General features: G+C 66.9%; 49 protein-coding genes (1 of these 49 cut by a window edge). 31 read left to right on the top strand and 18 right to left on the bottom strand.

Features of this window, described 5'->3' with window-relative positions:
* Window positions 1-53: 53 nt before the first annotated feature.
* From XM1_RS07875 to XM1_RS07860, 4 genes are all read right to left on the bottom strand, one after another.
* Window positions 54-815 (bottom strand): SDR family NAD(P)-dependent oxidoreductase, encoded by a 762-nt coding sequence (locus XM1_RS07875; RefSeq protein ID WP_068432337.1) that lies wholly within the window; start codon window positions 813-815, stop codon window positions 54-56.
* A gap of 13 nt (window positions 816-828) precedes the next feature.
* A complete protein-coding gene (locus XM1_RS07870) occupies window positions 829-1,863 on the bottom strand; it encodes an enoyl-CoA hydratase/isomerase family protein (protein ID WP_068432336.1) in 1,035 nt (344 codons plus the stop codon).
* Window positions 1,863-3,404, bottom strand: coding sequence for a malonyl-CoA synthase (locus XM1_RS07865; protein ID WP_068432329.1), 1,542 nt, complete (start codon window positions 3,402-3,404; stop codon window positions 1,863-1,865). The genes XM1_RS07870 and XM1_RS07865 overlap by 1 nt, the downstream gene beginning before the upstream one ends.
* A 104-nt stretch (window positions 3,405-3,508) precedes the next feature.
* Window positions 3,509-4,168, bottom strand: coding sequence for a GntR family transcriptional regulator (locus XM1_RS07860; protein WP_068432326.1), 660 nt, complete (start codon window positions 4,166-4,168; stop codon window positions 3,509-3,511).
* Between the two features lie 220 nt (window positions 4,169-4,388).
* Between XM1_RS07860 and XM1_RS07855 the strand changes: the two genes are divergently transcribed.
* The 17 genes from XM1_RS07855 to XM1_RS07775 all read left to right on the top strand — a co-directional run bounded on the left by XM1_RS07855 (window position 4,389) and on the right by XM1_RS07775 (window position 24,272).
* Window positions 4,389-5,525, top strand: coding sequence for an acyl-CoA dehydrogenase family protein (locus XM1_RS07855; protein WP_068432323.1), 1,137 nt, complete (start codon window positions 4,389-4,391; stop codon window positions 5,523-5,525).
* 96 nt (window positions 5,526-5,621) lie between these two features.
* On the top strand, window positions 5,622-6,512 hold the full coding sequence (gene mmsB / locus XM1_RS07850; protein WP_068432320.1) for a 3-hydroxyisobutyrate dehydrogenase: 891 nt from the start codon (window positions 5,622-5,624) through the stop codon (window positions 6,510-6,512).
* A gap of 248 nt (window positions 6,513-6,760) precedes the next feature.
* Window positions 6,761-7,558 (top strand): ABC transporter ATP-binding protein, encoded by a 798-nt coding sequence (locus XM1_RS07845; protein ID WP_068432318.1) that lies wholly within the window; start codon window positions 6,761-6,763, stop codon window positions 7,556-7,558.
* On the top strand, window positions 7,558-9,489 hold the full coding sequence (locus XM1_RS07840; protein ID WP_068432315.1) for a long-chain fatty acid--CoA ligase: 1,932 nt from the start codon (window positions 7,558-7,560) through the stop codon (window positions 9,487-9,489). The genes XM1_RS07845 and XM1_RS07840 overlap by 1 nt, the downstream gene beginning before the upstream one ends.
* A gap of 11 nt (window positions 9,490-9,500) precedes the next feature.
* Window positions 9,501-10,394, top strand: coding sequence for a branched-chain amino acid ABC transporter permease (locus XM1_RS07835; protein WP_068432311.1), 894 nt, complete (start codon window positions 9,501-9,503; stop codon window positions 10,392-10,394).
* Between the two features lie 4 nt (window positions 10,395-10,398).
* On the top strand, window positions 10,399-11,469 hold the full coding sequence (locus tag XM1_RS07830; protein ID WP_068432304.1) for a branched-chain amino acid ABC transporter permease: 1,071 nt from the start codon (window positions 10,399-10,401) through the stop codon (window positions 11,467-11,469).
* A gap of 58 nt (window positions 11,470-11,527) precedes the next feature.
* Complete coding sequence (locus tag XM1_RS07825) at window positions 11,528-12,766, top strand: ABC transporter substrate-binding protein (RefSeq protein ID WP_068432302.1); 1,239 nt, start codon at window positions 11,528-11,530, stop codon at window positions 12,764-12,766.
* Between the two features lie 93 nt (window positions 12,767-12,859).
* Complete coding sequence (locus tag XM1_RS07820; RefSeq protein WP_068432299.1) at window positions 12,860-13,684, top strand: ABC transporter ATP-binding protein; 825 nt, start codon at window positions 12,860-12,862, stop codon at window positions 13,682-13,684.
* A gap of 92 nt (window positions 13,685-13,776) precedes the next feature.
* Window positions 13,777-15,000 (top strand): phenylacetate--CoA ligase family protein, encoded by a 1,224-nt coding sequence (locus XM1_RS07815; RefSeq protein WP_068432296.1) that lies wholly within the window; start codon window positions 13,777-13,779, stop codon window positions 14,998-15,000.
* A 2-nt stretch (window positions 15,001-15,002) separates the two neighbouring features.
* Complete coding sequence (locus XM1_RS07810) at window positions 15,003-16,493, top strand: aldehyde dehydrogenase family protein (protein WP_068432293.1); 1,491 nt, start codon at window positions 15,003-15,005, stop codon at window positions 16,491-16,493.
* Window positions 16,494-16,561: 68 nt separating this feature from the next.
* Entirely contained in the window at window positions 16,562-17,746 is a 1,185-nt protein-coding gene (locus XM1_RS07805; protein ID WP_068432290.1) for an acetyl-CoA C-acetyltransferase, read from the top strand.
* Window positions 17,747-17,854: 108 nt separating this feature from the next.
* Window positions 17,855-18,991 carry an acyl-CoA dehydrogenase gene (locus tag XM1_RS07800; protein ID WP_068432287.1) on the top strand — a complete coding sequence of 379 codons (1,137 nt, stop codon included), beginning with the start codon at window positions 17,855-17,857 and terminating at the stop codon, window positions 18,989-18,991.
* Window positions 18,992-19,008: 17 nt separating this feature from the next.
* On the top strand, window positions 19,009-19,824 hold the full coding sequence (locus tag XM1_RS07795; RefSeq protein WP_068432284.1) for a universal stress protein: 816 nt from the start codon (window positions 19,009-19,011) through the stop codon (window positions 19,822-19,824).
* The gene (locus XM1_RS07790) at window positions 19,824-20,276 is read left to right on the top strand and encodes a PaaI family thioesterase (RefSeq protein ID WP_068432280.1); all 453 of its coding nucleotides are present in this window, start codon (window positions 19,824-19,826) and stop codon (window positions 20,274-20,276) included. The genes XM1_RS07795 and XM1_RS07790 overlap by 1 nt, the downstream gene beginning before the upstream one ends.
* A 114-nt stretch (window positions 20,277-20,390) precedes the next feature.
* Window positions 20,391-22,187, top strand: coding sequence for a sensor domain-containing diguanylate cyclase (locus XM1_RS07785; protein ID WP_082700417.1), 1,797 nt, complete (start codon window positions 20,391-20,393; stop codon window positions 22,185-22,187).
* 20 nt (window positions 22,188-22,207) lie between these two features.
* Entirely contained in the window at window positions 22,208-22,783 is a 576-nt protein-coding gene (locus XM1_RS07780; RefSeq protein ID WP_068432274.1) for a peroxidase-related enzyme, read from the top strand.
* 7 nt (window positions 22,784-22,790) lie between these two features.
* A complete protein-coding gene (locus XM1_RS07775; protein WP_068437627.1) occupies window positions 22,791-24,272 on the top strand; it encodes a bifunctional UDP-sugar hydrolase/5'-nucleotidase in 1,482 nt (493 codons plus the stop codon).
* Window positions 24,273-24,276: 4 nt separating this feature from the next.
* On the opposite strand, the gene XM1_RS07770 is transcribed toward XM1_RS07775, so the two are convergent.
* Complete coding sequence (locus XM1_RS07770) at window positions 24,277-24,495, bottom strand: hypothetical protein (protein ID WP_068432271.1); 219 nt, start codon at window positions 24,493-24,495, stop codon at window positions 24,277-24,279.
* A 140-nt stretch (window positions 24,496-24,635) separates the two neighbouring features.
* Between XM1_RS07770 and XM1_RS07765 the strand changes: the two genes are divergently transcribed.
* The 4 genes from XM1_RS07765 (at window position 24,636) to XM1_RS07755 (ending at window position 31,042) form a co-directional block, all read left to right on the top strand.
* Window positions 24,636-27,392, top strand: coding sequence for an ATP-dependent DNA helicase (locus XM1_RS07765; RefSeq protein ID WP_068432267.1), 2,757 nt, complete (start codon window positions 24,636-24,638; stop codon window positions 27,390-27,392).
* A 218-nt stretch (window positions 27,393-27,610) separates the two neighbouring features.
* Complete coding sequence (locus tag XM1_RS23920; RefSeq protein WP_156428672.1) at window positions 27,611-27,772, top strand: hypothetical protein; 162 nt, start codon at window positions 27,611-27,613, stop codon at window positions 27,770-27,772.
* 45 nt (window positions 27,773-27,817) lie between these two features.
* A complete protein-coding gene (locus tag XM1_RS07760; RefSeq protein ID WP_369816043.1) occupies window positions 27,818-29,368 on the top strand; it encodes a bacteriohemerythrin in 1,551 nt (516 codons plus the stop codon).
* Between the two features lie 87 nt (window positions 29,369-29,455).
* On the top strand, window positions 29,456-31,042 hold the full coding sequence (locus tag XM1_RS07755) for a lysine--tRNA ligase (RefSeq protein WP_068432261.1): 1,587 nt from the start codon (window positions 29,456-29,458) through the stop codon (window positions 31,040-31,042).
* Window positions 31,043-31,197: 155 nt separating this feature from the next.
* On the opposite strand, the gene XM1_RS07750 is transcribed toward XM1_RS07755, so the two are convergent.
* The 4 genes from XM1_RS07750 to XM1_RS25210 all read right to left on the bottom strand — a co-directional run bounded on the left by XM1_RS07750 (window position 31,198) and on the right by XM1_RS25210 (window position 36,210).
* Window positions 31,198-32,364 (bottom strand): hypothetical protein, encoded by a 1,167-nt coding sequence (locus XM1_RS07750; protein ID WP_068432258.1) that lies wholly within the window; start codon window positions 32,362-32,364, stop codon window positions 31,198-31,200.
* Window positions 32,365-32,510: 146 nt separating this feature from the next.
* A complete protein-coding gene (locus tag XM1_RS07745; protein ID WP_068432254.1) occupies window positions 32,511-33,626 on the bottom strand; it encodes a DUF2336 domain-containing protein in 1,116 nt (371 codons plus the stop codon).
* 82 nt (window positions 33,627-33,708) lie between these two features.
* A complete protein-coding gene (locus XM1_RS07740) occupies window positions 33,709-34,410 on the bottom strand; it encodes a glutamine amidotransferase (RefSeq protein ID WP_068432251.1) in 702 nt (233 codons plus the stop codon).
* 108 nt (window positions 34,411-34,518) lie between these two features.
* Window positions 34,519-36,210: a methyl-accepting chemotaxis protein gene (locus tag XM1_RS25210; protein ID WP_068432248.1), complete on the bottom strand. Its 1,692-nt coding sequence runs from the start codon at window positions 36,208-36,210 to the stop codon at window positions 34,519-34,521.
* A gap of 199 nt (window positions 36,211-36,409) precedes the next feature.
* On the opposite strand from XM1_RS25210, the gene XM1_RS07730 reads away from it, so the two are divergent.
* Genes XM1_RS07730 through XM1_RS07720 form a run of 3 tightly spaced genes read left to right on the top strand, consistent with a single transcriptional unit; the run spans window position 36,410 to window position 40,965 of the window.
* Window positions 36,410-38,236, top strand: coding sequence for a peptidase domain-containing ABC transporter (locus XM1_RS07730; RefSeq protein ID WP_068432245.1), 1,827 nt, complete (start codon window positions 36,410-36,412; stop codon window positions 38,234-38,236).
* Entirely contained in the window at window positions 38,233-39,945 is a 1,713-nt protein-coding gene (locus XM1_RS07725; protein ID WP_068432242.1) for an HlyD family type I secretion periplasmic adaptor subunit, read from the top strand. Before XM1_RS07730 ends, XM1_RS07725 begins: the two co-directional genes overlap by 4 nt.
* Before the next feature lie 30 nt (window positions 39,946-39,975).
* Complete coding sequence (locus XM1_RS07720; protein ID WP_068432239.1) at window positions 39,976-40,965, top strand: cytochrome c; 990 nt, start codon at window positions 39,976-39,978, stop codon at window positions 40,963-40,965.
* Between the two features lie 204 nt (window positions 40,966-41,169).
* Here XM1_RS07720 and XM1_RS07715 read toward each other — a convergent pair whose 3' ends face one another.
* From XM1_RS07715 to XM1_RS07700, 4 genes are read right to left on the bottom strand one after another with little or no spacing between them, the layout of a single operon-like run.
* Window positions 41,170-41,517: a zinc ribbon domain-containing protein YjdM gene (locus XM1_RS07715; protein WP_068437624.1), complete on the bottom strand. Its 348-nt coding sequence runs from the start codon at window positions 41,515-41,517 to the stop codon at window positions 41,170-41,172.
* 40 nt (window positions 41,518-41,557) lie between these two features.
* Window positions 41,558-43,120: an ATP-binding protein gene (locus XM1_RS07710; RefSeq protein ID WP_068432235.1), complete on the bottom strand. Its 1,563-nt coding sequence runs from the start codon at window positions 43,118-43,120 to the stop codon at window positions 41,558-41,560.
* 50 nt (window positions 43,121-43,170) lie between these two features.
* On the bottom strand, window positions 43,171-44,451 hold the full coding sequence (locus XM1_RS07705; protein WP_068432232.1) for an HD-GYP domain-containing protein: 1,281 nt from the start codon (window positions 44,449-44,451) through the stop codon (window positions 43,171-43,173).
* Between the two features lie 12 nt (window positions 44,452-44,463).
* Window positions 44,464-45,078 (bottom strand): hypothetical protein, encoded by a 615-nt coding sequence (locus XM1_RS07700; RefSeq protein WP_231920726.1) that lies wholly within the window; start codon window positions 45,076-45,078, stop codon window positions 44,464-44,466.
* Window positions 45,079-45,256: 178 nt separating this feature from the next.
* Between XM1_RS07700 and XM1_RS07695 the strand changes: the two genes are divergently transcribed.
* On the top strand, window positions 45,257-46,459 hold the full coding sequence (locus tag XM1_RS07695; RefSeq protein ID WP_068432229.1) for an MFS transporter: 1,203 nt from the start codon (window positions 45,257-45,259) through the stop codon (window positions 46,457-46,459).
* Here the strand turns inward: XM1_RS07695 and XM1_RS07690 are convergent, their stop codons facing one another.
* Window positions 46,460-47,707, bottom strand: a complete 1,248-nt coding sequence (locus XM1_RS07690; protein WP_068432226.1) for a DUF1015 domain-containing protein — start codon at window positions 47,705-47,707, stop codon at window positions 46,460-46,462. It abuts the gene before it with no gap.
* Window positions 47,708-47,841: 134 nt separating this feature from the next.
* Between XM1_RS07690 and serB the strand changes: the two genes are divergently transcribed.
* From serB to XM1_RS07665, 5 genes are all read left to right on the top strand, one after another.
* Window positions 47,842-48,738 carry a phosphoserine phosphatase SerB gene (serB, locus tag XM1_RS07685; protein WP_068432223.1) on the top strand — a complete coding sequence of 299 codons (897 nt, stop codon included), beginning with the start codon at window positions 47,842-47,844 and terminating at the stop codon, window positions 48,736-48,738.
* Between the two features lie 140 nt (window positions 48,739-48,878).
* Complete coding sequence (gene bfr / locus XM1_RS07680; protein WP_068432220.1) at window positions 48,879-49,370, top strand: bacterioferritin; 492 nt, start codon at window positions 48,879-48,881, stop codon at window positions 49,368-49,370.
* A complete protein-coding gene (gene bfr / locus XM1_RS07675; RefSeq protein WP_068432217.1) occupies window positions 49,367-49,849 on the top strand; it encodes a bacterioferritin in 483 nt (160 codons plus the stop codon). Before bfr (XM1_RS07680) ends, bfr (XM1_RS07675) begins: the two co-directional genes overlap by 4 nt.
* An 85-nt stretch (window positions 49,850-49,934) precedes the next feature.
* A complete protein-coding gene (locus tag XM1_RS07670; RefSeq protein WP_231920725.1) occupies window positions 49,935-52,319 on the top strand; it encodes a PAS domain S-box protein in 2,385 nt (794 codons plus the stop codon).
* Window positions 52,320-52,374: 55 nt separating this feature from the next.
* Entirely contained in the window at window positions 52,375-52,581 is a 207-nt protein-coding gene (locus tag XM1_RS07665; RefSeq protein ID WP_068432214.1) for a hypothetical protein, read from the top strand.
* Window positions 52,582-52,584: 3 nt separating this feature from the next.
* Here the strand turns inward: XM1_RS07665 and XM1_RS07660 are convergent, their stop codons facing one another.
* Window positions 52,585-53,040: a DNA polymerase III subunit chi gene (locus XM1_RS07660; protein WP_068432211.1), complete on the bottom strand. Its 456-nt coding sequence runs from the start codon at window positions 53,038-53,040 to the stop codon at window positions 52,585-52,587.
* Between the two features lie 57 nt (window positions 53,041-53,097).
* Between XM1_RS07660 and XM1_RS07655 the strand changes: the two genes are divergently transcribed.
* Window positions 53,098-54,054: a glycosyltransferase family 2 protein gene (locus XM1_RS07655; protein WP_068432208.1), complete on the top strand. Its 957-nt coding sequence runs from the start codon at window positions 53,098-53,100 to the stop codon at window positions 54,052-54,054.
* A gap of 87 nt (window positions 54,055-54,141) precedes the next feature.
* Here XM1_RS07655 and XM1_RS07650 read toward each other — a convergent pair whose 3' ends face one another.
* From XM1_RS07650 to XM1_RS07640, 3 genes are all read right to left on the bottom strand, one after another.
* On the bottom strand, window positions 54,142-55,605 hold the full coding sequence (locus tag XM1_RS07650; RefSeq protein WP_068432205.1) for a leucyl aminopeptidase: 1,464 nt from the start codon (window positions 55,603-55,605) through the stop codon (window positions 54,142-54,144).
* A gap of 99 nt (window positions 55,606-55,704) precedes the next feature.
* Window positions 55,705-57,207, bottom strand: coding sequence for a leucyl aminopeptidase (locus XM1_RS07645; protein ID WP_068432201.1), 1,503 nt, complete (start codon window positions 57,205-57,207; stop codon window positions 55,705-55,707).
* A gap of 80 nt (window positions 57,208-57,287) precedes the next feature.
* Window positions 57,288-57,671, bottom strand: the end of a protein-coding gene (locus tag XM1_RS07640) for a lysylphosphatidylglycerol synthase transmembrane domain-containing protein (protein WP_068432198.1). 606 nt of this gene lie beyond the right edge of the window; 384 of the gene's 990 nt are visible here — the last part of the coding sequence; its start codon lies off the right edge, out of view — the gene reads right to left on this strand; the stop codon is at window positions 57,288-57,290.

Genomic DNA, 57,671 nt, shown 5'->3' with positions numbered 1-57,671 from the left:
GTGACACCAGGGAGTTGAACAGCCGATTGTGGCGACCGTGTGACGGGGTTTGGTTATTGCGGCGGCATGCGCACCGCGCCGTCCAGGCGGATGGCGCTGCCGTTCAGCATGGGGTTGTCGCAGATGGCCAGCACCATCTTGGCGAATTCCTCGGGCCGACCCAGGCGGTGGGGGAACAGGGTCGAGGCCACCAGCCCCTCCATCACCTCGTCGGGCATGCCGGCCAGCATGGGGGTCTCCATGTAGCCGGGCGCCACCGCCATCACCCGGATGCCCAGCGGCGCGAATTCACGGGCGGCGGGCAGCGACAGGGCGGCGACCCCGCCCTTGGAGGAGGCATAGGCGCACTGGCCCACCTGCCCATCCCAGGCGGCGATGGAGGCGGTGTTGACGATCACCCCCCTCTCACCACCGTCCAGCGGGTCGAGGGCGGCCATCTCGGCGGCGGCCAGGCGCATGACGTTGAAGGTGCCGATCAGGTTGACCTGAATGACGCGGGCATAGGTTTCCAGCGGCATGGGGCCCTTGCGCCCCACCACCTTGCCCGGCGTCACCACGCCGGCGCAGCTGACCGCGATGCGGGCCGGGCCATGGGCCGCCCGCGCATGGGCCAGGGCGGCCAGGGTCGAGGCCTCGTCGGTGACGTCGCATTGGGCGAACACCCCGCCGATCTCACGCGCCGTCGCTTCGGCATTGGCGGCGTTGATGTCGAACACCGCGACCTTGGCCCCGGCCTTGGCCAGGGCGCGCGCCGTGGCCTGTCCGAGGCCAGAGCCGCCGCCGGTGACGATGGCGGCCAATCCGTTGACGTTCATGGTCGTTCCCCTATCAGAAGGTGAGGTCGCCGCCGGCCGGAATCGCGTCGAAATGGGCCAGCACCTGGGCCTGCGTCCCCGCCGGATTCCAGGCGGGCGTGTTGTCGCGGTCGATCAGCAGGGCGCGGACGCCCTCGACGAAATCGTGGGCCGGGGCCAGCGACAGGGCCAGGCGGAACTCCATGCGCATGCATTCGTCGAAGGAGAGCGACTTGCCGCGCCGGATCATCTCGAAGCTGACCGCCACCAGATGGGGCGACTTGGCCCGCAAGGTGGCCAGGGTCTCGGCGGCGAAGGGATCGCTTTCGGCTTCCAGGGCGGCGATCACCTCGGCCAGGGTGTTATGGCCGAAGCAGCGGTCGATCAGCTCGCGCTTGGAATCGATGGCGGCCGGGCCGGGATCACAGGCGAAGCCGTCCAGCGTCGCCTTGACCTCGGCGGCGTCGCGGGCCTCGGACAGCGCCTCGACCAGGGCGGGCATGCGGGCGCTGTCCACGTAATGGGTGGCGACGCCCACATGCAGGGTGTCGGCGGCCTTGAGCCTTACGCCCGTCAGGCCGAGATACATGCCGATGGCGCCCGGAAGACGCGGCAGGAAATACGAGCCGCCCACGTCGGGAAAGAAGCCGATGCCGGTTTCCGGCATGGCGAACAGGGTGCGCTCGGTGGCGATTCGGTAATCCCCGTGCACCGAAACGCCCACGCCGCCGCCCATGACGATGCCGTCGATCAGCGCCACATAGGGCTTGGGGCTGGTGTGGATACGCCGATTCAGGCGGTATTCGTCGCGGTAGAAGGCGGTGACGTAATCCAGCTCGCCCGCCTTGCAGGCCTCGTACAGCTGCTTGATGTCGCCGCCGGCGCAGAACGCCTTCTCGCCCGCGCCCTCGATGGTGACGCAGGCGACATCCGGATCGGCGGCCCAGGCGTCGAGCGTGGGATGCATGGCGTGCACCTGATCGAGCGTCAGGGCATTCAGCGCCTTGGGCCGGTCGAGGATGATACGGCCGAGCTTGCCGGTCCGGTCGAAATGGATTTCAGCGGTCATTACAGATTGGCCTTCCACATCTCGGCGTAGGAATCGCGCAGCACGTTCTTTTGCACCTTGCCCATGGCGTTGCGCGGCAGTTCGCTCACCACCACCGCCTGCTTGGGCACCTTGTAATTGGCGAGGCGGCCCTTCAGCGACTCGATCACCCCTTCGCCCGTCAGCGCCGCGCCCTTCTCCGCCACCACGATGGCCAGCCCGGCCTCGCCGAAATCCGGGTGCGGCATGCCGACCACGGCGGATTCCACCACGCCCGGCAGACGGTCGATGAAGTCCTCCACCTCCTTGGGGTAGACGTTGTAGCCGCCCGAGATGATCAGATCCTTGGCGCGCCCGACGATGGAGACGTAGCCGCGCTCGTCGATGACGCCGACGTCGCCCGACTTGAAGAAGCCGTCTGGGGTGAACTCGGCCTTGGTCTTCTCGGGCATGTTCCAGTAGCCCTTGAAGATGTTGGGGCCCTTGACCTCGATGATGCCCACCTCGCCCTGGGGCAGCACCTGGCCTTCCTCAGCCGTAATGCGCAATTCCACGTCGGGAAGGGGAAAGCCCACGGTGCCCGCCCGCCGGTCGCCGTCCAAGGGATTGGAGGTGAACATGCCGCCCTCGGTCATGCCGTAGCGTTCCAGGATGGTGAAGCCGGTCTTGTCCTTGAAGGCATTGAAGGTCTCTTCCAACAGCGGCGCCGAGCCCGAGATGAACAGCCGCATGTGGGAGCAGGCCGCCGGGGTCAGGTTGGGGCTGGCGAGGAAGCGGGTGTAGAAGGTGGGAACCCCCATGAACACCGTGGCGCGCGCGAGCAGACCGATGGCCTGCTCGGCGTCGAACTTGGGGCAGAAGATCATCGGGCTGCCGTTCAGCAGCACGCAGTTGATGGCCACGAACAGCCCGTGGGTGTGGAAGATGGGCAGGCAGTGCAGCAGCACGTCGTCGGGCTTGAAACCCCACAGTTTGTGCAGCGTCAGCGCGTTGGAGGCCAGATTGGTGTGGCTCATCATGGCGCCCTTGGGCCGCCCGGTGGTGCCCGAGGAATAGAGGATGGCGGCCATGTCGTCGCCGCCCCGCGCCACGGTGGCGAAGGTCTCCGCCAGCCCCTTGGCCCGCCCGGGCAGGGTGCCGTCGCCGCCCGTCCCCAGCGTCATCACGCAGGTCCTGATCCCCGCCTTGGCGGCCAGGCCCTCCAGCTCGACCAGGCGGTGGGGCTGGCACACCACGGCGGCAGGCGCCGCGTCGGACAGGAAGTATTCCAGCTCGCCGGCCTGATAGGCGGTGTTCAAGGGCAGCAGCACGGCGCCGGCCCGCACGCAGGCGAGATACAGCACCACCGCCTCGGCCGACTTGTCCACCTGCACCGCCACCCGGTCGCCGGGCTTGACGCCCGCATCCACCAAAGCGTGGGCGTAGCGGGCGCTCATGGCCTCGAGATCGCCGTAGCTGACAGTCAGCCCGCCCTGGCTTCCCGAGGCAGGAACCTCGATGAAGGTGCGCGACCGGTCGGCGGGAAAGCGCGAGCGGAACAGCTCGAACAGATTGTCGGTCATATGGGCGCACCCCTTTGTCATCGAACCCGGATTACGCCGATACCATACGGTCGTCCTGGGCGCCACAGTTTTGTATCCAAGAGATGCACTTCATGGATACAAGCCTAGGTCATGATGGACACGAATTCCGCAAAGATGTCGGCCTGGATGGTGACGTGCTTGCGCATCACCGCCTGGGCGCGGTCGGGATCAGCCGCCTGGATGGCCGCCACCACCTCGGCATGTTCGGAAAGCGAGCCGTCGACGCGGCCGGGATGGTTCAGCTGGTAGCGGCGATAGGGGGCGAGACGGGCGAACAGCGAACGCGCCATCTCCTTCAAGACCTCGTTATGGCTGCCGTCGTAGATGGCGTCGTGAAAGGCGCGGTTGACGGCGTAATAGCCGTCCAGGTCGCGGGCCCGGCACAGGGAATCCGCCTCGTCCACCATGGCGGAAAGCCTGGACTTCTCGTCGGGCGACATGCGCCGCGCGGCATAGCGGGCGCACAGGCCCTCCACGTCGCTCATCACCTCGAACATCTGCACCATGCGGTGCAGGTCGAGGGGCGCCACCACCGCGCCCTGGCGCGGCTTCTTCACCACCAGGCCGGAATAGACCAGCTGCAGGATGGCTTCGCGCACCGGGGTGCGCGACAGGCCGAAGCGCGCCGCCAGGCTTTCCTCGTCCAGGCGGGTGCCGGGGCGCAGCAATCCGGTGAAAATCTCCTTCTCGATCACCTGCCGGATCTCGTCCGCCCGGGTCGCCGGCTTCTTCTGCTCGCTCATCGGGCCTCCAGAACCCCTGTCATGGCGGAAAGGAGTATACATCTACCGGTACGGCTGTCTAAGGCCAATCCGTATCTCGGACACAAAAACTGCGTATCACGTATACAAGAGATGGACCCGTCGCATCCCTTGTGATAATTCCTACCCATCGGGTCCGTTGAACGGTACCCTCGTCGGCAACAACCGGGACGACAGATCCCGGCCTTGGGAAGCGAAGCGCATGGATTTCGGACTGACCCCGGACCAGGAGGCTTTTCGGCAGGCGGCCCACGATTTCGCCGAGGGCGAGATGGCGCCCCACGCCGCCCATTGGGACGAGGAAGGCCTGTTCCCGGAGGACGCCCTGCGCAAGGCCGCCGAACTGGGCTTCGCCGGCATCTACGTGAAGGAGGACGTGGGCGGTTCGGCGCTGTCGCGCCTGGACGCCGCCCTGATCTTCGAGGAGCTGGCGAGCGCCTGCCCCTCCACCGCCGCCTACATCTCCATCCACAACATGGCGTCGTGGATGATCGACAGCTTCGGCAACGACGAGCAGCGCCGCAAATGGCTGCCCGATTTGTGCGCCATGCGCAAGTTCGCCTCCTATTGCCTGACCGAGCCCAATGCCGGCTCCGACGCCGCCTCGCTTCGCACCAAGGCCGAGCGCGACGGCGACCATTATGTGCTGAACGGCGCGAAGGCCTTCATCTCGGGCGGCGGACGCTCGGACGTCTATGTGGTGATGGTGCGCACCGGCGGCCCCGGCCCCAAGGGCATCTCCTGCCTGGTGGTGGAGGCGGGCACCAAGGGCCTGTCCTTCGGCAAGCAGGAAAAGAAGCTGGGCTGGAAGACCCAGCCCACCGCTAGCGTCATCTTCGAGGATTGCCGCGTTCCCATAGCCAACCGCATCGGCGAGGAAGGCGACGGCTTCAAGATCGCCATGAAGGGCCTGGACGGCGGGCGCATCAATATCGGCGCCTGTAGCTTGGGCGGCGCGCGCCGCTGCCTGGAACACGCCATCGAATACACCGGCCAGCGCCAGCAGTTCGGACAGGCCATCAGCGCCTTCCAGGCCACCCAGTTCAAGCTGGCCGACATGGCCACCGAGCTGGAGGCGGCGCGACTGATGATCCACCGCGCCGCCCATTCCCTGGACGCCAAATCGCCCCAGGCCACGGTGCAATGCGCCATGGCCAAAAGGCTGGCCACCGACATCGGCTTTCAGGTTGTGGATGCGGCGCTGCAACTGCACGGCGGCTACGGCTACATCAAGGAATATCCCATCGAGCGCTATTTCCGCGATCTGCGCGTCCACCAGATCCTGGAAGGCAGCAACGAGATCATGCGGGTGATCATCGGCCGGGCGCTGACGGGGTAGCCGCAAATTGGACGTCATGGCCGGGCTTGACCCGGCCATCCATGGACCCTCGGATCAAGTCCGAGGGTGACGGAAAAAAGGAAAGGGAGAGCACACATGGCGAGCATCGGGTTCATCGGTCTGGGCAACATGGGTGCGCCGATGATGCGCAACCTGATCAAGGCCGGGCACAAGGTCGCCGCCTTCGATCTGTCCGAGGCGGCCCTGAAAGCCGCCGCCGAGGCGGGCGCCACCGCCTGCGCCAAGGCCGCCGACGCCGCCAAGGGCGCGGAAGTCGTCGTCTCCATGCTGCCCGCCGGGGCCCATGTGAAGTCGGTGATGCTGGGCGAGGCCGGGCTGTTCGCAGCCGCGCCCAAGGGCTGCCTGTTCATCGATTCGTCGACTATCGACGTGGCCACCGCGCGCCTTTTGTCCGACGAGGCTGCCAAAGCCGGACACGCCCTGATCGACGCCCCCGTCTCGGGCGGCGTCGGCGGGGCCGAGGCCGGAACGCTGACCTTCATGGTGGGCGGAACTGAGCCCGCCTTCGCCCGCGCCGAGCCCTTCCTGGCCGCCATGGGCAAGACCATCGTCCATGCCGGCGGCCCCGGCAACGGCCAGGCGGCCAAGATCTGCAACAACATGCTGCTGGGCATTTCCATGATCGGCACCTGCGAAGCCTTCGCCCTGGCCGAGAAGCTGGGTCTGGACGCCCAGAAGCTGTTCGACATCTCGTCCAAGTCGTCGGGGCAGAACTGGTCCATGACCTCTTACTGCCCGGTGCCCGGCCCGGTCCCGGCGTCGCCGGCCAACCGTGACTACAAGGCGGGCTTCGCGGCGGCCATGATGCTGAAGGACCTGAAGCTGGCGGTGGAAGCGGCGCAGGTCGCCGGAGCCTCCATTCCGCTGGGCGCGGAAGCCGCGCAGCTTTACGCCATGATGGCCGGCATGGGCCAGGGCGGCCTGGACTTCTCGGGAATCATTCACATGCTGCGCGGCAAGGCCTGATGGGAGCGAAGCGACAATGCGCGTTGAGCGCGCCGCAGCGTTGCCGGAGCGAAGCGCAGGCAAGAGCGAGGAAAGCCAAGCGAGCGAAGCTCGTGCCGGCGTTTGAGGCAGAGAAAGAGCCCTTGCGTGCCAATTAAAAAAACGTATGCTCGTTTTCACAAATAGGTAAGGCTCCCACTAAGAGGAGTCTCAGGGGTGGTTCGGGGCAGATGCCACAAAGGCACGCCCCGGTTCGGGAGCGATAGACGATGTCCGTATCGGATACACCGGTTCTGGAAGTGCGCGACGTGTCGCTGGCCTTCGGCGGCGTGCGCGCCCTGACCGAGGTCAGTTTCCAGGTCAACAAGGGCGAACTGTTCTCCATCATCGGCCCCAACGGCGCCGGCAAGACCTCCATGCTGAACTGCGTGTCGGGCCGCTACAAGCCGACCGCCGGGCGGGTCTACATGGACGGCCGCGACGTGACGGGGCTTTCGCCCAACGTGCGCGCCACGCTGGGCCTGGGCCGCACCTTCCAGAACCTGGCGCTGTTCGGCCATATGAGCGTGCTCGACAACATCATGGTCGGCCGCCACCACCTGCTGTCCAACAACGCGCTGTCGGGCGCGCTGTACTGGGGCAGCGGGGCGCGCACCGAAGAGCTGGCGCACCGCCGCAAGGTGGAAGACATCATCGACTTCCTGGAGATCGCCCACATCCGCAAGGCGGTGGCGGGAACCCTGCCCTATGGCTTGAGGAAGCGGGTGGAGCTGGCCCGCGCCATGGCGGTGGAACCCAAGGTCATCCTGCTGGACGAGCCCATGGCCGGCATGAACCTCGAGGAAAAGGAGGACATGGCCCGCTACATCGTCGACCTCAACGAGGAATGGGGCATGACGGTGATCATGATCGAGCACGACATGGGCGTGGTCATGGACATTTCCCACCGGGTCATGGTGCTGGAATTCGGCCGCAAGATCGCCGAGGGCCTGCCCGACGAGGTGATGAACAACGAGCGGGTCAAGGTGGCCTATCTCGGCATCGACGAAGACGAGGAAGTGGCGTGATGAGCGAATACCTCGACACCACCATCCACGACACCTTCCCCAAGGCCCTGGCGCACAACGCCAGCCGCTGGCCCGGCGACATCGCCATGCGGGAAAAGGAATTCGGCATCTGGAACGCCTTCACCTGGTCCGACTACCTCAAGCGGGTGAAGGATCTGGCGCTGGGCATGCTGGCCCTGGGGGTGAACCGCGGCGACGTGGTCGCCATCCTGGGCAAGAACCGCCCGGAAAGCCTGTGGGGCGAAGTGGCGGCCCATGCGGTGGGCGCCATGAGTCTGGGCATCTACCATGATTCCATGAACGCCGAGGTGGCCTACCTGCTGTCCTATACCGGCGCGGCCATCGTGCTGGCCGAGGACGAGGAGCAGGTGGACAAGCTGCTGGAAATCTCGGCCGAGGTCCCCACCATCCGCCACATCGTCTATTTCGACCCGCGCGGCATGCGCAAGCACAAGGACCCGCGCCTGATCTCGGCCGAGGACTTGAAGCACAAGGCCCAGGAAGTGGCCGCCGCCAACCCGTCGCGCTTCGACGAGGAAGTGGCCAAGGGCAAGGGCGACGACGTGGCCATCCTGTGCACCACCTCGGGCACCACGTCCAACCCCAAGCTGGCCATGCTGCAGGCAGGTCCCTTCCTGCGCCATTCCACCGCCTACTTGCGCGCCGACCCCAAGTCGGCGGGCGACAATTACGTGTCGGTGCTGCCGCTGCCGTGGATCATGGAGCAGATCTACGCCGTGGCCCAGCCGCTGATCTGCCGCAACATCGTCAACTTCGTCGAGGAACCCGAGACGATGATGGCCGACATGCGGGAAATCGGCCCCAATTTCGTCCTGCTGGCGCCGCGCATGTGGGAGGGCATCGCCGCCGACGTGCGCGCCCGCATGATGGATTCCACCCCCTTCAAGCAGTGGATGTTCAATCTGGGCATGCGGCTCGGCATGAAGGCCCTGGACCAGGGCAAGCGCTCCAAGCTGGCCGACTGGATCCTGTTCGACGCGCTGAAGGACCGCATCGGCTTCTCGTTCCTGAAGTCGGCCGCCACCGGCGGGGCGGCTTTGGGCCCCGACACCTTCCGCTTCTTCCTGGCCATGGGCGTGCCGCTGCGCCAGATCTACGGCCAGACCGAGCTGGCCGGCGCCTATACCGTGCACCGGGCGGGCGACATCGACTTCGATTCGGTGGGCATCCCCTTCGACGACGCGAACTTGCGCATCGACAATCCCGACGTCAACGGGGTGGGCGAGATCGTGGCGACCACCGACGGCATGTTCACCGGCTATTTCCGCAATCCCGAAGCCTCTACCGCCGACATCGTCGACGGCAATTGGCTGAAGACCGGCGACGCAGGCTACATCAAGAAGGAAAACGGCCATCTGGTGGTCATCGACCGCATCAAGGATTTGGCCACCACGTCCCATGGCGTGCGCTTCTCGCCCCAGTTCATCGAGAACAAGCTGAAGTTCTCGCCCTTCATCGCCGAGGCGGTGATCCTGGGCGACACCAAGCCCTATCTCTCGGCGCTGATCTGCATCCGCTTCTCCATCGTGTCGAAATGGGCGGAATCCAAGGGCATCTCGTTCACCAACTACACCAACCTGTCGGCCCAAGCCGCGGTCTACGACCTGCTGCAGGCCGAGGTGGAGAAGGTCAACGCCACCCTGCCCGAGCCCCAGCGCATCCGTAAGTTCCTGCTGCTCTACAAGGAGCTGGACGCCGACGACGGCGAGTTGACCCGCACCCGCAAGGTGCGCCGCGGCGTCATCAACGAGAAGTACGGCGACATCATCGATTCCATGTACGCCGACCGCCAGATGGTGCCGGTGGACGCGGTGATCACCTTCCAGGACGGCACCACCACCAGGGTCAAGACCGAGCTGAAGGTCGTCACCTTGCTGCCGCCCCCCGCCCAACAGCTGGCCGCGGAATAGGAGAACGCATCATGGGTTCCTCGCTGTTTCTCCAACTCCTGGTCAACGGGCTGATCGTCGGCACGCTGTATGGCGTGGTCGCCATGTGCTTCGTGCTGATCTACAAGTCGACCCAGGTGGTCAACTTCGCCCAGGGCGAATTCCTGCTGATCGGCGCCTGGACCTGCTGGTGGCTGGTCACCAGCATGGCCCTGCCGTTCTACGTCGCCTTCCCCATGACCTTCCTGTTCATGCTGGTCTTCGGCATCGCGCTGCAGATGATCGTGCTGCGCCCCCTGATCGGCGAGCCGGTGATCAGCGTGATCATGGTGACCATCGGTCTGTCCATCTTCTTCCAGGCGGTGATGAAGTCCATCTTCGGCGTGTGGGCCCAGCCCTTCCCCGAGATCTTCCCGGTGAAGTCGGTGGACATCCTGGGCCTGTCGGTGCAGCCCGCCTATCTGATGAGCCTGGTGGTCTCCGTCGTCATCATGGGCGCCTTCGCCTGGTTCTTTAAGTACTCGCGCATGGGCCTCGCCATGCGGGCCACCGCCTTCAACCAGCAGGTGGCGCAAAGCCTCGGCATCTCGGTCAAGGCGGTGTTCGCCACCGCCTGGGCCATCTCGGCCATGGTCTCGGCCCTGGCCGGCGTGGTGGTCGGCATGGTCAACGGCGTGTCCTCGGCGCTGTCCTTCTTCGGCATCAAGGTCTTCCCGGCGGTGATCGTCGGCGGCCTGGATTCCATCGTCGGCGCGGTGCTGGGCGGCCTGATCATCGGCGTGCTGGAGAACCTGGCGGAATACACCGACAGCCAGTTCCTGCACGTGGGCAACCTTTACACCGTCGCGCCGTTCTACGTGCTGGTCATCATCCTGATGATCAAGCCCTACGGCCTGTTCGGCACCAAGACCATCGAGAGGGTGTAAGGTCATGATCTCGTCCAGCCTCATTCCCTGCGGCCAGTTCAAGACCACCTACGCGGCCGACACCACCATCTTCCTCACGCCCGCGTCTAGGAACTGGTGCATCGCCGGCATCACCCTCGCGGCGGCCGCCCCCCTGGTGTTCAGCAACTACCTGCTGGCCCTGATGATCCAGATCGGCTTCTACGGCATCGCCGCCTTGGGCCTCAACATCCTGGTGGGCTGCACCGGGCAGATTTCGCTGGGTCACGCCGCCTTCTTCGGCTTCGGCGCCTTCGCCTCGGCCTGGCTGAACAACAGCTTCGGCGTGCCGGTGCTGCTGGCCATTCCGCTGGCCGGCGTGATGACCACGCTGCTGGGCCTGCTGTTCGGCATTCCCGCCGGCCGCCTGAAGGGCCTTTACCTCGCCATCGCCACCTTTGCGTCCCAGTTCATCCTGGAAGACTTCTTCGCCCGGGCCAACTGGTTCACCGGCGGGTCGAGCGGCGCCATGGCCAATCCCATCAACCTGTTCGGCTACGAGGTGGGCGGCGACAAGGGCTTCTTCTACGTGGTGCTGGCCTTCACGGTGGTGATGTACCTGTTGGGCACCAACCTGCTGCGCACCCGCGACGGCCGCGCCTTCGTGGCGGTGCGCGACCACTACCTGTCGGCCGAGGTGATGGGCATCAACCTCACCAAGTACCGTATCCTGTCGTTCGGCATCTCGTCGTTCTATGCCGGCGTCGGCGGCGCGCTGTACGGCCACTATCTCGGCTACGTCTCGGCCGAGGGCTTCACCATCCTGCTGTCGATCCAGTTCCTCGGCATGATCATCATCGGCGGCATGGGCTCGGTGATGGGCACCCTGATGGGCACCGCCTTCATGGTGCTGCTGCCCGAAGCCACCGAGGCCGCCGTCAGCACGGTCAAGCACTTCGCCGGCGACATCCCGGCGCTGACCAACGCGCTGGCCTACATCAAGGAGGCCACCATCGGCCTGGCCATCGTGCTGTTCCTGATCTTCGAGCCCGATGGTCTGGTTCACCGCTGGCGTCTGATCAAATCTTATTGGAAGCTGTATCCGTTCTCGTACTGACCAAGAAAAACAACAACACAAAAAACCGTTGTCTCGATTTCATGGGAGGAATCACACGATGAAGCATACCCTGTTCGCCGGAACCGCTGTCGCCGCCCTGCTGTCCGCCGGAGCGGCCATGGCCGCCGACGGCATCCTGGTCGGCCACATCGCCGACATCACCGGCGCCACCTCGGCGGTGGGCAAGCCCTACGGCCAGGGCATCGCCGACGCCATGAACTACATCAACGCCAATGGCGGCGTGGCGGGCCAGAAGATCATCTTCGAGACCGTGGACTACGCCTATGAAGTGCCGCGCGCCATGGCGGCCTACAAGAAGCTGACCGGCTCGACCAAGGCCACCGCCATCCAGGGCTGGGGCACCGGCGACACCGAAGCGCTGGTGAGCAGCGTGGCCAAGGACGAGATCCCCTATTTCTCGGCCTCCTATTCCGGCCACCTGACCGACCCGCAGGGCAAGACCTCGGTGAAGGGCGCGCCCTACAACTTCTTCTACGGCCCCTCCTATTCCGACGCCTGCCGCGGTCTGGTCCAGTGGGCGCACGAGGATTGGAAGAAGAAGGGCGGTTCGGGCAAGCCCAAGTTCGTCCACATGGGCGACAACCACCCCTATCCCAACGCCCCCAAGATGGCCTGCGGCGCCTACGCCAAGGAGCTGGGCTTCGAGATCGGCAACGAGATCCAGTATTCGCTCAAGCCCGGCGACTTCAAGGCCCAGTGCCTGTCGTTGAAGGAATCCGGCGCCCATTACGCCTATCTGGGCAACACCTCGGGCTCGACCATCTCGCTGCTGAAGTCGTGCGAGACGGTGGGCGTCACCACCCAGTTCCTGGCCAACATCTGGGGCACCGACGAGGGCTCGCTCAAGGCCACCGGCGAAGCCGCCGACAAGCTGGTCTGGGTGGTAGGCGCCTCGACCTGGACCGACGACACCCCCGGCATGAAGCTGGTGAAGGAGATTTCCAAGATCTCCGACCCCACCGGCGCCGAGGCCCGCCCGGTCCACTACATCCGCGCCATCTGCTCGGTCTACTACATGAAGGAAGCCATGGAAGCCGCCGCCAAGGCCGGCGGCATCACCGGCCCCGCCATCAAGAAGGCCATGGAGAGCCATGCCAAGGACTGGGTCCCGGCCGGACTTGAAGGCGTCTGCCTGCCGTCCACCTGGACCGCCGACGACCATCGCGGCACCACCACGGTCAAGGTCTACCAGGCCTCGACCAAGGGCGGCACCATCGGCATGAAGCAGGTCTATACCGCCGACATTCCGCGCCGCAAGGAATGGCTGGGCTGGTAACAAGGCTTGCGGGCGGGACGCCCGCGCTCCGAGACACGATCGTTTTGAGGAGCGCGGGTGTCCCGCCCGCCCATTTTGGGACAGGACGCGACCATGGCTGAACCGGCACTGAAGCTTGCCCCCGAGGAAATCCTCCTCTCGGTGAATAACATCGAGGTGGTCTACGACGACGTCATCCTGGTCTTGAGGGGCGTCAGCCTGGACGTGCCCAAGGGCAAGATCGTCACCCTGCTGGGCCCCAACGGCGCCGGCAAGTCCACGACGCTGAAGGCCATCTCGGGCCTTCTCGGCACCGAGGACGGCGAGGTGACGCGGGGCAACATCACCTTCATGGGCGAGGAGATCGCCAACCGCGCGCCGGAAGAGATCGTGCGGCGCGGCATCTTCCAGGTAATGGAGGGCCGCCGCATCATCGAGGACATGACCGTCATCGAGAACCTGCGCCTGGGCGCCTTCACCCGCAAGGACGGCGGCGCGGCCGTGCGTGACGACATCGAGAAGGTCTTCCACTATTTCCCCCGCCTCAAGGAACGCACCGGCCTGGCCGGCTACCTGTCGGGCGGCGAGCAGCAGATGCTGGCCATCGGCCGCGCCATGATGGCCCGGCCCAAGATGATCCTGCTGGACGAGCCCTCCATGGGCCTGTCGCCGCTGCTGGTGAAAGAGGTGTTCGGCATCATCGAGACCCTGTGCGCCGAGACCGGCATCACCATGTTGCTGGTGGAGCAGAACGCCCGCATGGCGCTGAAGATCGCCCAGTTCGGCTACATCATGGAATCGGGCAAGATCGTGCTGGATGGGCCGAAGGACGACCTGGTCAACAACGAGGACGTCAAGGAGTTCTACCTGGGCGGCGACAAGGAGCGGAAATCGTTCAAGAACCTCAAGTCCTACAAGCGCAGGAAGCGCTGGCTGTAGGCCCGCCTTCCCGTCATGCCCGGACGTGGTCCGGGCATCCATGGATCGCCGGGTCAAGCCCGGCGATGACGATCTCGAGTGTGGATGCCATAATGACCGAATTCTACGATTCCCTGGAAACCCGCTCGAACGACGAGCGCGAGGCCGCCCATTTCGAGGCCCTGCCCGCCCAGATCGCCCTGGCCAAGGCCGATTCGCCCGCCTTTGCCCGACTGCTGGCCGACATCGACCCGGCCTCGGTCACCGGCCGCGCCGCCCTGGCCAAGCTGCCGGTCACCCGCAAGTCCGAGCTGATCGACGCCCAGCAGGCCGATCCGCCCTTCGCCTCGCTGATTGCCACGCCCAAGTCGGAACTGCGCCGCGTCTTCGCCTCGCCCGGCCCCATCTACGACCCCGAGGGCTGGGACAACGACTGGTGGCGCATCGCCCGCGCCCTTTATGCCGCGGGCTTTCGCCACGGCGATTTGATGCACAATTGCTTCTCGTACCACTTCACCCCCGGCGGCGTGATGTTCGAGACGGGCGCGCATGCGCTGGGCTGCCCGGTGTTCCCGGCCGGAATCGGCAACACCGACCAGCAGGCCAAGGCCATCGCCGATTTGAAGCCCCAGGGCTATGGCGGCACGCCCTCGTTCCTGAAGATCATCCTGGAGCGGGCCGAGGAGATGGGTCTCGACCACTCGTCGCTGACCAAGGCCTGCGTCTCGGGCGAGGCGCTGCTGCCGCCGCTTCGCCAGTCCTTGAAGGATTTGGGCGTCGACGTGACCCAATGCTACGCCACCGCCGATCTGGGCCTGATCGCCTACGAGACCCGGGCCCGCGAGGGCCTGGTGGTGGACGAGGGCGTCATCGTCGAGATCGTGCGTCCCGGCACCGGCGATCCGGTGGCCGAGGGCGAGGTCGGCGAGGTGGTGGTTACCACCTTCAACCAGGATTACCCCCTGATCCGCTTCGCCACCGGCGACCTGTCTGCCATCCTGACCGGTCAGTCGCCCTGCGGCCGCACCAATATGCGCCTCAAGGGCTGGATGGGCCGCGCCGACCAGACCACCAAGATCAAGGGCATGTTCGTCCATCCCCGCCAGATCGCCGAGGTGGCCAAGCGCCACCCGGACGTCATCCGCGCCCGTCTGGTGGTGGAAAAGGACGGCGAGAACGACCGCCTGACCCTCACCGTCGAGACCAGCGCCACCGGCCTGGACGCGGCGCTGAAGGATTCCTTCCAGTCGCTGTGCAAGCTGAAGACGGAGGTGGCCTTCGTCGCCCCCGGAACCTTGCCCAACGACGGCATCGTCATCCAAGACAAGCGAGTTTGATCATGACCCTCACGCCGGAACTCGATCCCTTCAAGCTGGCCAAGGCCCTTTCGGGCAAACACCTGATCGGCGGCAAGTTCGTCGCCGCCGGAAGCGGCGAGGTCTTCGAGGTGGACAATCCCGCCACCGGCGAGATCATCGGCACCGCCGCCTTCGGCACCAAGGAGGACGTGGACACCGCCGTCATCTCCGCCAAGGCCGCCCAGAAGGAATGGGCCAAGCTGCCCGCCCGCCAGCGCGGCAAGCTGGTGGCCGAGTGCGGCCGGGTGCTGGCCAACCACGTGGAGGAACTGGGCCGTCTGGTGGCGCTCGAGACCGGCAAGGCGCTGCGCACCGAAAGCCGGGTCGAGGCCGGCGTGCTGGCCGACATGTTCACCTTCTTCGGCGGGCTGGGGTCCGAGCTCAAGGGCGAGACCATCCCCTTCAACCCCGACATGCTGACCGTCACGGTGCGGGAACCCGTGGGCGTGGTGGCCTGCATCATTCCCTGGAACGTGCCGCTGCTGCTGATGGCCATGAAGGCCGCCGCCGCTTTGGTTGCCGGCAACGCCGTCATCGTCAAGTCGGCCGAGGAAGCGCCGCTGACCGTGCTGCGCGTCGCCGAGATCATGAACACCGTGCTGCCCCACGGCCTGTTCAACATGCTGTCGGGCTTCGGGCCCGAATGCGGCGCGCCGCTGGTGGAACACAAGGACGTCAAGAAGGTGAGCTTCACCGGCTCGGTGGAGACCGGGCGCATCGTCTACCGCGCGGCGGCCGAAAAGCTGATCCCCGTGACGCTGGAGCTGGGCGGCAAGAGCCCGATGATCGTCTGCGCCGACGCCGACATGGACCAGGCCGTCGCCGGCGCGCTGGCCGGCATGCGCTTCACCCGCCAGGGCCAGAGCTGCACCGCCAGCTCGCGCCTGTTCGTGCACGAGAGCATCCACGACGAGTTCGTCGCCCGCGTGAAGGCCAAGGTCGACGCCATGGTGATGGGCGATCCCCTGGACGAGAAGACCGACATCGGCACCATCGTCTCCGACGGCCAGCTGGAGCGGGTCAGGAGCTATATCAAGATCGGCGAGGAGACCAAGGGCGCCACCAAGCATGTGTGCTCCGCCATGCCCACCGATCCCAAGCTGAAGAAGGGCCGCTTCGTCCAGCCGGTGATCTTCACCGGCATGAAGAACTCGGACCGCCTCTGTCAGGAGGAAATCTTCGGACCCGTCTGCGCCGTCATCAAGTGGAGCGACTACGAAGAGGTCATCGCCCAGGCCAACGATTCCGAATACGGCCTGGCCGCCTCCATCTGGACCCGCGACATCAAGGTCGCCATGGACGCGACACGGCGTCTGGAAGCCGGCTTCGTCCAGGTCAACCAGAACCTGGTCGTCCAGCCGACGCTGTCCTATGGCGGCGTCAAGACCTCAGGCATCGGCAAGGAAGCGTCGCTGGAATCCATGCTGGAGCACTTCACCCACAAGAAGACCATCATCTTCAACATGAAGTGATCCCGCTCTCCATTACACCCCCGGGGCTTAAGCCCGGGGGTGACGCCTGAATGTGAAGGACCCCAACCATGACCACCGATCCCATCGTCATCGTCGGCGCCGCCCGCACCCCCATGGGCGGCTTCCAGGGCGACTTCGCCAGCCTCGCCGCGCCGCAGCTAGGGGCCGTCGCCATCAAGGCGGCGGTCGAGCGTTCGGGCATCGCGCCCGATCAGGTGGACGAGGTGTTCATGGGCTGCGTGCTGCCGGCCGGCGTCGGCCAGGCCCCGGCGCGCCAGGCCAGCCTGGGCGCGGGCCTTCCGCGTTCGGCGGGCTGCACCACCATTTCCAAGGTCTGCGGTTCCGGCATGAAGGCCGCCATGCTGGCCCACGACCTGCTGGTGGCCGGCACCAATAAGGTGATGGTGGCGGGCGGCATGGAAAGCATGTCCAACGCCCCCTATCTGCTGGACAAGGCACGGGGCGGCTATCGCCTGGGCCACGGCAAGGTGCTGGACCACATGTTCCTGGACGGGCTCGAGGACGCCTACGATAGGGGTCGCCTGATGGGCACCTTCGCCGAGGAATGCGCCGCCAGCTACAAGTTCTCGCGCGAGGCCCAGGACGGCTTCGCGCTGGCCTCGCTCTCCCGCGCCCAGAAGGCCATCGCCGGGGGCTCGTTCGCGGCCGAGATCGCCCCCGTCACCGTGGCGGGCCGCAAGGGCGAGACCCTGATCACCATCGACGAGCAGCCGGGCAAGGCCATGCCCGACAAGATCCCGACGCTCAAGCCCGCCTTCGCCAAGGACGGCACGGTGACGGCGGCCAATTCGTCGTCCATCTCCGACGGCGCCGCCGCCCTGGTGATGATGCGGGCGTCGGAAGCCGCCAAACGCGGCCTGAAGCCGCTGGCCACCATCTTAGGGCACACCAACTTCGCCCAGGCGCCCAACCTGTTCACCACCGCCCCGGTGGGCGCCATCAAGGCGCTGCTGGACAAGGTGGGGTGCAAGGCCGGCGACGTGGATCTGTGGGAGATCAACGAGGCCTTCGCCGTGGTCACCATGGCGGCCATGCACGACCTGAAGCTCGACCACGAGCGGGTCAACGTCCATGGCGGCGCCTGCGCTCTCGGCCATCCCATCGGCGCGTCGGGGGCGCGGATCATCGTCACCCTACTGTCGGCCTTAAAGCAGTACGGGATGAAGCGCGGTGTGGCGTCCTTGTGCATCGGCGGCGGCGAGGCCACCGCCATGATGGTGGAGCTGGCCTGACATGATCGACGAGCGTAGCGAGGAGTTGCGGCCAAGGGCCGGCGCGGCTTATGCCGCGAAAGCCAAGGCGACCGGAGGTCGCCGCCCGGCGATTGAGGGGCAAAAATCATGATCCCCACCGAGGAGCAGCAGCTCATCCGCGACATGGCGCGGTCCTTCGCGCGCGAAAAGCTGGCCCCCAACGCCGCCCTGTGGGACCGCGAGCACCTGTTCCCCAAGGACGCCATCGCCGAGATGGGCGAGTTGGGCTTCCTCGGCATGGTGGTGCCGCCCGAATGGGACGGGGCGGGGACCGATTACGTCTCCTACGCCATGGCGGTGATGGAGATCGCCGCGGGCTGCGGGCCCCTGTCGACCATCATGAGCGTCCACAACTCGGTGGGCTGCATGCCCATCCTCTCTTACGGCACCGACGCGCAGAAGGAACAGTTCCTGCGTCCCATGGCGCGGGGCGAGAAGCTGGGCTGCTTCTGCCTGACCGAGCCGGAAGCGGGCTCGGACGCCGCCTCGATCCGCACGAAGGCGCGCAAGGACGGCGATCATTACGTCCTGTCGGGCGCCAAGCAGTTCATCAGCACGGCGAAGAACGGCCAGGTGGCCATCGTCTTCGCGGTGACCGACCCACAAGCGGGCAAGCGCGGCATCTCGGCCTTCGTGGTGCCCACCGACACGCCCGGCTTCACCGTGGTGCGGGTCGAAGACAAGCTGGGCCAGCATCTGTCGGACACCTGCCAGCTGGCCTTCGAGGACATGCGCATCCCGGCGTCGTACCGCCTGGGCGAGGAGGGCGAGGGCCTGAAGATCGCGCTCGCCAACCTGGAAGGCGGGCGCCTGGGCATCGCGGCGCAAAGCGTCGGCATGGCGCGTTCGGCCCTGGACCACGCGCTTGCCTATTCGCGTGAGCGCAAGCAGTTCGGCAAGCCCATCTTCGAGCATCAGGCGGTGGCCTTCCGCCTGGCCGACATGGCCACCCGCGTCGAGGTGGCCGAGCAGATGGTGCTGCACGCCGCCACGCTGCGCGAAGCCGGGCGGCCGTGCCTGAAAGAAGCCTCCATGGCCAAGCTGTTCGCCTCCGAGATGGCCGAACGGGTGTGTTCCGACGCCATCCAGATTCACGGCGGCTACGGCTATCTCGCCGATTTCCCGGTGGAACGCATTTACCGCGACGTCCGGGTCTGTCAGATTTACGAGGGTACCAGCGACATCCAGCGCCTCGTCATCTCCCGCGCGCTGGCGACGGAATAGGTAGGGGAACACCGAAAATGAAAGACATTCTCGTCCACATCGACGACAGCGAGCGCTGCACCGCCCGTCTGGACATCGCCGTCGGGCTGGCCAAGAGCTTCGGAGCCCGACTGACCGGCCTGTTCGCCCGCGTGGAAAGCCATCGCCCCAGCGCCGTCGCCCACAAGGCCAGCGAGCAGCTGGTCCAGGCCCGCGACGCCGCCAAGGAGAAGTTCAATCAGGCCTGCGCCGCCGCCGGAATCACGTCGCGCTGGTGGCAGCTGGCCCATGGCGAGCCCGGCCACGTGGTCAGCGAGACCATGTTCTGCGCCCGCTACGCCGACCTGGTGGTGATGGGCCAGGCAGAGCCCAAGAGCAAGCTGGTGCCCGAGGAGATGGTCGAGCACGTCATCTTGCATTGCGGCCGTCCCGTGCTGGTGATTCCCCATACCGGAATCTTCCCCAGCGTGGGCGAGCGCATCGCCCTGGCCTGGAACGCAGGCAAGGAAGCGGTGCGCGCGCTCAATGACGCCAAGCCGCTGATGGCCAAGGCCAAGTCGGTGACCGTGCTGTCCTTGCGCGGCCCCTCCGACGAGGCCGCCGCCAGCATGGGCGAAGTGCCCCAGGTGGACGTCATCGACCATCTGGCCGCCTGCGGCATCACCGCCGGCGCCGAACGGCTGGCCGGCGAGCATATCGGCAAGATGGACATGCTGCTGTCACGCCTGTGCGACCTGGGCGCCGATCTGGTGGTCATGGGCGCGCACGGCCATTACGGCCTGTCCTTGAAGCGCGGCACCGGCACCCGCTACGTGCTGGCCCACATGACCGTTCCGGTGCTGATGAGCAACTGATGGCGGTCCCCACGCCCAAGGACCCCGACTACCGCGCCAAGGTGGAGGCCAGTTTCGCCCGGCAGGCGTTCCTGGCCACCATCGGGGCCCACATGGCGGATCTCGAGCCGGGGCGCTGCACGCTCGAGATGCCCACCCGCCCCGACCTGTGCCAGCAGCACGGCTTCGTCCATGCCGGCGCCACCACCACGCTGGCCGACACCGCCGCCGGCTATGCCGCCTTTTCCCTGATGCCGGCGGGATCGGCGGTGCTGACCACCGAGTTCAAGGTCAACCTGCTCAGCCCCGCCAGGGGCGAGAAACTGGTCGCCCGCGCCGAGGTCATCAAGCCCGGCCGCACCCTGATCGTGGTGCGTTCCGACGTGTTCGGCATCGAGGGCGGCCGGGAAACCCTGGTGGCGACCATGCTCGCCACCATGATCTGCCTGGCGGATTCATCCGACCCGGCCTGAGTCTAAAGGCGTATCGCACCGCGAGACCCTTCTCCCCCTTGCGGAGAAGGGGTAATCTGCTGTCGATCGCGAGGACCGGCAGTGGGGCGGGAAGATCATTGGGGCTGTGGCTGGATGAGACTTGAGGGACTTGGCCGCCTTTACCAGTTGCTGCAGTTGCTGGCGGTCTCGCTTACGCCAAGCGTGGCCATCTGGTACCTGTGGACCTTCTCGCCGCAGCCGTCGCCCCGCTTCGAAAGCCACTGGTTCCACGAAGTCGCCATCACCGGCGCCACGCTGATCGGCAGCTTCATCACCTATGTCTCCTGGCGTAGCTATCGGGAATCGGGCGAGATTTTTCTGCGCTGGCTCACCGTCGGCTTCCTGGCCTTCACCGTGATCTATGCGCCGCACGGCCTGCTGACCCGCACCGCGCACCACAACATCTGGCTGTTCCTGCTGTTCGGACCGGTATCGCGGCTCGTCATGCTCGGCAGCATGGCGTATGGGCTGGCGCAATACGGCAGGCCGGCGGAAGACGTGGAATCCGTCTCGGCCAGCGGATTCTGGCGGCGCGTCATGATCTGGTGCGCCGTGTCCGTGGCCGGAGTGGCGATCCTGGCCCATTCCCCCATCGCCTCCAGCCCCTGGGTCCGCATGCCCATGGAACTGGCGGCGGCGCTCTTGTGCCTGGGGGGCGTCGCGGTGATGGCGCGGCGGCGGATCGCCTCGCCCCTGATGAAGTTCTATGGCGTGGCCCTGCTGTTGTTCGCCCAGGCGGCGCTGGCCTTCCTGCTGGCCAAGCCCTGGGATCACATGTGGTGGCTGGCCCACGCCATCTTCGCCATCGGCTTCTCGGTGATCGGCTGGGGCGTGATCAGCGCCCTGCTCACCACCAAGTCCTTCGCCTCGGCCTTCAGCCAGGAACAGCTGATGCGCGCGCTGGAGGAGGAAACCAAACGCCTGGACGCCGCCAATCTCGAACTGAAGGCCGAGCGGCAATTGGCCCGCACCACCCTGGACACCCTGCTGGATCATGTCTGCGTCATCGATGAAAGCGGAACGATCCTGGCGGTCAACCAGCGCTGGCGGGAATTCCAGGACGAGAACGGCGGCGGCCGCGACCTGTGCGGGGTCGGAGCCAACTACCTCGACATCTGCGACCGGGCCCACGGCGATTTCAGCGAGGACGCCGACAAGGTCGCCCAGGAAATCCGTTCGGTGCTGCGCGGGGCGACACCCGGCTTCTCCATGGAATACCGGTGTGATTCGAGTGCCCGGCAGCGCTGGTTCCTGATGAATGTGCGGCGGGCGGAATCGGCCAGCGGAATCCGAGTGGTGATCAGCCACCACGACATCTCCGAGCGCAAGGCGGCGGAATCCCATCTGCGGCATCTGGCCATGGTCGACGGGTTGACCGGCATCGCCAACCGCCGGACCTTCAACGAGACCTTGGGCCTGGAATGGCGCCGGGCGGCCCGCTCGGGGACGCCGCTGTCGCTGCTGATGATCGATGTGGACCACTTCAAGGCTTACAACGACCATTACGGCCATCAGGCCGGCGACGAATGCCTGCGGGCGGTGGCCACCGCCCTTGCCGCCACCGCCCGGCGTCCGGGCGATCTGGTGGCCCGCTACGGCGGAGAGGAGTTCGGGGTCGTTCTTCCCGGCAGCACCCTGGCCGAGGCCGAGGCCCTGGCGGAAAAGATGCGGCTGGCCGTGGCGGCGCTTCACCTTCCCCACGCGGCGTCGCAGACGGCGGCCGAGGTCACCATCTCCATCGGCGCGTCCAGCCTGCACCCCGCGCCCCTGTCCGATGCCTCCCAAGGCAAGCCGCTCGACACCGAAAGCCTGATCGCCAACGCCGACACCGCCCTGTACCGGGCGAAGACCGGCGGCCGCAACCGCGTTTCGGCCCAGACCGCCGCCTGAGCCCCCTGGAGAAAGAGTCCATGCCCCAGCCCGACCATATCGTCCGCATTCACCTGCCCGAGGCGAAGGACTACCCCGACGACATCGCCGGCTATTTCGCCAAGTGCGACGAGAAGCTGGGCATGCGGCCCAACGTGCTGCTGGCCTATACGGCGCGGCCCGAGAAGTTCCGCACCTTCACCCGCTTCTACAACCAACTGATGCTGGCCGAGGATTCGGGGCTGTCCAAGCTGGAGCGCGAGATGATCGCCGTGGTCGTCTCCTCGGCCAACCGCTGCTATTACTGCCTGGTGGCCCACGGCCAGGCCATCCGCCAGTTGTCGGGCGACCCGCAGCTGGGCGAGATGATGGTGATGAACTACCGCGTCGCCGAATTGTCGCCCCGCCAGCGGGCCATGCTGGACTACGCCTGGAAGCTGACCGAGACCCCCCACGACATCGCCGAGTCCGACCGGGCGAGCCTGCGCGAGGCGGGCTTTAGCGATGCCGACATCTTCGACATCACCGACACCGTCGGCTTCTTCAATTACACCAACCGCATGGCGCACGGGCTGGACATGATGCCCAATCCCGAATACCACAAGATGGACCGCTGAGATGGCCATGCGGCTCACCGTCGCCGTCCTGGCCCTGCTGGTCTGGGCGGGAGAGGCCCTGGCCGAGCAGGTGCGCCTCACCTTCCTGCACGTCAACGACATCTACGAATACCGCCCGGTCGAAGGCAAGGGCGGGCTGGCCGAGCTGTTGACCGTGCTGGAGCGGGAGAAGGGCCGCAACCCCAACCCGGTCTTCACCTTCGGCGGCGATCTCTTAAGCCCCTCGCTGGCCTCCAACGTCACCAAGGGCTCCCACATGGTGGAGTTCTTCAACGCCCTTTCCCCCGTGGCCGCCGTGCCCGGCAACCACGAATTCGATTTCGGCACCGCCAATTTCACCGCCCAGATCAAGGCCTCCACCTTCCCCTGGGTGGGCTCCAATATCGGCGGCGTCGAGGGCGTGAAGCCCCTGCTGCTACAGGAGATCGGCGGGGTCAAGGTGGGGTTCCTGGGCGTCCTGACCCAGGCCACCGCCCGCATGTCCACCGCCGAGGGCGCCAGCTTCAGCGACGAGCGCGCCACCGCCGAGGCCGTAATCGCCCAGCTTCGCGCCCAGGGGGCCGAACTGGTGGTGGCGCTGACCCATCTGGACCTGGACGACGACCGCAAGCTGGCCGGCGCGGTCAAGGGCATCGATCTGGTGCTGGGCGGCCACGACCACGACCCCATCAGCATCCTGGAGAACGGCCCGCTGGTGCTCAAAGCCGGCCACGACGCCCATTGGGTGGGCATGGTCGAGCTGCTGGTGGACCGCCCCGATGCCGGCCAGACCGGTCCGACCACCGTCAGCACCCTGGGCTGGCGCTTCCTGCCGGTGGCGGGCGAAGCCCCCGCCCCCGCCTTGGCTGGTGTGGTCGCCAAGACCGATTCCCTGCTGGGCGAGGCGCTGGGCGTGCCGCTCGCCACGCTCGCCACCGCCATGGACAGCCGCACCACCACCGTGCGGGGCGAGGAGGCGGCGCTGGGCAATCTGGTGGCCGACGCGCTTTCCGCCCATTTCGGCGCCGACATGGCGCTGATCAACGGGGGCGGCCTGCGCGGCAACCGCCAGTACCAGCCGGGCCAGCCGCTCACCCGCCGCGACCTGCTGTCCGAGATGCCGTTCGGCAACACCGTGATGCTGGTGGAGATCAGCGGCGCCCAATTGCTGAACGTGCTGGAATTCACCCTGTCGGCGGTGGAGGCCAAGGCCGGGCGCTTCCCGCAGGTGTCGGGACTGTCCATCTCCTACGACCCCGCCCGCCCGCCGGGCAAGCGCATCGTCAAGGCCATGGCCGGACCCAAGCCGCTGGACCTCAAGCGCCGCTATCGCCTCGCCACCACCGACTACCTGGCGGGCGGCGGCGACGGCTATCAGGCCCTCAAAGACGGCAAGGTCCTGGTCAACGCCGAGGCCGCGCCCCTGCTGGTCAACGTGGTCGCCGACTACGCAGCCGCCAAGGGCACCGTTTCCCCCAAGATCGAAGGCCGGGTGAAGGCGGTGCGGTAGGCCACTACTCGGGCGCGGTGGCGCTGAAAAAGACGTAGGCGGTTTCCGGCACGTCGCTGCGCAGCCTTTCACGCCCGTCGACCGTCACGAAGAAGCAGCGATCGGCGCTGGAATAGCCGATTTCCTTGACCGCGCCGGAGCCGGACTTGCATGCGGCGATGGCGACGCTTCCACCGTGCCCGCCACGGCCGATGACGGCGGCGATGCTTTCATGGTCGATCATGACGGCACCCCTTTCCCAAGCGAATTCCGGGCCACAAGGTGTACGCCGCCTGGCTGGGACCAGGGGGTGAAAATGCTGTGACCATTCTGTGATCGACAGCACGCCTTGTCCCCGATCCGTTCTCCCTGTAGTCTCCGGCCATGTCCGCGCCGTCCCGCATAGTGCTGCCCCATGTCCCGGTGCTGGTCGCCGGAATCCGGGGCGCGGTGGCGCTGGAGCCCGACGGCGAGTTCAGGCGTCTTTCCCGCACGGAAGCAGCCCGTTACGCCAGAAACGAAAGCCCGCTGGTCTGCCACGGCCCGGCGGTCGGGGCGCGGCTGGGCATCGACGATTTCCTGCGCCTCGACATTCTTGAACTCTTCGCCTTCGTGCGCCCCGCCCGCTTCTGCCTGCCCACCCCGCGCGGGCTGGCCGACGCCATGGGGCTGCCCCATCCCGCCGATCTGGAGGACGAGGCCGAGGCGCTGATGACCGGCACCCGCCGCCTGCTGGAGGAGCTGGCGGCGCGGACCAATGCCGACACCGCCGCCAAGGCCGTCGATACGCGCGGGCTGGCCTGGATGATGGCCCGGGGCGGCTGGGGCTGGGGCAACGCGGTGCTGGCCGCGCTGGGCGTCCAGGGCGATTCGGGACGCGGCGGCGGCGCGCTTCGCGTCTGGGACCGCCTGCCCGAGTGGAGCGAATATGCCCCCGAGCCGCCCCCCGGCAATATCCCCGTGGACCCGGCCGAGACCCGGTCGCGGCTGGCCCAGATGCTGGGCGAAGGGGCCGAGCAGCGCCCCACCCAGGCCGATTACGCCTCGGCCGTCAGCCAGGCCTTCCTGCCGCGCGAGGCCGAAGCCCACCCCCATCTGGTGCTGGCCGAGGCCGGCACCGGCACCGGCAAGACGCTGGGCTACATCGCCCCCGCCGGGCTGTGGGCCGAGAAGAACGGCGCGCCGGTCTGGATATCCACCCACACCCGCAACCTGCAGCGCCAGCTGGACGGCGAGCTGGACCGCCTGTTCCCCAATCCGCACGACAAGGCGCGCAAGGTGGTGATCAGGAAGGGCCGCGAGAACTATGCCTGCCTGCTGAACTACGAGGAGATGGTCACCCGCAACCGCAGCCAGGATGCGGCCGCCCTGGGGCTGATGGCCCGCTGGCTGCTGGCGACCAGGGACGGCGACATGGTGGGCGGCGACTTCCCCGGCTGGCTGACCGAGGTGCTGGGCCGCGCCCGCACGTTAGGGATAGCCGACCGGCGGGGCGAGTGCATCTTCTCGGCCTGCGTCCATTACCGCAAATGCTTCATCGAGCGCGCCGTGCGCCGGGCGAGGCGCGCCGACATCGTGGTGGCCAACCACGCCTTGGTGATGATCCAGGCGGCACTGGGCGGCCTGGACGACGGCACCCAGCCGACGCGGCTGGTGTTCGACGAGGGCCACCACGTCTTCGACGCCGCCGATTCCGCCTTTTCCGCCCACCTGACCGGTCTGGAGGCCGCCGAGGTGCGGCGCTGGATCCTGGGCCCCGAGGGCGAGATGGCGTCCCGGTCCCGCGCCCGCGGGCTGCACCGCCGGGCCGAGGATCTGGTGGGCGGGTCGGAAGACGCCATCGCCGCGCTCGACGCCGCCCTGGCCGCCGCCCGCGCCCTGCCCGGCCCCGGTTGGCTGGTGCGCATCACCGAGGGCGAGCCCCAGGGACCGGCCGAAGCCTTCCTGGCCCTGGCGCGCCGTCAGGTCTATGCCCGCGCCGCCCATCCCGATTCCCCCTACAGCCTGGAAACCGAGATCACCGCCCCCATCGAGGGCCTTCCGCAAGCGGCCGGAGCCCTGGCCGGAGCGCTGGGCCGCGTCGCCCTGCCGCTGCAGGTGCTGGCCAAGGCGCTGGCCGCCCTGCTGGACGACGAGGCGGCCGAGTTGGAAACCGCCACCCGGTCCCGCATCGAAGGCATCTGCCGCTCCATCGAGCGCCGGGTGCTGATGCCGCTGGCCGGGTGGAAGGGCATGCTGGACGGCATCGTCCAGGGCGGCTCCATCGACCGGCAGTACATCGACTGGTTCTCGGTGGACAGGATCGACGGGCGCGACATGGATGTGGGCATGCACCGCCACTGGATCGACCCGACCCAGCCCTTCGCCAAGGCCGTTGTCGAGCCGGCCCACGGCATCGTCGTCACCTCGGCGACGCTCAAGGACGGATCGGGCGACGTGGAGACCGACTGGCGGGCGGCCGAGCGGCGCACCGGGGCCATCCATCTGCAATCGGCCCCGATCCGCGCCGAGGTGGCCTCGCCCTTCGACTATCCCGCCCGCACCAAGGTTCTGATCGTCACCGACGTGCGCAAGGACGACATGGACCAGGTGGCGGCCGCCTACCGCGAGCTGTTCCTGGCCGCCGGCGGCGGAGCGCTGGGCCTGTTCACCGCCATCTCGCGCCTCAAAGCCGTGCACAAGCGCATCAGCGCGCCGCTGGAGGATGCAGGCCTGCCGCTCCTGGCCCAGCATCTGGACAACATGGACACCTCGACCCTGGTGGACATCTTCCGCGCCGAGGAGCGTTCCTGCCTGCTGGGCACCGACGCGGTCAGAGACGGCGTCGACGTGCCCGGCCGCTCGCTCCACCTGATCGTCTTCGACCGGGTGCCGTGGCCGCGCCCCGACATCCTGCACAAGGCCCGCCGGGCCGAGTTCGGCGGGCGGGCCTATGACGACATGATCACCCGGCTGCGCCTCAAGCAGGCCTTTGGCCGGCTGGTGCGCCGCGCCGACGACCGGGGCGTCTTCGTCCTGCTGGACCCCATGATGCCGAGCCGCCTGTTCGGAGCCTTTCCCCCGGGCGTCGAGCCGCTGAAAGTCGGCCTCGCCGAAGCGGTCAGGCAATGCCGTCAACTCCTGGAGACCACCGATCCATAAAATTTTACGGAAATTTCCCGCGTCTTTTTCTTAATTCCTAAGTATTAAATTTCTACTCCTAATGAATAATTGTTTATTCAGGCAGTTACCTTAGGTATAATCTTCTCGTGAACCGAGCGGCAGAAGTGCCCGCCCGTAATTTTTGAGAAGCAGAGGCGTCCATGACGCTCCGAACCCAAGACTGCACATTCCGATTGGTCTCGGACACCGGACAACGCTTGATCGATGCGAACAATCCGGAAGCATTGATCCAGTTCACCCGTGAAATTCTGTCCTGCCAGCGCCTCAAGGAGTGCGAGTTCGGCGACTACTGCACCATCCTGAGCGCCTCGCTGCTGGCCGAACATGACCGCCACCCTCATGAGATGGTTCCCGGCTGACTTTCGCCCTATCACCGTTGACAAGCATGCCTAAAGTCACATCTGATGAAGGGTGGGAAATGCCTTTGGCATGTATGTTGGGCGGGGGCCGGAATGATCGTATGGCGCGATGCCATGTCCGTTGGAGCGCCGGCACTGGATGCCGACCACAAGCGGCTGATTGATCTGATCAACATGACGGAGCAATGGATCGGCCAGGACAACTGGCGTCAGGTCTCGACCGTCACCGACGAATTGCTGCGCTACGTGGACGAGCATTTCCGCCGCGAGGAAGCGGTGATGGCCGCCACCAAGTATCCCGACATCGATGCGCACAAGAAGGGCCACGAGGCCCTGGCCTTCAAGGCCAAGCTGCTGCACGACAAGTTCAAGGCCGCCACCCTGGACGAGGATCTGAAGACCTGTTCCCAGGTGCTGATCCGGGTGCTCACCGACTGGCTCGTCACCCATATCCTCAAGGAGGATATGAAGTACAAGTCCTGCATTCCCAAGAAGGCACCGCCTCCCCCGCCGCCGGCGCCCGTCATGGAGATGTATTCCGGCCTGCCGCCCAAGAGCGACGACGAGGCCGAGCGCAAGGCCCGGCGCGAGGCGCGCAACAAGGACATCGAATACGAACTGCCGCCCAACCTGGCCCACCTGCTGAAACGCCTGGACTACGTGGTGCCGGAACTTCCCGAGCCCGGCGCCAAGTTCGAGAGCTTCGACAAGCTGTGCGAAGCGGCCATCGGACGGCGCATCGACAAGGTGCTGGTGTTCTTCCAGCGCCACAATCCGGCGCTGAGGCGGGAATTGCCGCCCTTCTTCCTGGCGTCGCCCGAATTCGCCGAGAAGTTCAAGGCGGCGGTGACCAAGCTGATCTTCCCCACCATCTGGGAAAGCCGCAATATCCGCATGCTGGCCACCAGCTACGAATGGGCCGAGGACGACACCGACAGCTTCTGGGACCACGTCACCAAGCCCCTGGAAGACAGCATCCTCCAGGGCTGGAACAGCGGCTGGGACGAGTTGAAGCTGGTGGAGACCAAGAAGCCCGACGGCACCAAGGTCTTCCAGGTCAAGGACAACACCAAGGCCTTGCGCGAGATGCTCACCCCGTCCTCGCCCGAGGCCTACGACATCCCCAAGATCGGCAACCGCGAGATCGAGACGCTGCGTTCGCTGCTCGACCCCAGGAACGACTGGTGGAAGCGCCTCAACCACGCCTGGCGCATCTGCCACGACCTCTACGAGCAGGAAAAGGACCCGCGCATCTTCCAGCAGAAGGCCCGCGAGGGAGCGCTGCGCGACAACCTGCTGGGCGCCTTCGCCAAGTTCCCGCCGGAATGGGGCGACTTCCTGGTCCTGGCCTGCCACCGGGTGTTTCCCCGCGTGTCGTCGGCCTTCCTGGAAAGCTTCGTCAGCAATTTCGGCACCACCGAGGGGCAGCGCGAACTGCACGTCCCCTACACGGTGCGCTATCTCCGCCAGGTCAAGGAGGACCCGGACATCTGGCTGCGCGAGCGCAATGCCGAGCAGGAATGGCAGAGCCAGATGAAGGAGCTTTCCAACTACCTCGCCCATCGCGAGGCCGAGGAAGTGGAGAAGCGGCGCTGAGCTCCCATGCGCCGCACCGCGATTGACGCAGCCCTCCCCGAAGACTAGCTTTCCGCTCTTCACTTGTTTGAACGGAAAGTAGAACCCATGTCCTCCGACCCTCGCGACCTCGCCCGCTCCGCTACCGCCTGGCCCTTCCAGGAAGCCCGCGCCCTGCTGGACGAGCGTCTGAAAGGCAAAGCGCCGGACAAGGGCTACGTGCTGTTCGAGACCGGCTACGGCCCCTCGGGCCTGCCCCATATCGGCACCTTCGGCGAAGTGGCGCGCACCACCATGGTGCGCCGCGCCTTCGCGCTGCTGGCCCCCGAGATCCCCACCCGCCTGTTCGCCTTCTCCGACGACATGGACGGGCTGCGCAAGGTGCCCGACAACATCCCCAACAAGGAGATGGTGGCCAAGCACCTGGGCAAGCCGCTGACCCGGATTCCCGATCCCTTCGGCACCCATGAAAGCTTCGGGCATCACAACAATGCGCGGCTGTGCTCGTTCCTCGACGCCTTCGGCTTCGAATACGAGTTCCAGTCGGCCACCGACTGGTACACCTCGGGCCGCTTCGACGCCGCCCTCTTAGGTGTGCTCAAGCATTACGACCAGGTGATCAACGTGGTGCTGCCGACGCTGGGCGACGAGCGCCGCGCCACCTATTCCCCCTTCCTGCCCGTCTGCCCGGAAACCGGCGTCGTGCTGCAGGTGCCGGTGATCGAGCGCAACGTCGAGGCCGGCACCATCGTCTACCAGCGCGAAGACGGCAAGAAGGTCGAGACCCCGGTCACCGGCGGCGCTTGCAAGCTGCAATGGAAGGCCGATTGGGGCATGCGCTGGGTGGCCTTGGGCGTTGATTACGAGATGAGCGGCAAGGACCTGATCCCCTCGGTCCAGCTATCGACCCGCATCGCCTCGATCCTGGGCGGCAAGGCACCCATGAACCTGACCTACGAGCTGTTCCTGGACGACCAGGGCCAGAAGATCTCCAAGTCCAAGGGCAACGGACTGGCCGTCGAGGACTGGCTGAAATACGCGCCGCAGGAAAGCCTGTCGCTGTTCATGTACCAGAAGCCCAAGACCGCCAAGCGCCTCTATTTCGACGTCATTCCGCGCGCCGTGGACGAGTATCTGGCCTATCTGGGCAAGTTCTCTGGGGAAGAGCCGGGCAACAAGCTGGACAATCCGGTGTGGCACATCCACGGCGGCAAGCCGCCGGCCGAGGACGCCCACCTGTCGTTCAACATCCTGTTGAACCTGGTCAGCGTCTGCCACTCGGACGATCCAGCGGTGATCTGGGGCTTCATCAAGCGCTACGCGCCGGGCGCCGCGCCCGAGACCGCCCCCATCCTCAACGGGCTGGTGGGCTATGCCATCGCCTATTACCGCGACTTCGTCCTGCCCAACAAGACCTACCGCAAGGCCAATCCCGACGAGGTGGACGCCTTCACCGCGCTGAAAACCGGCCTGGAGGCCCTGTCGGCCGACGCGTCGGTCGAGGATATCCAGAACCTGGTCTACGAGATCGGCAAGCGCCCCTGCTTCGCCGACCTCAAGGCCTGGTTCAAGGCCTGCTACGAGGTGCTGCTGGGCAACGACCAGGGCCCGCGCATGGGCAGCTTCATCAAGCTGTTCGGCGTCGCCGAGACCATCGCCCTGCTGGACAAGGCGATCAAGGGCGAGGACATGTAGGACGTTTCGCGGCGACATGGACTAAATCCATGTCGCCCTTCGCGACATGGCCGGGCTTGACCCGGCCATCCACTTAGAGCCGTTTGGCCTTATCCCGGATGGAGCCGCGTGGATGCCCGGAACAAGGCCGGGCATGACAAGAGCGGATTAACGCCCTAAAGCCCCTTCTCGAAATCCGCGGGCGCCCGCAGATAGGCGCCGAACACGTCGGGAAGCTTGGCCCGCAGGTCGGAATCCGGATCGTCCTGATCCAGTTTCCACATCTTGATCTTCTCGCAGAACATCTTGATCAGCTTCTTGTTGCCGGGAACGCCGAAAATCTCGGCGAAGATCGACTCGCCCAGCTTCTGCGTGCCGATTTCGAGAAAGATGGGAATCTGCGAATAGCTGAGGAAACGGACGATCTGGTTGATGGACTCGCCCGACAGGATGTGCAGATGGCTGGCCAGCTGCTCCAGATCCTTGGCGTTCTGGACCTCCATGGCCTCGAGGCGGTCGCAATCGACGCACATTTCCCAGAACTTCTCGCCCATCTTGTCGTAGACGGTGCCGTGCAGGTAGTCGTAGCGGTCCTTGCCCAGGAAGGCCACGCCCTTGGCGGCCAGCGGCTGGGTGTCGAGCATCTCGCGCATCATGTCGTCGGACAGGATGCGCTTGGCCGAATCCATGGAATGGCGGCCGATATCGGCCAGGGCGGCGATGCCTTCGGCGGTGCGCAGCGTGGTGACGCCCCGGCCCATCTCGCGGATCAGCTTGACCGGCAGTTCGGCGAAGCAGGGGATCAGCGGCACCTGCCAGTCGTAATCCAGGTAGTCCTTGATGGCGCCATAGAACTGGTCGGCCTGGGTGGGCGACGACTTGGGCACCTCCATGTCGCCCCACTTGCCCGAGACCAGGGACTGGATCTTCTCCAGCAGGGTCTTGGGCTCCTTCTTGGGCGCCACCGGGGCGGCGGGCTTGTCGGCGGTGCCGAAGCGCTTTTCCGCATAGGCCTTGGCGCCCGAACGCACCACCATGGAGATGACCTGGTCCAGCGAGCGGTCGCAGCGCAGCAGGCCGTCATCGGTGGTGACCGGGTTGCCGTCCTTGTCCACCAGCAGGTCCTGGAACTGGTCGCGCTTGGTCTTGACCAGCTGCATGCAGGCGTAAAGCAGGTCCGGCGTGGCCAGCACGGCGGAATACGGATTGGGGAAGGCGGCCAGGGCGGGAATCAGCTGGGTGACGCGGGCGGTCACCGGCCCCTTGATGGTGGTGACGATTTCCTTGCGGTTGGCCGCATCCTTGTCGAGCGGCTTGGCCGCGGGCTTCGCGCTCCCGGACATGATCTTCCCCTCTTATTCCCGGCAGGCCGATACATCGACCTGCCTATTGTCCCTCGCCGGGCGCGGGCCCTAAGCCCGCTTGGCCGCCGCCCCAACGGCGGCCTGCGACCGGCCGGAATGTTCGGTTAAAACGCCGGCTGGCTGGATCACTCGCCCAGCATCGTCGCCGGCAGCTGGTTCATCTTGGACAGCAGATATTCCAGGTCGTCATTCTCGAAATCGACGCCCAGATCGCCGTACTGCGTCAAGATGCGCTCGATCATGCGCCGGGAGAACCGCTCGCGGTCATTGGGGCCGCCGTCGTATTCCATCTCGTAGGACACGTCGATGGCGGCGCGCATGGCGGCGTAGAACGCCTTGGGCAGGCCCGCCTTCTCGAACAGGGCCTCGAAGCCGCGCTTGCCGGCGTCGTGGATCAGGGTGCGGCAGTTCTCCACCTTGATCTTGGCCAGCTTGGCGATGGCGACCTCGAAGAAGGTCAGGTCGCCCATGCACACGGCGCGCAGCATGATGGACGGCGTCAGGCGCCCCACATTGTAGAGGTGGCCCACCAGCTGGGCGACGTCGCCTTCGGAATTGGACAGACCGAGCACCGCCAGCTCGCGCGCCTGGATCATCATGGCGGCGGCGGCCTCGGGCGTGAGGTCGGGGCGCGCCATCAGATGCTGGCGCAGGTTCTCCGACACCTTGGTCATCAGGCGCTCGGCCACCGTGATGGGCAGCACCTTGCGCTCGACCAGGGACTGCCCCACCTGCTCGGACTCGCCGTAGCGGTCGACCACGCGGGTCAGGGTGTTCTCGGTCAGCTCGGCGCCCTCGTTGGACACCAGGGTGGCCACGGCGGCCTCGTTGCCGGTATCGACCAGGGCGTCGGCCAGGGTGGCGGAAACATGGGCACGGCCGGCGACGGCCACCTGCTTTTCCGGGCTCTGGCTGCGGACGATCTCGATCAGGTCCTCGTCGGTGAGCACGTCCGAGAACTGCAGCATGGGCAGCGACACGTCCTCGACGTCGCGGGCCAGCGACAGCGCCACGTCATGGGGAACCGTCGGGTTCTCCTTGAGCTGGCGGGCCAGCGCCTCGCGCACGCGGACTTCCGCGTCGCGAACCATGAGCCGGAAGATATCCTCGGCCAGCTTGCGCTCGCCATCGCTCAACCCCTGGTGCTGAGACGCGATCTTGTCGGCGATTTCGGCACGCACGTCCCCGGTCGGATTGGAGAGCAAGCGCTTGACGTCTTCTTCGTTGAGCTTCTGGTCCACGGCTGTGTTCTCTTGCCCCTTTGGGCGGACTATACAATGCTTCCCTCGCCCTGAACAGGCGGGAAGCCTTAATGGAAGTGACTTACATCATATCAGACAAAAACGCGCCCAGCACCTGTGGGGCGAGCGTTTCCAGACCGGCGGCGCAGCGCCCGGTGTCGGCGCGCAATTTGGGCACCGTCAACCCAGGGACTCCGCCGATCTCGCAGGCATGGCCGATGAACCAGCGTTCCAGCCCCGCCCCGGTGGCCTCCACGTGGAATTGCAGCCCAAGCGCCGCCTTGCCCCAGGAAAAGGCCTGGTTGCGGGTGATGGACGTCGAGGCCAGCAGCGTCGCGCCCTCGGGAAGGTCGAAGGTGTCGCCATGCCAGTGCAGCACCGGCACCCCGTCCAGGACCGCCAGGGGGGAGTTCCGCCCGGCCTCGGTCAGGTCCAGCGCCGACCAGCCGATTTCCTTGACGCCCCCGTTGGGATAAACCCGGGCGCCCAGCGCGCGGGCCATCAGCTGGGCGCCGAGGCAGATGCCGATGGTCGGCCGTCCGGCCCGCAGGCGCGCCTCGATCAATCGCAGTTCGGAGCCGAGAAAGGGGTAGGCGTCATCCTCGTAGGCGCCGATGGGGCCGCCCAGGATCACCAGCAGATCGATGGCGGGCTCGTCCAGGGCGGCGAAATCGTCGAGACCGGCCTCCACATAGCGGACGCCATAGCCCGCCGCCGCCAGCCTCGCCTCGAAGCTGCCCAGGTCCTCGAACGCCACATGACGGATGGCGACGCAGGTCTTCATGTTCCCCCCATCCGAAGATCAGGCTCCGACCAGCCCCGCCCTGATCGGAGCCTCTTCATACCCGACTGCCTCACCTGCGTCGAGGCAGCCTTAAGCCAGAGGCGAGGATCAGGCGGCCCGCACCTCCTTCAGGAAGGTCTCGATGGTCGAACGCAGATTGGACGATTGCTCGGCCAGGGTGCGCGACGCCTCCAGCACCTCGCGCGACGAAACGCCGGTCTGATCGGCGGCGTCCTGCACCTGGACCACGTTGCCCGACACTTCGGCGGTGCCGGCGGCGGCCTGCTCGACGTTGCGGGCGATCTCCTGGGTGGCGGCGCTCTGTTCCTCCACCGCGGCGGCCACGTCGCCGGAAATCTGCCCGATCTCCTCGATGACCTTGACGATGGCCCCGATGGTGTCCACCACCCGATGGGTCTGGTCCTGGATGGCGGCGATCTGCAGTCCGATCTCGTCGGTGGCGCGCGCCGTCTGGTTGGCCAGATTCTTCACCTCGCCCGCCACCACGGCGAAGCCCTTGCCCGCCTCGCCGGCCCTAGCCGCCTCGATGGTGGCGTTGAGCGCCAGCAGGTTGGTCTGGCTGGCGATGTCGGTGATGAGGTTGATCACCTCGCCGATCTTCTGGGCGGTATCGGCCAGTTGGCCGACCACCTCGCCCGCCTTGGAGGCCTCGCCCACCGCGTCCTGGGAGATGGAGGAGGAATGGGCCACCTGGCGGCCGATCTCGTTGATGGAGCCCGACAGCTCCTCGGCGGCGGCGGCGACGGTCTGGACGTTGACCGAGGCCTCCTCCGAGGCGGCGGCCACCGAGGTGGCCTGATGGCTGGTCTGGGCGGCGGTGGCGCTCATGGCCCCGGCGGTGGCCTGCAACTGGCCGGCGGCGGCGGCCACCTGCTGCACCATGGCCGAGGCGGCGGCGTCGAATTGGCTGGTCAGCCGCTCGATGCGCAGGCCCCGCTGGCGGGCGGCCTCGTCGGCCTGCCTCTGCTTTTCCTCCAGCTCGCGCTGGCGGATCAGATTGGCGCGGAAGACCTCCATGGCGGCCGCCATCTCGCCCACCTCGTCGGCGCGGCTGGCGGCGGGAATGACCACGCTGGTGTCGCCCTTGGACAGATTGTCCATGGCCCCGGTCATGGCCACCAGCGGCGGCACGATGGAGGCGGCGGTGCGCTGGGCGGTGATCATGGCGGCGGCCAGTCCGGCGATCAGGGACACGACAGCCACGGTGATCATCATGCTGACGAGGCCGGAGACCTCCTTGGCGTCCTGGTCGAGCATCTGCTTCTGGTTGTCGATCATGCCGCCCGAACGCTTGCCGTCGGCACCCTTCTCGCCCTCGAACAGGACCACCAGACGGCGAATCTTGGGGGCCGTCTCCTTGGGCATGGCCTCGGCCGCCTCCTTGGTGGCGCCCATGGCCTCGATCCGTCCCTGGGCGTCATGGAGCTCGATCAGCAAGGTGCGGGCCTCGCGCCAGAAGTCGGCGTTCTTGGCATTGGTGAACCGGGTGGCCAGCCTGTCCATCTCGGCGATGTTGCCCATCAGGGCGGTCCAGGCGTCGGCGCGCTCCACCTTGAAGCTGTCCTGCCCGGTCAGGAGATAGCCGCGCAACGCTCCCACCGAGGCGAACATCTCGTTCTCGATGGCGGCGCTGGTCTGGGCCACCGGCATGCGAACGCCGATCATGCGGTCCGCCGCCTTATCGACCCCCAGAGCCTCAAAAATGATGGTGCCCGTCACCACCGCAATCAACGCACACAGAATCCCGAACCCCAGCCAAAGACGCTTCCCGATCCTCATTCCCTTACCCCCTCGAAGTCCCCAACCCTGCCGCATCCCCACCCGATCGGGCGCGCCAAGGTCAACCAAGGTTGATATACATCAAAATACGTTACCAAAAAGTGGACTCCGAAATCCACCATATATGAGCTTCTACCTACTTATCCCGTTCTGCACTTACCCCTTTGCATCCCGGCCGAGGCAAGCGACAATCGCGCTGATGAGTGAATCGAAGACATCCTGGCTGAAAGCCGTCATCGAACCCTTGCGCCCGGTGATGCGCGAGTTGCTGGCCGCTTCGCTGTTCATCAACCTGATGGCGCTGGCGGTGCCCATCTTCGTGATGCAGGTCTACGACCGGGTGATCGGCCACAACGGCGTCGCCACGCTGAAGGGGCTGGTGATCGGGGTCGGCGTGCTGCTGGCCTTCGACTGGATCATCCGCACCTCGCGCGGGCGCATCATGCAGACGGCGGCGCTGCGCCTGGACGTGGAGATCGGCACGCGGCTGTTCGACAAGATCATGCATCTGCCGCTCAGGACGCTGGAAAGCCGCCCGGCCTCGTTCTGGCAGACCCTGTTCCGCGACGTGGACACCATCCGCAACACGGTGTCGGGCTCCACCGCCGTGCTGCTGACCGACCTGCCCTTCGTGCTGATCTTCCTGGGCGTGATCTTCATCATCGGCCGCCCGCTGGCCCTGGTGTTCATCCTGCTGTTCGTGGCCTTCCTGGTGCTGGCCTGGAAGTCCGGCGGCGCCATGAGGGAGAGCACCGGCAAGGAGAAGAACGTCCAGCAGGCCAGGGACGGGCTGGTGGCCGAGATTATCGCCGGGCGCGCCACGGTCAAGGCGGTGGCCTTGGACCGCGCCATCCGTCCCATTTGGGAGGAAAAGCAGGCCGGCGCCATCGAGCAGTCCATCCAGCGCGGCGCCACCAATGACGAATACGTCAATCTCGGCCAGATGCTGACCATGCTGGGCAGCGTGCTGCTGACCACGGTGGGCGCGGTGTTCATCATGGATCACGAGCTGACCATGGGTGCGCTGGTGGCGTGCAACATGCTGTCGTCGCGCCTCTACGGCCCCATCAACCAGCTGGTGGGCGCCTGGAAGAGCTTTTCCTCGTTCCGCCAGTCGGTGGACCGCCTGGGCGAGATTTACGCCGAGGAGGAGGAGCGCCGCCACAGCGCCATCACCCGCGAGCGCCCCACCGGGCTGATCACCCTGGAAGACATCTCCTTCGCCTACGACCAGAAATCCCAGGCGGCGTCCTCCATCGACCGCCTGGAGATCCGCCCCGGCGGCATCACCGCCGTGCTGGGCCGCAACGGCTCGGGCAAGACCACGCTGTTGAAGATCATCCTGGGCCTCTACCACCCGGCCAAGGGCCGCGTGCTGCTGGATGGCGCCGACATCGCCCAGTTCACCCGCGCCGAACTGGCGGGCTGGATGGGCTATGTGCCGCAGGAATGCGTGCTGTTCAACGCCTCCATCCGCGACAACATCGTCTACGGCAGCCCCGGCGCCAGTGACGAACAGATCCTGGCCGCCGCCAAGATCGCCGGCGTGCATCAGTATATCGTCGACCTGCCCGACGGCTACGGCACCTCCATCGGCGAGGCCGGGTCGCGGCTGTCGGCGGGCCAGCGCCAGCGCATCGCCATCGCCCGCGCCCTGCTGGGCGATCCGCCGGTGCTGCTGCTCGACGAGCCCTCGGCCAGCCTGGACCGCCAGGCCGAGGAAGATTTGCGCGCCACCCTGGCCGAACTGGGCAAGACCCGCACGGTGATCATCGTCACCCATTCGCCGGTGCTGCTGCCCATCTGCCGCGACGTGGTGGTGCTGGACAAGGGCGCGGTCGCCGCCGCCGGCCCGGCGGCCGAGACCTTGCAGCGCCTGTTCGGAGCCCGGCCCCAGCAAGCGGCGCAAGCTCCGTCGCATCAGCCGCATCACCCCCATCAGCCGCACCACCCGCCGCATGTGGTGGCCCAGCCGGCCCAGCCCCTGGGTGGCGGCGTCCATATCGGCGTGGGGGGCAAGCCATGACCCAGACGCCCCCCGCCCCGCCGCCGCAAGAACCGCTCGGCCAGATCACCCCGGTCCAGGTTCCTGCCGACCAGGCAATTCCCGGAACGCCGCCACCGCCCCAGGTGCAGATGTCCCAGGAACAGCTGATGCAGGCCATGGCCGCCATGATGGGCGGCGGCGGAATGCCCGGCGGGCCGCCCGGCGGCCAGAAGGGGCCGCCGCCCACCACGGTGCAGTCCCTGCTGGGGGCCTTGCGCACCTTCTGGAAGGTCACCCGCTGGCTGCTGGCCGCCCCCGAAAGCCCCGAGACCGCGCCCAAGGGCCCGCTGGCCTGGCCGCGCCGCATCCTGATCGGCACCCGCGACTGGTTCCTGCCGGCGCTGAACCCCATCGGCCCGGCCCCGCTGCAGGACTACCACGCGCCGGAATTCGGCTCGCGCCTTTATGGCCTGGCCAATTCCTATCCGCTGCCCACCTGGCGGCCGCTGGCCCGGGTGGTGATGACGCTGACCGCCATCTTCGTGGTCTGGTCCTTCGCCGCCCACCTGGACGAGGTGGCCATCGCCGAGGGCGAGATCGTGCCCGAGGGCAAGGTCAAGGTCATCCAGCACCTGGAAGGCGGCGTGATCCGCGAGATCATGGTCACCGACGGCGCCGAGGTGAAGGAGGGCGCGCCGCTGATCCTGCTGGACCTGCCGGTCAGCTCGCTCAACAAGGAGGAACTGCAGGCCCGCATGGACGGCTACATGCTGCAGCGCGCCCGCCTCGAGGCCGAATTGCACGAAAAGCCGGTGGTCTTTCCCGAAGAGGAGGCCAAGCGCCAGCCGGCCCTGGTGGAATCCGAGCGCCGCTCGTTCGAGGCCCGCCGGCAGGCGCTGAAGGCCACGCTGACCGTGCTCAACGACCAGGCCCGCCAGAAGAGCCTGGAGGTGCAGGAATACGAGACCAAGCAGCGCTCCATCACCACCAGCCTGCGCCTCGCCCAGGAACGGCTCGCCATGTCCACCGACCTCATCAAGTCGGGCCTGGCCTCCAAGATGGACCACGTCCAGATGCAGGCCCAGGTGGAGGATCTGAAGGGCCAGCTGGAATCGGTGCGCGCCTCCATCCCCCGCGCCCAGGCCGCCCAGGAGGAAGCCAGGGGCCGCGTCGACGAGGAAAAGGCCCGCTTCCAGCGCACCGCCCAGAGCGAGATGTCGGAAGCCGAGCTGAACATCGCGCGCACCCGCGAATTGTTCATCCAGGCCACCGACCAGCAGCGCCGCACCCTGATCAGCAGCCCCATCGAGGGCATCGTCAAGAACATGCGGTCCAACACCATCGGCGGCGTGGTGCGCCCCGGCGATCCCATCATGGAGATCGTGCCCCTGCACGAACGCCTGCAGGTGGACGCCAAGCTCAATCCCATGGACCGCGGCTACGTCCAGACCGGCCAGCGGGCCACGGTGAAGATCAGCGCCTACGACTACACCACCTATGGCGGGCTGGACGGCGACGTGATCCTGGTCGCCCCCGACACCACCGTGCCGCAGACGCCCAACGCCCAGCCCTATTACCGGGTGGTGGTGCAGACCGACCGCGCCTATATCGGCGACGAGCAGGCCAAGCGCCTGATCAGCGCCGGCATGCAGGCCACGGTGGAAATTCACACCGGCACCCGCTCGATCATGGAATTCCTGATCAAGCCGGTGATCAAGCTGCGCCACGAGGCGTTCCGGGAACGCTGAGGCGAGGATCGTGCTGGAGTTGCCTGGGGTTTGACGTCGCTGTCGTATGAACTGTCATGGCCGCCGCACTGGCCGTTCGCGTGGCGCCCCAGTCTGGCCGCCTGGGCCGAGCCCCGTCTCGCCGACGAGATTCAGGTCGGCGCCGCCCTGGCGCTTGCCGCCCTGGCCCTATGCCTCGCGGCGTGGCGGTGGAGATGGCTGGTCCTGGGGGCGGTCCCCCTCGCCTATCTGTCCGCCGAGCGCCTGGAACTGCTGCTGGTTCCGGCCACGCCCACCAGCTTCCATACCTCGCCCACCGGCTTCACCGCCCGGTCAGTGGCGGACGGCCAGGCGCTCTACGCCGCTCATTGCCGGAACTGCCATGGCATCGACGGGCGCGGCGACGGGCCCGAGGCGGGCAAACAGCCGGTGCCGCCCGCCGACCTCACCGCCGACCATCTGTGGGACCATCCCGTCGGCGACCTGTTCTGGTGGGTCAGCCGGGGGATGAGCGGCGTGGACGGGCGCCCGACCATGCCCGGCTTCGCCGCCAAGCTGTCCGAAGCCGAACGCTGGGCGGTGATCGATTTCCTTCACGCCAACGCCGCCGGAGCGGAACTGGCCCGAACCGGACGCTGGCCCCACGATTTCATGGCCCCCGACATGACGGCCCGCTGCGCCGACGGCGGGCGGGTGTCGCTTTCCCAATGGCGGGGAAAGCCGGTCCACATCATCGTCGAGGGGGTGGACGGGCTGGCCCGGGGCGGGGAGCTGCCGACGATCCTGGTCGGCGGCACCCCCCGGAATTCCGACTGCGCGGTCGAGGGGGCCGAGGCCCGCCAGGCCCTGGCCGCCACCTTGAACCTCACCCCCGACGACATCGCCGGAAGCCAGTTTCTGGTCAGCCCGGAAGGCTGGCTGCTGGGCCATTGGTACCAAGGCGGCGCGCCCGCCCCGGACACCCTGGCCTTCGTCGCCGAGACCCTGCGCAGCATCTGCCTGTCGTCGCCCCAGGGCAACCGCTTCCGGGGCCACCACTGAGCGGTTGGCCCTAGGGCCAATCGACATTCAAGCGGATGGGCTGGGATTCAGGCCACAGATGAACACAGATTCCCGCTACGCGGGACACAGATAAGGAATATTCCTCCTTCATCTGTGTTTATCTGTGTGCATCTGTGGCTGAAATTTCTCTCAGGCAGGCATTCTGGCCTGAAATCGGCCGAATTCCCTGAATGTCGATACAGCCTAGGCCTTCTTGACGAACTCGGACTTGAGGTTCATGGCGCCGATGCCGTCGATCTTGCACGAGATGTTGTGCCCATCGGCGCCGTCCACCAGACGGATGCCCTTGACCTTGGTGCCGCCCTTGACCACCAGGGACGAGCCCTTGACCTTCAGGTCCTTGATCACGGTGACGCTGTCGCCGTCGGCCAGCACGTTGCCGTTGGAATCCTTGACCACAAGGTCGTCGCCCGCGTCGCCCGCCGCCGCCTCGGGGTTCCATTCATGGGCGCATTCGGGGCAGATCCACAGGCTTCCATCCTGATAGACGTGTTCCGAGGCGCATTTGGGGCACTTCAATCCGTCGCTCATCATCATCCTTTCCAAGTATGGGGGTGGGGGAGGCGGCCGTTCAGCCGCTCCAGGCCAGGGCGTCGCTGGCGTGGCCGGGAGCGGTCCGCCATTGCAGGGCCGGCAGGACGATCACCCGCTGGCCGTCCAGTTCCTCGTAGATCTCGACCACGCCCAGTTGCTGCATGCGCGAAAGCGCCGCCAGGGCGCGGCGCGGCGAATGGCTGCCGAAGGCCTGGGTGATCATGGAATCGCTGGGACAGGGCAGGTTTTGCGCCGCCGCCGCCGCCAGATGCAGGTAGATGCCCTGGAACTGCTCCTCCAGCCCGCCCGCGATGGCGGCGGCCTTGTCCCAGCCGGGAAGCGCCGCCACGGCGGCGGTGACCCCGGCCTGGGCCAGTACCAGACGGCGGCGGAAATGGGTGATGTCCAGCGCCCGGCCCGGCAGCCGCTGGACGCGGCAACGCGCCAGGAAGTCGTCGTAGAGGCTGGCGACCGAGCGCCCCAGCGCGCTGCTTTCGCTGAACAGCTGCTCGAGGACGGAATCGATGCCCGAGCCCCGGTCGGCGGCTTCGGGCAGCGGCGTGACCTCGGCGGCGGGCGTGGGCGCGGGCGCCGGTGCGGGGGTCGGTGCGGGCGGCGGCGGCGGGGCGGCGGCCACCGGCTGGGTGTGCTCGATGGCGTCGAGCAGCGCCTCGGTCCCCGGCCCCTGCTCGGGCACATAGGGCGGCGGCGGCGGGGTGTTGGCCTTGAACAGCAGCCCCCGCGCCTCTTCCTGGGTCAGTTCGGGCAGCGGCACCAGTCCGGCCCCGCCGGCATGGCTGCGGGTCTGGACGTCGCCGATGCGGATGGTGATGGAACGCCGCGACAGCGCGGGGCCCAACCCGACGAAGCGGCCGCGCTCCAGGTCGCGGAACACCTCGGCCTGACGGCGGTCGATGCCCAGCAGGTCGGCGGCCCGCTGCATGTCGATGTCGAGGAAGGTGCGGCCCATGAGGAAGTTGCTGGCCTCGGCGGCGACGTTCTTGGCCAGCTTGGCCAGGCGCTGGGTGGCGATGATGCCGGCCAGCCCGCGCTTGCGCCCACGGCACATCAGGTTGGTCATGGCCTCCAGCGAGGACTTGCGGGCGTCGTCGGCCACCTCGCCGGCCACGGCGGGAGCGAACAGCTGGGCCTCGTCCACCACCACCAGGGCCGGGGTCCAATACTGGCGGTCGGTGTCGAACAGGCCGTTGAGGAAGGTCCCGGCGTGGCGCATCTGGCGCTCGGTGTCCAGATTCTCCAGGTTGACCACCACCGAGACCCGCGTCTGGCGGGCCCGGCTGGCGATCAGGCGCATGCCGTTCTCGCTCTGGGCGGCGGCGTCGATGACGATATGCCCGAACACCTGGGCCAGATTGGCGAAATCGCCCTCGGGATCGATCACCACCTGCTGGACGGCGTTGGCGCTCTGCTCGATCAGGCGGCGCAGCAGGTGCGACTTGCCGCTGCCGGAATTGCCCTGGACCAGCAGACGGGTGGCGAGCAACTCCTCGAGCGACATGAGGGCGGGGGCGCCGGAGGAAGTCGTACCGAGTTCAATGTCCACGTCTGGAGAGCCTAGCGAAGGTTGGGGCGTGATCATAGACCATAACCGCCCGGCTTTTTCCATGGCGGAGATCACCCGAGGTGGGATCAGACATGCAGGGCCGCCTCGAAATAGTCCAGGGTGCGCCGCCGCAGGATGTCCTTCAGCCCTTCGTCCTCGCGCCCGCCATACTCGGCGTACAGGCCCCCGGCCATGGCGAAGAAGCGGTCGAGCAGAACGGGATCGAAATGGCTGCCGCGCCCGGCCGCCATGATGGCGGTGGCCTGGCCGACCGGCATGGCCTCCTTGTAGGGGCGCTTGGAGGTCAGCGCGTCGAACACGTCGGCAATGGCGAAGACCCGGGCGGCCAGGGGGATCTCGTCTCCCGCCAGCCCGGCCATGTAGCCGCTGCCGTCGAACTTCTCGTGGTGGTGCCCGACCACGTCGGCGGCGTCCTTCAGCCAGGAGAAGCGCGTGACCAGATCGAGGCCGTGGGTGATGTGGGTCTTCATCACGGCGAATTCGGCATCGTCCAGCTTGCCCGGCTTGAGCAGGATGGAATCGGGAATGGCCAGCTTGCCCACGTCGTGCAGGAAGGCGCCCTTGAGCAGCGAGCGGATCCGGGCGGCGTCCAGGCCCGATTCCTCGGCCAGTCGCAAGGCGTAAAGGGTGACGCGGTAATTGTGGCTGTTGGTGTCGCTGTCGCGCTTGGCGATGGCGTTACCCAGCATCTCGATGGCGCCCAGATTGGCGTAAAGCAGGGCGCGGGACCGTTCCACCAGCGAGCGGTTGAGCCGGGTGATGACGGGATAGAGCAGCCCCGAGGTGGCCAGCACCGACAGGATCACCAGGACCGAACTGCGCAGCCCCATGCGGCTGGCCCAGGCCAGACGGGCCCGCGACACGTGGTAGATGCCCTCGAAATAGCCGATGGCGGCGCCATCCGGGGCGCTAAGGCCGGTCATCACCAGCAGGTACAGCTCGCCGCCGATGATATGCTTGGTGTACCAGCTTTCGCCCGGCTGGGGGAATTCGTGGCGCGAGCGGTCCACCGCCCGGCCCAGCGCGCCGCTGTCGTCGGCCAGCGCCTCGGCCAGCGAGACGCGGTCGGGACCGTAGATCTCGGCGCCGGCGAAGTGGTCGATGGCGCCGCGCCGCTCCTTCAGGAAATCCTTGAGACGGGCCTGGACCTGGGAACGGGCGGCGGCGTCCAGGCGAACGGGAAGCTGCGGCGACAGGGTGCGGGCCTGCTCCACCGCCTCCTCGACGAAGGTGTCGTCGATGCGCTCCATCTCGTAGGTGAAGGTGGCTCCGCCCAGGGCGAGGGCGATCACCAATCCGCCTAGCCCGAGGCGGAGCGCCAGTTGCCGGTTGAGCGAAAGGGCCATGGAACGAGAGGCTCAGGCCTTGCGGCCGAGATCGGGAAGAAAGCCGCTCATGGTGTTGTTGGGAGGAGCGGCAGGCGGCGGCACGGCGGGCGCGGCCACGGGCGGCGCGCCCTCGGCGCCCGCTTCCCCGGGCGGAGCCTCGCCGGCGGCGGCCTTGGCGGCGGCCAGGCTGGCCATGGCGGCGTCCAGGGACGGATTGCTCCCCTCGGTGGCATTCTTGATCTCGCGGCGGACGGAGCCCAGCTTGGCGTCCAGCGCCTTGATGACCTCGCGGTCCTCGTTCAGCGCCTTGGTCCATTCCGCCCGGTCCTTGCGCAGCATCTCCTCCGCCGCCTCGACGCGCCGGTTGAAGGGCTCGGTCAGTTCGGCGAACTTCTGGGCGTTGGACGTCTCCATGGCGATCTTGATCTTCTCGATCTCCTCGATCAGGTCGCGCTTGATCCAGCGGCTCTTCTTGTCCAGGTCCTCGGTCATCTTGGTCAGGCGCTCGTCCACCTCCGCGTTGATCTGGACCTTCAACTCGTAGGCGTTCTTGACCAGTTGGGCCATGTACATGAGCAGGCCGCCACCGACGACCAGGATCACTCCCGCCGCAAGGCTGATGATGAGGACGGTGGACATGCTCATGAAATGAAACCGCCGGGCGTCGAGAAAAAGTTTCCAATACGTTAATGTCGTTCAAAGCCCGAATTGATGCAAGCCCGCCCCGCCTGTTCCGGCCGTTACGTAATTATTGCTTTGCCTTCGACCGGGGTGCCAAAGTGGTCGGACCACCGCCCTCCCCCACCTGCCCGAGCCGTCTTTCATGTCGTCCGCCGTTCCCCTCCGCTCCGCCCAGGCGTCCCTGGCCTTTTCCTGCGCCGGCCACGCCTACGCCCATATCTTCGAGCCCATCTTCTTCATCGTCGCCCTGGTGCTGCCGGCCGAACTGGGCATGAGCTACGAGGAGGTTCTGGCCCTGATCATCGCGGGCAAGCTGCTGTATGGCCTGCCCGCCCCCCTGGCCGGCTGGCTGGGCGACCGCTGGAGCACGGTGGGCATGATGGCGGTCTATTTCATCGGCTTGGGCCTGTCCGCCATCGGCGTCGGAATGGCGCAGGGGCCGGTATCCCTGGCGGTGGCGCTGGGCTTCATGGGGCTGTTCGGCTCCATCTATCATCCGGTGGGCATCAGTTGGCTGGTCAGGAACGCCGTGGACAAGGGCAAGGCCATCGGACTGAACGGCGTGTTCGGCGGCATCGGCCCCGCCCTGGCCGGCGTGGTGGCCGGCGGCCTGATCGCCCTGTCGGGCTGGCGGGCCGCCTTCATCGTCCCCGGCGTGATGGTCTTCGCCACCGGCCTGCTGTTCCTGGCCATGGTGGCCCGGGGCGTGGTGGTCGAGACCAAGGCCGACCGCAAGCCCGAACCGGTGGCCGACCGGGGCGACACGGTACGGGCCTTCATCGTGCTGTCGGTGACCATGCTGTGCGCCGGTCTGGTCTATCAGGCCACCCAGCCCTCGCTCCCCAAGCTGTTCGAGGAACGCCTGGGCGAGTTCGGCCTTTGGGCCGCGGCAGGCGGCGTGACGGTGGTCTACCTGCTGGCGGGTTTCACCCAGATTCTGGCCGGCCATCTGGCCGACCGCTACAGCCCGAAGCGCCTCTACATGCTGGTCGCCGCCGTGCAGGTGCCGCTGCTGCTGGGCATCGCCCATGCCAGCGGGCTGGGGCTGCTGGTGATCGCCGTGTTCGCCGTCAGCTTCAACATGGCGGGCATTCCGGCCGAGAACCTGCTGCTGTCGCGCTATACCCCGGCCAAGTGGCGGGGCACCGCCTTCGGCATGAAGTTCATCCTGTCCTTCGGCGTCTCGGGCCTGGGCGTGCCCATGGTGTCGCTGATCCGGAGCTGGGGCGGCGGCTTCGAGACGGTGTTCACCGTGCTGGCCGTCTCGGCCGCCCTGGTCGCCCTGGCCGCCTGGCAATTGCCGACCGAGCGGGAACGCCAGGCCGTCCCCGCCGCCGCCGAGTAGCTACCGCCAGTCCAGCGGATAGCTGATCAGGCCGTCGGCCAGCTTGGGCTCGAACCAGGTGGATTTGGGCGGCATCACCTGATTGGAATCGGCCACCGCCACCAGATCCTCCATACTTGTGGGGAACAGGGCGAAGGCGGCGGCCATCTCGCCCGAATCCACCCGGCGCTCCAGCTCGCCCAGGCCGCGCTTGCCGCCGACGAAGTCGATGCGCTTGTCCTTACGAAGATCGGTGATGCCCAGCACCGGCCCCAGCAGGCGGTCGGACAGCAGGCTGACGTCGAGACGGGCCACCGGATCGGCGGGCGGCGGATTCTTGAGGCCCAGCCGGTACCACTTGCCCTTGAGATACAGGCCGAACTGGCGGGCATGGGCGGGCCGGGCCTGTTCCGAGACCGGCTCCACCGTGAACTCGGTCTCCAGCGCCTGCAGGAAGGCTTCGGGCGACAGGCCGTTAAGGTCGGTGACCACCCGGTTGTAGTCGAAGATCTTCATCTCATGGATGGGGAAGGTCACCACCAGGAAGCTTTCATAGGCCTCCTCGCCCGAAGCGCAGCACTTCCTCTCGCGCCGGACCATGGCGACACGCGACGCGGCGGCCGAGCGGTGGTGGCCGTCGGCGATGTAGACCGCCTTCATGGCGTCGAAAGACTTGGTCACCGCCTTGATCTGGGCCTCGTCGTCCATCACCCACAAGGTGTGCTCGATGCCGTCGGCGGCCTTGACCGCATAGGCGGGCGCCCCCGCCGTGACCGCCGTGACGGCGGCATTGATTTCCGGCGTGTCGCGATGGGCCAGCAGCACCGGGCCGGTCTGGGCGTCGCAGGCATCGATCTGGCGGACGCGGTCGTCCTCCTTGTCCGGCCGCGTGAATTCGTGCTTGCGGATGCGGTTGGCATCATAGGCGGCCACCGAGCCGCCGCCGACGATGCCGGTCTGCACGTGGTCGCCCATCTTGATGCGGTAGACGTAGAAGCAGGGCCTGGCATCCCTGACCAGCACGCCCGAGCCCACCATGGCCCGCAGGTTCTCGGCCGCCTTGGCGTAGACGGAAGTGGAATAGGCATCGGTGCCGGGGGGAAGGTCGATCTCGGGCTTCGAGACATGCAGGAAGGACAGCGGCTTGCCCGCCGCCATCTCGCGGGCCTCGTCGGAGGACAGGACGTCATAGGGCGGCGCCGCCACCTGGGGCGCGCTCTCGGGCGTGGGGCGCAGGCCGGGGAACGGACGGAGCAGCGGCACGGACACTTTGGGCCTCCCTCTTGATGTCTAGTCCTTCCGGTTTATCCCGCCCCAAGGCATCCGCCAAGGGCTTCGTGCTTGCCAATGCGTGCTGCAGTGCAGTAAACGGGACCGTTTTTTCTATCCCCCAAGGACCCGCCATGATCAATGTTCTGACCCTGATCGCCGGACATGGCGGAGAGGGGCTCGATTCCTCGCTGGTGTTCGAGGTGCGCGGCGCGCTGCGCGCGCTTGGCGCCGAAGTGGGCCACGCCCGCTGGCTGAGCCCCGAACACGCCTGCGACCTGGACTTTTCCGAGCTCGACCCGCGCGAGGCCGACCAGATTGCCACCCGCATCCTGGAAGGCTGGAACATCGACGTGGTCGCCCAGAAGGCCGAGGGACGCAGGAAGAAACTGCTGGTGGCCGACATGGATTCCACCATGGTCACCGGCGAGACCCTGGACGAGCTGGCCGACTTCGCGGGCCTCAAGGACCATATCGCACGGATCACCGCACGCGCCATGAACGGCGAGATCGGCTTCGAGGCCGCGCTGCGCGAACGCGTCGGCCTGTTGAAGGACCTGCCGGAAGAGTGCCTGCAGAAGACCTGGGACCTGATCAAGTTCACGCCGGGCGCCCACAAGCTGGTGCGCACCATGACCAAGCACGGCGCCTATGCGGTGCTGGTATCGGGCGGCTTCAAGTTCTTCACCGCCAAGGTCCGCGAATCCTGCGGTTTCCACCGCGACATCGCCAACGAGCTGATCGTCGAGAACGGCAAGCTGACCGGTCAGGTGGGCGACACCATCATCGGCCGCGAGGCCAAGCTGGCGACGCTCAACGCCGTCTCGGCCGAGCTGGGCATCACCCCGGAACTGGCGGTGGCGGTGGGCGACGGCGCCAACGACCTGGACATGCTGCGCGCCGCAGGCCTGGGCGTCGCCTTCCACGCCAAGCCGGTGGTCGCCGCCGAGGCCCGCGTCCGGGTCGACCACGGCGATCTGGTCAACCTGCTTTACGCCCAGGGCTACACCGACGACGAAATGGTGGAATAGACCCCGCCGGTTCCTGCGTCCGGGGGCTGGATCATGGCCCCGGCCGTCACCAAGTGATGGATTTATCCGAGTGCCCGCTTGCCATCCCCTGACGGAATGCTAGGCTGGCATCAGGTCAATTCCTGATCAGGAGACGGCCGATGAAGGGCAAGAAAAGCGTCATTAACAGGCTCAATAAACTTCTGGTCGGAGAGCTGGTGGCAGCCGACCAGTATTTCGTGCATGCGCGCATGTACCACGAATGGGGCCTGGCCAAGCTTTACGAGCGCATCGACCACGAGCGCCAGGACGAGATCGGCCACGCCGACCTTCTGATCCGCCGCATCCTGTTCCTGGAAGGAACGCCCGACCTCTCCAAGCGCCCGGCGCCGACCATCGGCAAGGACGTGCCCTCCATGCTGAAGGCCGACCTGGCCCTGGAAATCCAGGTCATCGCCGAACTGAAGGAAGCCATCGCCCATTGCGAGGCCGAGGGCGATTACGACACGCGGCGCATCCTGGGCAAGATCCTGGAGGACACCGAGCAGGACCACACCCTGTGGCTGGAGCAGCAACTGGGCCTGATCGAGCGCATGGGCCTGCCCAACTACATCCAGTCGGCGGCCGGCGACATCGCGGGGGGCGCGTCATGAAGGGCGACAAGGAGGTCCTGCGCCACCTGAACGGCGTGCTGAAGCTGCACCTGACCGCCATCAACCAGTACTTCCTGCACGCCCGCATGCTGAAGAACTGGGGCCTGAAGGATCTGGGCAAGGCGATCTACAAATACTCCATCGACGAGATGAAGCAGGCCGACGAGGTGATCGAGCGCATCTTGTTCCTGGAGGGGCTGCCCAATCTGCAGGACCTGGGCAAGCTTTCCATCGGCGAGAACGTGAGCGAGATGCTCGCCGCCGACCTGAAGATGGAGCAGGCCGAGCACAAGGCCCTGGTCGAGGCCGTCGCCCTTTGCGAGGCGAAGCAGGATTTCGTCACCCGCGACGAACTGGCCGAGATCCTGGAGGATACGGAAGAACACATCGACTGGCTGGAAACCCAGATCGACCTGATGGACAAGATGGGGGCGCAGAACTACCTCCAGGCGGCCATGGGCGAGATCGAAAGCGGCTGAACCGGACAGCAAAGCGCCAGACAGGAAGCGCAGGGGGGATGGGCTGAAAGTCGTCACGAGGTCATACCGGCCGCTGGCCTACACGGTGGCGGTGCTGCTGTTCATCTGGAGCAGCGGCGTCCTGATGGCATGGCGGGACCGCAACGACAGCATCAACGACAGCGCCCGGCTGACCGAGGCCCTGACCCGGGTGGTGGCCGAGCGCCTTTCCGGGTCGCTGCGCGGCCTTGACCTGATGCTGCAGGACGTCGCCAGCCAATCCCAGGAAAAGCAGTCCCCGGCGGAATTGCTGACCCTGATGCGCTATCGCAGCGCCGGCATGCCCGAAGTCCGCAACATCTTCGTGATCGGGGCCGACGGACGGGTCAAGGCGGCGACCTTGCCGTCCATGGTGGGCATGGACCTCTCGCGCCGCCCCTATTTCGAGATGGCGGTGTCGGGGCCGCTCCGTCCGGGCCTGATCATCGCCCCTCCGGCCATCAGCCCGATCACCGGCAAACAGGGACTGGTGGTGGCGCGGCCGATCATCAGCCCGCTGGGAACCTTCGCCGGGCTGGCGGCGGCGGCGCTCAACCCCGAATTCTTCTCCGAGGCGCTGGGCGGCGTCATGTCCGGCGACGTGGACCGGGCGGTGATCACCAACCTCAACGGCGACGTGCTGGCCCGCCTGCCCGCCCCCGGCAGCCACGTGGGCACCTCGATCCGCTCGGGCCCACTGTTCACCCGATACCTGCCCAACGCGCGCTCCGGCACCTTCATCGCCCCCAGCGCCTTCGACGGCCTGGACCGCCTGGCCTCGTATCAGGTGCTGGAACAGCAGCCCGTCGTGGCGTCGGTGGGGATCACCACCAGGGCGGCGCTGCGGCGCTGGACCGGCAACACCATGATCATGGGAGCCGGCGGCGTGCTGTTCTCCCTGTTGGCGCTGCGCACGGCGGTCCAGCTCAACAGGCGCGAATACGAGCGGCGAATGGCCGAAGCGGCGCTCAAGACCAGCGAGGAAAGCTACCGCATCCTGGTCAACGACCAGGACGACCTGATCCACCGCTATGCCCCCGACACCACGCTGCAGACCGTCAACCGGGCCTACGCCCGCTTCTACGGCAAAGACCCCGACCAGTTGATCGGAACCAAGTGGATCGACTTCCTCGCCCAGGAGGAACACCCCTTCATCCTGTCCTGCCTGCAGGCCCTGAACCATGGCCAGCCCTATCGCGAGGACCACCGCCGGGTGGTGCGCCCCGATGGACAGGAACGCTGGATCGAATGGCGGACCACGGCGCTGTACGACATGCTCGGCAACCTGACGGGCTACCAGACGGTAGGGCGCGACGTCACCGACGCCCACCGGGCGCAGCAGGCCATCTCGGAACGCGAGGAGCTCTATAGCCAAAGCTTCCACCGCAACCCGGCCATCAAGCTGCTGATCGACCCCAAGAGCGGCGCCATCAACGACGCCAACGATTCGGCCGCCCTGTTCTACGGCTATCCCATCGAGGTGCTGAAGCGGATGCGCATCGGCGACATCAACACCGCCTCGCCCGAGGAGATCCAGCGGGAACTGGCGGCGGTCGAGCACGAGGGCCGCAAGTTCCTGCGCTTTCACCACCGCCTGTCCTCGGGCGAGGTCCGCGACGTGGAGGTCTACACCTCGCCGCTGCACGTGGGCGGGCGGGCCTATCTCAGCTCCATCGTGGTCGACGTCTCCGACCGCAACCGCTTCGAGGCGGAGCTTCAGGCCAAGACCGCCGAACTGGCCCGCTCCAACGCCGAGCTGGAACAGTTCGCCTACGTGGCCTCCCACGATTTGCGCCAGCCGCTGCGCATGGTCAGCTCCTACGTCACCTTGCTGGAGCGCCACCTGGGCGAGCGCCTGGACGACGGCGCCCGCGAGTTCATCGGCTACGCCGTCTCGGGCGTGAAGCGCATGGACGCCCTGATCAAGGGCCTTTTGGAATATTCGCGGGTGGGGCGTGGCGGCGAGTCCATGACGCCCGTCGACCTGGGCGAGATCGTCGCCGCGTCCCGCGCCAATCTGGGCCTCGACGACGCCAGCGAGGAGGCCAGGGTCACGGTCGAGCTTCCGCTTCCCACCCTTCCCGGCATTCCCAGCGAACTGGTCAGGCTGTTCCAGAACCTGATCGGCAACGCCGTGAAGTACCGCCACCCCGACCGCGTGCCGGAAATCCGCATCGGCGCCCACCGGAACGGGGACGAATGGATCATCTCGGTGGCGGATAACGGCATGGGCATCGACCCCGAGCACTTCGAGCGCATCTTCGGCATGTTCCAGCGCCTGCACGGCGAGGGCGAGTTCGAGGGCACCGGTATCGGGCTGGCCATCTGCCGCAAGATCGTCACCACCCACCATGGACGCATCTGGGTGGAATCCGAATACGGCCGGGGCTGCACCTTCCTGGTGGCCCTGCCGGCCGCCCCTCGGAACAGACCAGGCCAACCGGCGCATTGACGCCGACGGCCAATTGCGAGACTCTCACGCCGGCGCCCAGAAGGAGTGTTCGGCCATGAAGGTCGCGGCCATTTCGTTCAATGACAACCACAGCCTCAGCATGGACGTGGAAGGGGTCAGCTATATCGGCGCCGCCCAGCCCATGGAGCTGGAGGACGGCACCTGGTTCCTTGAACTGCTGATCCGCACCGGCAACGGCACCGTGGCCCTGCAGCTGGTCGCCGACTCGCCGGAAGAGCTGGACATCAAGCGCTACGAATAGGGCCTATCCCCGCGCCTTCTCTTCCCAGCCGCCGCGCTCGGTCTGCTGGTAGTAGACCAGTTCGTGGCCCAGGGCCTTCCAGCGCTTCCAGCGCTCGCGCGCCTTCTCGACCGCATCCGGGTCGTTGCCGTCGAACAGGTCGAGGCCGCGCTGGTACCCGCCCACCGTCTCGGACGCCGCGCCGTCGCACATCACCAGGATGGTCGCCTGGTTGGGGTTCTCGTCCACATGGGTCAGCCAGATGGGCTGCATGGCCGCCTCGCCGTCCCTGGCCGAGCCGTGGGGCAGCCAGGAATCGGGCTCGAAGGTCCACAGCCGGTCGTTCAGCGCCTCGACCCGCTCGGACGAGCCGGCCAGCACCACGGCGCGGAATCCGGCGGCCAGGGCCTTTTCCAGCAGCTTGGGCAGGGCCTGCTCCAGCGGCAGACGGGTCAGGTGATAGAAGCCGATCTGGGTCATGCCCCAGGTTTACCATGGGAATGGCGTTCCGGCGAGGCAGAGGTATAATCCCCAGCCATGAAGATTGCCGTGATCATCCCCTGCTACAAGGTGACCCGCCACATCGAGGCGGTGCTGGCCGGCATTCCCGCGTCCATCGCCCACATCCTGGTGGTGGACGACGACTGCCCCGAGGGTTCGGGCGACGTGGCGGCCCGGACCTCCGACCCGCGGGTCGAGGTGATCCGCCACGCCGCGAACAAGGGCGTCGGCGGCGCGGTGGTCACCGGCTATCGCCGTGCGCTGGAGCTGGACTGCGACATCTGCGTCAAGATGGACGGCGACGGCCAGATGGACCCGGCCGAGCTGCCCCGGCTGATCGAACCGCTGGCATCGGGCCGGGTCGACTACACCAAGGGCAACCGCTTCCGCCACCTGCCGGAACTCAAGGCCATGCCGCCGGTCCGCCTGATCGGCAATTCCGGCCTGTCGTTCCTGGTCAAGGCGGCGTCGGGCCAATGGGGGGTGATGGACCCCAGCAACGGCTACACCGCCATTCACCGCCGCGCCCTGGTGGAGTTGGACCTGGGCCGTCTGGCCGAGCGCTATTTCTTTGAAAGCGACATGCTGATCCAGTTGGGCATGGCCGGATTGCCGGTGGAAGACGTGCCCATGCCGGCGCGCTATGGCGACGAGGTCTCGTCGCTGTCGGTGGCCAAGGTGCTGCGCGACTTCCCGCCGCTGCTGCTGCGCGGGTTCCTCAAGCGCCTGCTGTTCCGCTATTTCATCAGCGACTTCACCATCGCCTCGCTCTACCTGCTGATCGGCGTGCCGCTGCTGGCCTTCGGTCTGGTGGAAGGCGTCGGCCAGTGGATCGCCTCGGTGGCCTCGGGCGTGCCGCGCACCGCCGGCACCGTCATGCTGGCCGCCATGCCCACCATCCTGGGCTTCCAGCTGCTGCTTCAGGCCATCGCCCACGACGTCCAGTCGGCGCCGAAGCCGCGACCTGCGGGCGGGACGCCCGCGCTCCGATAGACGACATCCGGTAGTCGGAGCGCGGGCGTCCCGCCCGCCCTCTCATGGACGATATCCGGTTGGAGCGCGGGCGTCCCGCCCGCCCTCTCACCCGCCGGCCAGGGCGTCGAACAGCCTGACCCCATAGCCCGTCGCCGTCTCCGGGCACAGCGGGTCGTCCTCGTCGGCGAATTCGCGCCCCGCCATGTCGATATGGGCCCAGGCCAAGCCCTCGGGCACGAAATGCTCGAGGAAGCGGGCCGCGTCGTCGTTGTCGGGCACGTCGCCCCAGGCGCAATGCCTGAGGTCGGCGATATCCGACTTCAGATCCTCGTCGCAGGCCTTGGTCAGCGGCAGCCGCCACAAGGGCTCGTCCTCGGCCTTGGCGTGCCGGAGCAGACGCTGGGCCAATCCGTCGTCATTGCAGTAGAGGCCGGCATATTCGGCGTCCAGCAGTTCCTCGGTGGTGCCGGTCAGTGTGGCGATATCGACCATGACCGCCGGCTTGAGGCGCTCCGCCGCCCAGGCCAGGGCGTCGGCCAGCACGAGGCGGCCCTCGGCGTCGGTGTCGATCACCTCGACGGTCTGGCCCGAGAAGGATTTGACCACGTCGCCGGGGCGCTGGGCCCGGCCCGACGGCATGTTCTCGGCCAGGGCCAGCACGCCGCACACATGGGCGCGGGCCTTTCGCCCCGCCACGGCGCAGATGGCGCCGGTCACGGCCGCCGCGCCGGCCATGTCGGCCTTCATCAGCTCCATGTCCTCGGCATCCTTGATGGTGATGCCGCCGGTATCGAAGGTGATGCCCTTGCCCACCAGCACCAGCGGCCGCCCCTCCGCCCCTTTCCAGCGCAGCAGCACCAGACGCGGCGGCCGGTCGCTGCCCTGGCCCACTCCCGCCAGCAGGTTCAGCCCCTGCTGGGCAAGCGCCGCCGCGTCGAGCACGGTGACCTCGACGCCCAGCGTCTCCAGCAGGCGGGCGCGCTCGGCGAATTCCTCCGGCCCCAGCGCGTTGCCCGGCTCGTCGGTGAGGTCGCGGGCCAGGAACACGCCCCTCGCCACCGCCTCGTGGGCGGCGAACAGCCGTTCGGCCTCGTCGGGCAGGGCGCAGCAGACCACCACGTGGTCCAGAACCGGCCGGATGTCGTCCTCGTCGTCGGGATCGTATTTGGTGCGGTACTTGGACAGCGGGCGATAGGACTTGAGCCGCAGCCCATAGGCCAGCTCGGCCACCTGATCGGGCGGCAGGTCGAGCAGCACGGTGGCCGATCTGGCGCGGCTTTCGTCCAACTCGTCCAGCAGGCAGGCGCCGATGCGGCGCAGGCGCTTTGCATTGAGCTTGCGCCCCTTGCCCAGCCCGAACGCCACCAGGGCGGCGAGCGGCGGCCTTGGCGCCAGCAGCAGTTCGGTCTCCTCGGCATCGCCGTCGAAGCCCAGGCGCTTCAGCGCCCGGGACAGCGAGCCGTCGCCGTCCAGGGCGGTGAACGACGGCGTGGCGAGACGCCCCCGCCACAGCCCGACGGCGACGGCGCCTTCGAATGTGGCGGGGGAAGAGCGGAAGGTGATGCGCATGGGCGGCGACGTCCCGTCATCCTGAACGCAGTGAAGGATCTTTCCGGCAATGGCGGCTGAAAGATCCCTCGCCTACGCTCGGGATGACAATTTCCCTGGCTACTTCTTCTCCTCGTAGAAATCGGCCACCAGCCGGTCCAGCAGGCGCACGCCGAAGGCGGTGGCGCCCTTGGGGCAGACGGCGCTGTCCTTCTTGCTCCAGGCCATGCCGGCGATGTCCAGATGGGCCCAGGCCACATCGTTGGTGAAGCGCTTCAGGAACTGGGCGGCGGTGATGGAGCCGCCCTCGCGGCCGCCCACGTTCTTCATGTCGGCGATGTCGGACTTGATCTGCTTGTCGTAGGACTCGCCCAAGGGCAGGCGCCACAGCTTCTCGTCCACCGCCTTGCCCGCCGCGGTGAGCCGGTCGGCCAGCTTGTCGTCGGACGCCATCAGGCCGGCGTATTCGTTGCCCAAGGCGATGATGATGGCGCCGGTCAGCGTGGCGAGATCGACCATGAACTTCGGCTTGAAGCGGTCCTGGGTGTACCACAGCGCGTCGGCCAGCACGAGGCGGCCCTCGGCGTCGGTGTTGATCACCTCGATGGTCTGGCCCGACATGGAGGTCACCACGTCGCCGGGGCGCTGGGCGGTGCCCGACGGCATGTTCTCAACCAGCCCGACCACGCCCACCGCGTTGACGCGGGCCTTGCGACCGGCCAGGGCGGCCATGGCGCCGATCACCGCGCCGGCGCCGGCCATGTCCCACTTCATGTCCTCCATGCCGGCACCCGGCTTGATGGAAATGCCGCCGGAATCGAAGGTCACGCCCTTGCCGACAAAGGCGACCGGGGCCTCGTCCTTCTTGGGCGCGCCCTGCCAGCGCATGATCACCAGCTTGGATTCGCGCTCCGAGCCCTGGCCGACGCCAAGAAGCGAGCCCATGCCCAGCTTCTTCATCTGCTTCTCGCCCAGCACCTCGACCTCGACGCCCAAGTCCTTGAGGGTCTCGGCCTTCTCGGCCAGGGATTCGGGGTGGATGACGTTGGCGGGCTCGGAGACCACGTCGCGGGTCAGGAACACCGCGTCGGCCACCTTATCGAGGGTCGCGAAGACGGCCTTGGCCTCGGCCGCCGCCTCGGTCATGAGGGAAAGCTTCTTCAAGGAGGGCTTGTCCTCCTTCTTCTGCTTGGTCATGTACTTGTCGAAGCGATACGAGCGCAGGCGCGCGCCCAGCGCCGCCTGCGCGGCGAACTCGGCGGCCGACAAGGGCGAGCCGGGGATGACGTCGAAGGCCACGGCCACGTCCGCGTCGCCCGAGGTCAGCAACTGCCCCACCACGGTGCCGCCGAAGGCCTGCGCCGCCAGGGCGTCCAGATCCTTGGCCTTGCCCAGCCCGACCAGCAGCACGCGGGACAGTTCCAGCCCGGCGGGGGCGAGGATCAGCAGGGTCTGCCCCTTCTTGCCCTCGAAGCGGCCCGAGGCGGCGATGGCGCGGGCAATGCCTCCCTTGGCCTGGGCGTCCAGCGCCTGGGCGGCGCCGGTCAGCACCTTGCCTTCAAGGATACCGACGGCGACGGCGCCGGTGGTGGGCTGCGACGGCTTGGAAAAGGCGATCTTCATGGACATCCTCGCGCTTGAAGGACATTGGGACGGAATTCACTGTTCCCAATGTAGCGCGCTTAGGCAGGAAGGAAAGGGGATTACCCCGCTATTCCGTCCTTTTCCGCCTCGATCTCGGCCTCTTCCTCGATGTGCTCGATCTCTTCCAGATTGGGATGATCGCCCGACATCAGCCAGATCAGCCCGCCGGGCAGGGCGGTGACGATGCTGATCAGCCCGTACATGAGCCCCAGAACCGCAGCCGAACTGGCTTCAACCCCCACCCAGCCGAAGGCGACGATCATGATGTTCTCGCGCAGGCCGAAGCCGGCGATGGAGATGGGCAGGGTCAGCGCCAGGATCACCGGCGGAAACAGGATCAGGCAATCGAGCAGGGAGACATTGATCTTCAGGCCGACCGCCAGGATGTAAACGATCAAGGCCAGATTGGCGTGGCCGAAGATGGCGACCGCCAGGGTTCCCGC

The organism is Magnetospirillum sp. XM-1 (assembly GCF_001511835.1).
Lineage (GTDB): Bacteria > Pseudomonadota > Alphaproteobacteria > Rhodospirillales > Magnetospirillaceae > Phaeospirillum.
The sequence above is the reverse complement of the archived record's forward strand: the minus strand, read 5'-3'. Positions and strand labels throughout refer to the sequence as shown.

Bases quoted from the DNA above. Each gene is read 5' to 3' on its own strand.
- XM1_RS07875 (WP_068432337.1), bottom strand. From the start codon at position 815: ATGAACGTCAACGGATTGGCCGCCATCGTCACCGGCGGCGGCTCTGGC.
- XM1_RS07870 (WP_068432336.1), bottom strand. From the start codon at position 1,863: ATGACCGCTGAAATCCATTTCGACCGGACCGGCAAGCTCGGCCGTATC.
- XM1_RS07865 (WP_068432329.1), bottom strand. From the start codon at position 3,404: ATGACCGACAATCTGTTCGAGCTGTTCCGCTCGCGCTTTCCCGCCGAC.
- XM1_RS07860 (WP_068432326.1), bottom strand. From the start codon at position 4,168: ATGAGCGAGCAGAAGAAGCCGGCGACCCGGGCGGACGAGATCCGGCAG.
- XM1_RS07855 (WP_068432323.1), top strand. From the start codon at position 4,389: ATGGATTTCGGACTGACCCCGGACCAGGAGGCTTTTCGGCAGGCGGCC.
- mmsB (WP_068432320.1), top strand. From the start codon at position 5,622: ATGGCGAGCATCGGGTTCATCGGTCTGGGCAACATGGGTGCGCCGATG.
- XM1_RS07845 (WP_068432318.1), top strand. From the start codon at position 6,761: ATGTCCGTATCGGATACACCGGTTCTGGAAGTGCGCGACGTGTCGCTG.
- XM1_RS07840 (WP_068432315.1), top strand. From the start codon at position 7,558: ATGAGCGAATACCTCGACACCACCATCCACGACACCTTCCCCAAGGCC.
- XM1_RS07835 (WP_068432311.1), top strand. From the start codon at position 9,501: ATGGGTTCCTCGCTGTTTCTCCAACTCCTGGTCAACGGGCTGATCGTC.
- XM1_RS07830 (WP_068432304.1), top strand. From the start codon at position 10,399: ATGATCTCGTCCAGCCTCATTCCCTGCGGCCAGTTCAAGACCACCTAC.
- XM1_RS07825 (WP_068432302.1), top strand. From the start codon at position 11,528: ATGAAGCATACCCTGTTCGCCGGAACCGCTGTCGCCGCCCTGCTGTCC.
- XM1_RS07820 (WP_068432299.1), top strand. From the start codon at position 12,860: ATGGCTGAACCGGCACTGAAGCTTGCCCCCGAGGAAATCCTCCTCTCG.
- XM1_RS07815 (WP_068432296.1), top strand. From the start codon at position 13,777: ATGACCGAATTCTACGATTCCCTGGAAACCCGCTCGAACGACGAGCGC.
- XM1_RS07810 (WP_068432293.1), top strand. From the start codon at position 15,003: ATGACCCTCACGCCGGAACTCGATCCCTTCAAGCTGGCCAAGGCCCTT.
- XM1_RS07805 (WP_068432290.1), top strand. From the start codon at position 16,562: ATGACCACCGATCCCATCGTCATCGTCGGCGCCGCCCGCACCCCCATG.
- XM1_RS07800 (WP_068432287.1), top strand. From the start codon at position 17,855: ATGATCCCCACCGAGGAGCAGCAGCTCATCCGCGACATGGCGCGGTCC.
- XM1_RS07795 (WP_068432284.1), top strand. From the start codon at position 19,009: ATGAAAGACATTCTCGTCCACATCGACGACAGCGAGCGCTGCACCGCC.
- XM1_RS07790 (WP_068432280.1), top strand. From the start codon at position 19,824: ATGGCGGTCCCCACGCCCAAGGACCCCGACTACCGCGCCAAGGTGGAG.
- XM1_RS07785 (WP_082700417.1), top strand. From the start codon at position 20,391: ATGAGACTTGAGGGACTTGGCCGCCTTTACCAGTTGCTGCAGTTGCTG.
- XM1_RS07780 (WP_068432274.1), top strand. From the start codon at position 22,208: ATGCCCCAGCCCGACCATATCGTCCGCATTCACCTGCCCGAGGCGAAG.
- XM1_RS07775 (WP_068437627.1), top strand. From the start codon at position 22,791: ATGCGGCTCACCGTCGCCGTCCTGGCCCTGCTGGTCTGGGCGGGAGAG.
- XM1_RS07770 (WP_068432271.1), bottom strand. From the start codon at position 24,495: ATGATCGACCATGAAAGCATCGCCGCCGTCATCGGCCGTGGCGGGCAC.
- XM1_RS07765 (WP_068432267.1), top strand. From the start codon at position 24,636: ATGTCCGCGCCGTCCCGCATAGTGCTGCCCCATGTCCCGGTGCTGGTC.
- XM1_RS07760 (WP_369816043.1), top strand. From the start codon at position 27,818: ATGAAGGGTGGGAAATGCCTTTGGCATGTATGTTGGGCGGGGGCCGGA.
- XM1_RS07755 (WP_068432261.1), top strand. From the start codon at position 29,456: ATGTCCTCCGACCCTCGCGACCTCGCCCGCTCCGCTACCGCCTGGCCC.
- XM1_RS07750 (WP_068432258.1), bottom strand. From the start codon at position 32,364: ATGTCCGGGAGCGCGAAGCCCGCGGCCAAGCCGCTCGACAAGGATGCG.
- XM1_RS07740 (WP_068432251.1), bottom strand. From the start codon at position 34,410: ATGAAGACCTGCGTCGCCATCCGTCATGTGGCGTTCGAGGACCTGGGC.
- XM1_RS25210 (WP_068432248.1), bottom strand. From the start codon at position 36,210: ATGAGGATCGGGAAGCGTCTTTGGCTGGGGTTCGGGATTCTGTGTGCG.
- XM1_RS07730 (WP_068432245.1), top strand. From the start codon at position 36,410: ATGAGTGAATCGAAGACATCCTGGCTGAAAGCCGTCATCGAACCCTTG.
- XM1_RS07725 (WP_068432242.1), top strand. From the start codon at position 38,233: ATGACCCAGACGCCCCCCGCCCCGCCGCCGCAAGAACCGCTCGGCCAG.
- XM1_RS07715 (WP_068437624.1), bottom strand. From the start codon at position 41,517: ATGAGCGACGGATTGAAGTGCCCCAAATGCGCCTCGGAACACGTCTAT.
- XM1_RS07710 (WP_068432235.1), bottom strand. From the start codon at position 43,120: ATGATCACGCCCCAACCTTCGCTAGGCTCTCCAGACGTGGACATTGAA.
- XM1_RS07705 (WP_068432232.1), bottom strand. From the start codon at position 44,451: ATGGCCCTTTCGCTCAACCGGCAACTGGCGCTCCGCCTCGGGCTAGGC.
- XM1_RS07700 (WP_231920726.1), bottom strand. From the start codon at position 45,078: ATGAGCATGTCCACCGTCCTCATCATCAGCCTTGCGGCGGGAGTGATC.
- XM1_RS07695 (WP_068432229.1), top strand. From the start codon at position 45,257: ATGTCGTCCGCCGTTCCCCTCCGCTCCGCCCAGGCGTCCCTGGCCTTT.
- serB (WP_068432223.1), top strand. From the start codon at position 47,842: ATGATCAATGTTCTGACCCTGATCGCCGGACATGGCGGAGAGGGGCTC.
- bfr (WP_068432220.1), top strand. From the start codon at position 48,879: ATGAAGGGCAAGAAAAGCGTCATTAACAGGCTCAATAAACTTCTGGTC.
- bfr (WP_068432217.1), top strand. From the start codon at position 49,367: ATGAAGGGCGACAAGGAGGTCCTGCGCCACCTGAACGGCGTGCTGAAG.
- XM1_RS07665 (WP_068432214.1), top strand. From the start codon at position 52,375: ATGAAGGTCGCGGCCATTTCGTTCAATGACAACCACAGCCTCAGCATG.
- XM1_RS07660 (WP_068432211.1), bottom strand. From the start codon at position 53,040: ATGACCCAGATCGGCTTCTATCACCTGACCCGTCTGCCGCTGGAGCAG.
- XM1_RS07655 (WP_068432208.1), top strand. From the start codon at position 53,098: ATGAAGATTGCCGTGATCATCCCCTGCTACAAGGTGACCCGCCACATC.
- XM1_RS07650 (WP_068432205.1), bottom strand. From the start codon at position 55,605: ATGCGCATCACCTTCCGCTCTTCCCCCGCCACATTCGAAGGCGCCGTC.
- XM1_RS07645 (WP_068432201.1), bottom strand. From the start codon at position 57,207: ATGAAGATCGCCTTTTCCAAGCCGTCGCAGCCCACCACCGGCGCCGTC.